This window comes from Bradyrhizobium sp. ERR14 (genome assembly GCF_014198235.1).
GTDB lineage: Bacteria > Pseudomonadota > Alphaproteobacteria > Rhizobiales > Xanthobacteraceae > Bradyrhizobium.
This window is the reverse complement of sequence record NZ_JACIHD010000011.1, coordinates 1-57671: the sequence shown is the minus strand read 5'-3', so window position 1 is coordinate 57671 and position 57671 is coordinate 1. Positions and strand designations below refer to the sequence as shown.

At 65.3% G+C, this 57671-nt stretch carries 51 protein-coding genes and 1 other RNA gene (1 of these 52 running past the window's edge); 23 read left to right on the top strand and 29 right to left on the bottom strand.

The genetic code is table 11. From position 1 onward, the window contains the following. Window positions 1–499 carry the beginning of an ABC transporter ATP-binding protein gene (locus tag GGD62_RS26740; RefSeq protein ID WP_183711109.1) on the bottom strand. 542 nt of this gene lie to the left of the window's left edge, so the window shows 499 of its 1041 coding nt (coding positions 1–499); its start codon is at window positions 497–499; its stop codon lies off the left edge, out of view. A gap of 26 nt (window positions 500–525) precedes the next feature. Then, complete coding sequence (locus tag GGD62_RS26735; protein ID WP_018317726.1) at window positions 526–1560, bottom strand: ABC transporter substrate-binding protein; 1035 nt, start codon at window positions 1558–1560, stop codon at window positions 526–528. Window positions 1561–1831: 271 nt separating this feature from the next. On the opposite strand from GGD62_RS26735, the gene GGD62_RS26730 reads away from it, so the two are divergent. Further along, on the top strand, window positions 1832–2749 hold the full coding sequence (locus GGD62_RS26730) for a LysR substrate-binding domain-containing protein (protein WP_183711108.1): 918 nt from the start codon (window positions 1832–1834) through the stop codon (window positions 2747–2749). Between the two features lie 232 nt (window positions 2750–2981). Here the strand turns inward: GGD62_RS26730 and GGD62_RS26725 are convergent, their stop codons facing one another. The 9 genes from GGD62_RS26725 to GGD62_RS26685 form a co-directional block, all read right to left on the bottom strand. Next, complete coding sequence (locus tag GGD62_RS26725) at window positions 2982–4355, bottom strand: amidohydrolase family protein (RefSeq protein ID WP_183711107.1); 1374 nt, start codon at window positions 4353–4355, stop codon at window positions 2982–2984. Then, complete coding sequence (locus GGD62_RS26720) at window positions 4352–5935, bottom strand: ABC transporter substrate-binding protein (RefSeq protein ID WP_183711106.1); 1584 nt, start codon at window positions 5933–5935, stop codon at window positions 4352–4354. The genes GGD62_RS26725 and GGD62_RS26720 overlap by 4 nt, the downstream gene beginning before the upstream one ends. A 227-nt stretch (window positions 5936–6162) precedes the next feature. Further along, entirely contained in the window at window positions 6163–6813 is a 651-nt protein-coding gene (locus GGD62_RS26715; protein ID WP_179738923.1) for an aspartate/glutamate racemase family protein, read from the bottom strand. 8 nt (window positions 6814–6821) lie between these two features. Beyond that, window positions 6822–7706 (bottom strand): polysaccharide deacetylase, encoded by an 885-nt coding sequence (locus GGD62_RS26710; RefSeq protein ID WP_092254564.1) that lies wholly within the window; start codon window positions 7704–7706, stop codon window positions 6822–6824. Further along, window positions 7693–8508: an ABC transporter substrate-binding protein gene (locus tag GGD62_RS26705; protein ID WP_183236155.1), complete on the bottom strand. Its 816-nt coding sequence runs from the start codon at window positions 8506–8508 to the stop codon at window positions 7693–7695. Before GGD62_RS26705 ends, GGD62_RS26710 begins: the two co-directional genes overlap by 14 nt. Before the next feature lie 14 nt (window positions 8509–8522). Further along, on the bottom strand, window positions 8523–9287 hold the full coding sequence (locus GGD62_RS26700; protein WP_183711105.1) for an amino acid ABC transporter ATP-binding protein: 765 nt from the start codon (window positions 9285–9287) through the stop codon (window positions 8523–8525). Then, a complete protein-coding gene (locus GGD62_RS26695; protein ID WP_183711104.1) occupies window positions 9284–10141 on the bottom strand; it encodes an amino acid ABC transporter permease in 858 nt (285 codons plus the stop codon). The genes GGD62_RS26700 and GGD62_RS26695 overlap by 4 nt, the downstream gene beginning before the upstream one ends. Further along, window positions 10138–10965: an ABC transporter substrate-binding protein gene (locus GGD62_RS26690; RefSeq protein ID WP_183711101.1), complete on the bottom strand. Its 828-nt coding sequence runs from the start codon at window positions 10963–10965 to the stop codon at window positions 10138–10140. The genes GGD62_RS26695 and GGD62_RS26690 overlap by 4 nt, the downstream gene beginning before the upstream one ends. Window positions 10966–11005: 40 nt before the next feature. Next, window positions 11006–11962: an N-carbamoyl-D-amino-acid hydrolase gene (locus GGD62_RS26685; protein WP_080670082.1), complete on the bottom strand. Its 957-nt coding sequence runs from the start codon at window positions 11960–11962 to the stop codon at window positions 11006–11008. Between the two features lie 151 nt (window positions 11963–12113). On the opposite strand from GGD62_RS26685, the gene GGD62_RS26680 reads away from it, so the two are divergent. Beyond that, window positions 12114–13040 carry a LysR family transcriptional regulator gene (locus GGD62_RS26680; protein ID WP_183711098.1) on the top strand — a complete coding sequence of 309 codons (927 nt, stop codon included), beginning with the start codon at window positions 12114–12116 and terminating at the stop codon, window positions 13038–13040. A gap of 23 nt (window positions 13041–13063) precedes the next feature. Continuing rightward, window positions 13064–13771: a type 1 glutamine amidotransferase gene (locus GGD62_RS26675; protein WP_183711096.1), complete on the top strand. Its 708-nt coding sequence runs from the start codon at window positions 13064–13066 to the stop codon at window positions 13769–13771. 283 nt (window positions 13772–14054) lie between these two features. Here the strand turns inward: GGD62_RS26675 and GGD62_RS26670 are convergent, their stop codons facing one another. The 7 genes from GGD62_RS26670 to GGD62_RS26640 all read right to left on the bottom strand — a co-directional run bounded on the left by GGD62_RS26670 (window position 14055) and on the right by GGD62_RS26640 (window position 19488). Beyond that, complete coding sequence (locus GGD62_RS26670; protein WP_183236151.1) at window positions 14055–14522, bottom strand: nuclear transport factor 2 family protein; 468 nt, start codon at window positions 14520–14522, stop codon at window positions 14055–14057. A 93-nt stretch (window positions 14523–14615) separates the two neighbouring features. Next, entirely contained in the window at window positions 14616–15065 is a 450-nt protein-coding gene (ybgC, locus tag GGD62_RS26665) for a tol-pal system-associated acyl-CoA thioesterase (RefSeq protein WP_092254538.1), read from the bottom strand. A gap of 68 nt (window positions 15066–15133) precedes the next feature. Continuing rightward, a complete protein-coding gene (locus GGD62_RS26660) occupies window positions 15134–16054 on the bottom strand; it encodes a metallophosphoesterase (protein ID WP_183711094.1) in 921 nt (306 codons plus the stop codon). Window positions 16055–16183: 129 nt separating this feature from the next. Beyond that, window positions 16184–17218, bottom strand: coding sequence for a Holliday junction branch migration DNA helicase RuvB (gene ruvB / locus GGD62_RS26655; RefSeq protein WP_177237050.1), 1035 nt, complete (start codon window positions 17216–17218; stop codon window positions 16184–16186). Window positions 17219–17369: 151 nt separating this feature from the next. Next, entirely contained in the window at window positions 17370–17987 is a 618-nt protein-coding gene (ruvA, locus tag GGD62_RS26650; protein WP_183711092.1) for a Holliday junction branch migration protein RuvA, read from the bottom strand. Then, on the bottom strand, window positions 17984–18511 hold the full coding sequence (ruvC, locus tag GGD62_RS26645; RefSeq protein ID WP_092254529.1) for a crossover junction endodeoxyribonuclease RuvC: 528 nt from the start codon (window positions 18509–18511) through the stop codon (window positions 17984–17986). The genes ruvA and ruvC overlap by 4 nt, the downstream gene beginning before the upstream one ends. 230 nt (window positions 18512–18741) lie before the next feature. Continuing rightward, complete coding sequence (locus tag GGD62_RS26640; protein ID WP_018318694.1) at window positions 18742–19488, bottom strand: YebC/PmpR family DNA-binding transcriptional regulator; 747 nt, start codon at window positions 19486–19488, stop codon at window positions 18742–18744. 210 nt (window positions 19489–19698) lie between these two features. On the opposite strand from GGD62_RS26640, the gene GGD62_RS26635 reads away from it, so the two are divergent. The 5 genes from GGD62_RS26635 (at window position 19699) to GGD62_RS26615 (ending at window position 27788) form a co-directional block, all read left to right on the top strand. Beyond that, on the top strand, window positions 19699–21444 hold the full coding sequence (locus GGD62_RS26635) for a methyl-accepting chemotaxis protein (RefSeq protein WP_183711090.1): 1746 nt from the start codon (window positions 19699–19701) through the stop codon (window positions 21442–21444). Between the two features lie 178 nt (window positions 21445–21622). Then, entirely contained in the window at window positions 21623–23047 is a 1425-nt protein-coding gene (locus GGD62_RS26630) for a methyl-accepting chemotaxis protein (RefSeq protein WP_183711088.1), read from the top strand. 759 nt (window positions 23048–23806) lie between these two features. Continuing rightward, entirely contained in the window at window positions 23807–24271 is a 465-nt protein-coding gene (locus tag GGD62_RS26625; protein WP_028142020.1) for a (2Fe-2S)-binding protein, read from the top strand. A gap of 8 nt (window positions 24272–24279) precedes the next feature. Beyond that, the gene (locus GGD62_RS26620) at window positions 24280–26448 is read left to right on the top strand and encodes a xanthine dehydrogenase family protein molybdopterin-binding subunit (protein WP_183711086.1); all 2169 of its coding nucleotides are present in this window, start codon (window positions 24280–24282) and stop codon (window positions 26446–26448) included. Next, window positions 26445–27788 carry a cytochrome c gene (locus GGD62_RS26615; protein WP_183711084.1) on the top strand — a complete coding sequence of 448 codons (1344 nt, stop codon included), beginning with the start codon at window positions 26445–26447 and terminating at the stop codon, window positions 27786–27788. Before GGD62_RS26620 ends, GGD62_RS26615 begins: the two co-directional genes overlap by 4 nt. A 208-nt stretch (window positions 27789–27996) precedes the next feature. On the opposite strand, the gene GGD62_RS26610 is transcribed toward GGD62_RS26615, so the two are convergent. The 5 genes from GGD62_RS26610 to GGD62_RS26590 form a co-directional block, all read right to left on the bottom strand. Next, a complete protein-coding gene (locus tag GGD62_RS26610; RefSeq protein ID WP_018318700.1) occupies window positions 27997–28821 on the bottom strand; it encodes a TIGR00282 family metallophosphoesterase in 825 nt (274 codons plus the stop codon). Beyond that, window positions 28799–29395 (bottom strand): 5-formyltetrahydrofolate cyclo-ligase, encoded by a 597-nt coding sequence (locus GGD62_RS26605; protein WP_018318701.1) that lies wholly within the window; start codon window positions 29393–29395, stop codon window positions 28799–28801. Before GGD62_RS26605 ends, GGD62_RS26610 begins: the two co-directional genes overlap by 23 nt. A gap of 190 nt (window positions 29396–29585) precedes the next feature. Further along, a non-coding RNA gene (gene ssrS / locus GGD62_RS26600) (6S RNA) lies at window positions 29586–29746 on the bottom strand. 209 nt (window positions 29747–29955) lie between these two features. Continuing rightward, complete coding sequence (locus GGD62_RS26595; protein WP_018318702.1) at window positions 29956–30339, bottom strand: cell division protein ZapA; 384 nt, start codon at window positions 30337–30339, stop codon at window positions 29956–29958. Beyond that, window positions 30336–30656, bottom strand: coding sequence for a DUF4164 domain-containing protein (locus GGD62_RS26590; RefSeq protein WP_018318703.1), 321 nt, complete (start codon window positions 30654–30656; stop codon window positions 30336–30338). Before GGD62_RS26590 ends, GGD62_RS26595 begins: the two co-directional genes overlap by 4 nt. Window positions 30657–31041: 385 nt before the next feature. Here GGD62_RS26590 and tkt point away from each other — a divergent pair, with 385 nt between their 5' ends. The 8 genes from tkt to GGD62_RS26550 all read left to right on the top strand — a co-directional run bounded on the left by tkt (window position 31042) and on the right by GGD62_RS26550 (window position 40615). Further along, a complete protein-coding gene (tkt, locus tag GGD62_RS26585; protein WP_183711082.1) occupies window positions 31042–33027 on the top strand; it encodes a transketolase in 1986 nt (661 codons plus the stop codon). Between the two features lie 148 nt (window positions 33028–33175). Then, complete coding sequence (gap, locus tag GGD62_RS26580) at window positions 33176–34183, top strand: type I glyceraldehyde-3-phosphate dehydrogenase (RefSeq protein WP_018318705.1); 1008 nt, start codon at window positions 33176–33178, stop codon at window positions 34181–34183. Between the two features lie 151 nt (window positions 34184–34334). Then, window positions 34335–35531: a phosphoglycerate kinase gene (locus GGD62_RS26575; RefSeq protein WP_183711080.1), complete on the top strand. Its 1197-nt coding sequence runs from the start codon at window positions 34335–34337 to the stop codon at window positions 35529–35531. Between the two features lie 56 nt (window positions 35532–35587). Next, window positions 35588–36655: a class II fructose-bisphosphate aldolase gene (gene fba / locus GGD62_RS26570; protein ID WP_018318707.1), complete on the top strand. Its 1068-nt coding sequence runs from the start codon at window positions 35588–35590 to the stop codon at window positions 36653–36655. A gap of 270 nt (window positions 36656–36925) precedes the next feature. Next, window positions 36926–37951, top strand: a complete 1026-nt coding sequence (locus GGD62_RS26565) for a class I fructose-bisphosphate aldolase (protein WP_018318708.1) — start codon at window positions 36926–36928, stop codon at window positions 37949–37951. Window positions 37952–37954: 3 nt separating this feature from the next. Beyond that, window positions 37955–38644, top strand: coding sequence for a thiamine phosphate synthase (locus tag GGD62_RS26560; protein ID WP_183711078.1), 690 nt, complete (start codon window positions 37955–37957; stop codon window positions 38642–38644). Between the two features lie 8 nt (window positions 38645–38652). Continuing rightward, complete coding sequence (locus GGD62_RS26555) at window positions 38653–39726, top strand: tetratricopeptide repeat protein (RefSeq protein WP_018318710.1); 1074 nt, start codon at window positions 38653–38655, stop codon at window positions 39724–39726. A 97-nt stretch (window positions 39727–39823) separates the two neighbouring features. Then, window positions 39824–40615: an inositol monophosphatase family protein gene (locus GGD62_RS26550; protein WP_183238254.1), complete on the top strand. Its 792-nt coding sequence runs from the start codon at window positions 39824–39826 to the stop codon at window positions 40613–40615. A gap of 155 nt (window positions 40616–40770) precedes the next feature. Here the strand turns inward: GGD62_RS26550 and GGD62_RS26545 are convergent, their stop codons facing one another. The 3 genes from GGD62_RS26545 to GGD62_RS26535 all read right to left on the bottom strand — a co-directional run bounded on the left by GGD62_RS26545 (window position 40771) and on the right by GGD62_RS26535 (window position 46377). Continuing rightward, window positions 40771–43926, bottom strand: a complete 3156-nt coding sequence (locus tag GGD62_RS26545) for a multidrug efflux RND transporter permease subunit (protein ID WP_183238253.1) — start codon at window positions 43924–43926, stop codon at window positions 40771–40773. Window positions 43927–43932: 6 nt separating this feature from the next. Beyond that, entirely contained in the window at window positions 43933–45126 is a 1194-nt protein-coding gene (locus GGD62_RS26540; protein WP_018318713.1) for an efflux RND transporter periplasmic adaptor subunit, read from the bottom strand. Window positions 45127–45357: 231 nt separating this feature from the next. Further along, complete coding sequence (locus GGD62_RS26535) at window positions 45358–46377, bottom strand: cyclopropane-fatty-acyl-phospholipid synthase family protein (protein ID WP_183711076.1); 1020 nt, start codon at window positions 46375–46377, stop codon at window positions 45358–45360. 168 nt (window positions 46378–46545) lie between these two features. Here GGD62_RS26535 and GGD62_RS26530 point away from each other — a divergent pair, with 168 nt between their 5' ends. The 4 genes from GGD62_RS26530 (at window position 46546) to GGD62_RS26515 (ending at window position 49493) form a co-directional block, all read left to right on the top strand. Then, entirely contained in the window at window positions 46546–47568 is a 1023-nt protein-coding gene (locus GGD62_RS26530; protein WP_183238251.1) for a flagellar motor protein MotA, read from the top strand. Between the two features lie 146 nt (window positions 47569–47714). Further along, window positions 47715–48743 (top strand): peptidoglycan -binding protein, encoded by a 1029-nt coding sequence (locus tag GGD62_RS26525; RefSeq protein WP_026202059.1) that lies wholly within the window; start codon window positions 47715–47717, stop codon window positions 48741–48743. Further along, complete coding sequence (locus tag GGD62_RS26520; RefSeq protein ID WP_018318717.1) at window positions 48743–49189, top strand: GNAT family N-acetyltransferase; 447 nt, start codon at window positions 48743–48745, stop codon at window positions 49187–49189. Before GGD62_RS26525 ends, GGD62_RS26520 begins: the two co-directional genes overlap by 1 nt. A gap of 88 nt (window positions 49190–49277) precedes the next feature. Further along, complete coding sequence (locus GGD62_RS26515) at window positions 49278–49493, top strand: hypothetical protein (protein ID WP_183711074.1); 216 nt, start codon at window positions 49278–49280, stop codon at window positions 49491–49493. Between the two features lie 93 nt (window positions 49494–49586). On the opposite strand, the gene GGD62_RS26510 is transcribed toward GGD62_RS26515, so the two are convergent. Then, window positions 49587–51437, bottom strand: a complete 1851-nt coding sequence (locus tag GGD62_RS26510) for an ABC transporter ATP-binding protein/permease (RefSeq protein ID WP_183261364.1) — start codon at window positions 51435–51437, stop codon at window positions 49587–49589. A gap of 197 nt (window positions 51438–51634) precedes the next feature. Between GGD62_RS26510 and rpmE the strand changes: the two genes are divergently transcribed. Next, complete coding sequence (gene rpmE, locus GGD62_RS26505) at window positions 51635–51862, top strand: 50S ribosomal protein L31 (protein WP_007599895.1); 228 nt, start codon at window positions 51635–51637, stop codon at window positions 51860–51862. Window positions 51863–52069: 207 nt separating this feature from the next. Here rpmE and GGD62_RS26500 read toward each other — a convergent pair whose 3' ends face one another. Both GGD62_RS26500 and GGD62_RS26495 read right to left on the bottom strand, forming a co-directional pair. Further along, the gene (locus tag GGD62_RS26500) at window positions 52070–52579 is read right to left on the bottom strand and encodes a DUF1465 family protein (protein ID WP_018318720.1); all 510 of its coding nucleotides are present in this window, start codon (window positions 52577–52579) and stop codon (window positions 52070–52072) included. Window positions 52580–53153: 574 nt separating this feature from the next. Beyond that, on the bottom strand, window positions 53154–53345 hold the full coding sequence (locus GGD62_RS26495; protein WP_183711072.1) for a DUF1192 domain-containing protein: 192 nt from the start codon (window positions 53343–53345) through the stop codon (window positions 53154–53156). Between the two features lie 109 nt (window positions 53346–53454). Between GGD62_RS26495 and GGD62_RS26490 the strand changes: the two genes are divergently transcribed. Continuing rightward, window positions 53455–54453: an NAD(P)H-quinone oxidoreductase gene (locus GGD62_RS26490; protein WP_183711070.1), complete on the top strand. Its 999-nt coding sequence runs from the start codon at window positions 53455–53457 to the stop codon at window positions 54451–54453. A gap of 139 nt (window positions 54454–54592) precedes the next feature. After that, entirely contained in the window at window positions 54593–57469 is a 2877-nt protein-coding gene (locus GGD62_RS26485; RefSeq protein WP_018318723.1) for an EAL domain-containing protein, read from the top strand. Window positions 57470–57671: the final 202 nt, after the last annotated feature.

Genomic DNA, 57671 nt, shown 5'->3' with positions numbered 1-57671 from the left:
TTGCGTCGAGATTGGACAGCGGCTCGTCGAGCAAGAGCACGCTCGGCTTGATCACCAGCGCGCGGGCGAGTGCCACGCGCTGCTGCTGGCCGCCGGACATGCGGCGGGGATGACGGTCCTCAAAGCCGGCGAGGCCGACCATCCCGAGCGCGGCACGGACGCGCTCGGCTCGTTCAGTGCGCGGCACATTGCGCATCTCGAGACCGAAGGCGACGTTCTCTGCCGCCGTCATGTGCGGAAACAGCGCGTAGCTCTGGAACACGATACCGAGCCCGCGCTTGGCCGGATGGATCGCGGTCAGGTCCTTGCCCTCGAGGCGGATGGCGCCGCGCGTGGGATCGAGGAAGCCCGCGATCATCTGCAACGTCGTGGTCTTGCCGCAGCCGGAAGGGCCGAGGAAGGAGATGAACTCCCCCTTCCCCACCGACAGACTGAAGTCGTCGACCACAGTCTGCGCCCCGAATTGCTTGGCGACCCGATCGAGCTCGAGATAGGCCATACGCTGTCTCCGCTGCGACGATCAGATCAACGCTCAACCTCGCGATTCCAGCGCTTGGTCCACTCCTCGCGCTTCTCGTTGATGACGGTCCAGTCCGGATTATAGAGCTTGGCCGCACGCTCGCCGATCGGCGCCATCTTTCCGAGCTCGGGCGGGATCACCAGCGACTTCAGCACCGGGCCGTAGCCGTAATCCTTCAGCATCACGAGCTGGATTTTTGGGTCGAGCAGCATCTTGACGAAGCTTGCTGCCAGCGGCGAGGCGTTGGGCTTGGTGATCGGACAGGCCGTCGTCAGCAGCGTCGCGGCACCTTCCTTCGGGTAGACGAAGTCGACAGGGAAACCGGTATTGGCAAAGCTCTGCACGCGGCCGGTGCCCCACACCGCGATCACGGCCTGGCCGGACTGGAACAGCTCGGTCATCTTGCCCGGCGACGGCTCGTAGGCGAGCACGTTCGGATTGATCTGTTCCTTGAAGATCTTGAAGCCGGAATCGACATTGGTCTCGCCGCCGCCGTTCATCTTCGACAGCATCACCAGCGCTTCGAGGCCGTAGGTGTTGTTGATCGGCGGGATCACGAGCTGCTTGGCGTATTTCGTGTCCTTCAGGTCATTCCAGGAGGTCGGCGGCGCCCAGCCTTTCTCCTTGAACACCTTGGTGTTGTACATCAGCCCGGTCGCGACGATGCCGATCGCGACGGCACGATCGTCCTTGAAGCGCGCGGTGTCGTAGAGATCGGCCGGCAGCCCCTCGAGCTTGCCGCAGAAGCCGAGCTGAATCGCCTGGTACATCGGGCCGTCATCGACGATGGCGACGTCGATCTGCTGGTTGCCCTTCTGCGCCTGGAGCTTGGCCAGCGTGTCGGTGGAGTTGCCGGCGACGTACTCGACCTTGACGCCGTTCTCCTTCTCGAAGGCGGGGATCACCTCGTCGCGGATCGTCTTCTCGAACGAGCCGCCATAGCCGGCGACGTAGAGAGTCTTTTGCTGGGCCGAAGCGACTGAGGGGGCGGCAATGAGCGCTGCGATGCTGACCGCGGTCAGAAGGCGAAGAGTCTTCATGTGGACCGATCTCCATACCGGAATGAGGTGACGTACCGACGAGTCTCGCTGGCTGAAGCCTCTTCCGCATTTCCTTCCGCGCAATCCCGTCTCCAAACAGGGCTCCGGCGCCCATTCGGCGGGTTTTGGCGCGATCTGGAGGCTTGAACCCCTCCAATCTGCCGAAAAAGCGGGCTGTCTCCAGTCCTGATGAAAAAGATCGCAACCTATACTTCCATCGTCCAATGAATAATGGCAACCTCTGTATGCCTAAATGTTATGGATGTTTGGAATGGCGCGGATCAATTCGCGGCAGGTGGAGGCCTTCCGCGCGACCATGCTGACCGGCAGCGTCACCGAGGCCGCGAAGCTGATGGTGGTGACGCAGCCGGCTGTCAGCCGGTTGCTGCGCGACTTCCAGGCGCTGTTGAAGATGGAGCTGTTCGAGCGGCGCGGCACCGGCCTCGTGCCGACCGCCGCGGCAATGGCGCTCTACACCGAGGTCGAACGGTCCTTCGTCGGTCTCGAACGCATCACGGCTGCGGCCGAAGAAATCCGGGGACGCCGCACCGGCTCGCTGCGCATCGCCGCGCTGCCGGCGCTGGCGAACGGCTATCTGCCGCGGCTTGCCGGGCACTTCCTGATGGAACGGCCCAACCTCAACCTGGCCTTCTTCGGAGTGATCTCGCCGATTGTGGTCGACTGGGTTTTGAACAATCAATGCGACATCGGCTTCGCCGAGGTGCCGATTGCCCATTCCGGCCTGCCGAGCCTGCGGCTGCCGGCGCTGGCGCGCGTCGCGGTGCTGCCGACCGGACATCGCCTCGCGGAGAAAGAAGTGCTGGAGCCACGCGATTTCGAGGGTGAGACGTTCATCTCGCTGTCGGCGGGATCGTCGAGCCGCCACCTCGTCGACCAGGTCTTTCACCGCAGCGACGTCCGCCGCGTGTTGCGGGTGGAGACCACGCTGTCGGAGATCATGTGCGGGATGGTGTCATCCGGGCTCGGGGTCTCGATCTGCGATCCCTTCACCGCGCAGGAATTTGCCACGCGCGGCGTCGTCGTGCGGCGCTTCCTGCCGCGCATCGACTTCGAATTCTCGGCGGTATTTCCGGCACAGCGCAGTCCGTCGCCGGTGGCGCTGGATCTGGTGGAGACCATGCGCAAGGCGCTGATGGAGTTTGACGATCTGCCGGAAGCCGCGAGTTAGGACAATCTGGCGACGGGCTGGCTGCAACCTCTCCCACTTGCGGGGGAGGCGTAGGCCGCCTATGGCGGCCGTCTCTTAGGAGACGCCGAGGCGAAGCCTCGGCTTTGGCGAAGGCCGGGTGGGGACTCCCTCCTCATCGGGAGTGTCCCCGGTAGGAGAGAACCCTCTCCCCTGCCCTCTCCCGCAAGCGGGAGAGGGAGTGCACCTTCTTCGTCGCTGCCGGAGGCCGCGATCACCCGTTGAACGCCGCCTGCGCTTCCGGCAGATCCCAGATCTTGCCGATCGCGGCGCTGCCGGCGGCTGTGATCGCTACTTCGTCGGCGCCGAGATAGCGCCCCTCGTCGACCAGCACGCGGCCGTCGACCATGACCTGATCGATATTGGCACGGTTGGCGAGCGCGATCAGCGCGCGGCGCGGATCGAACAGCGGCTGGAGATGCGGGTGGGTGAGATCGACCACGGTCAGATCGGCGGTTGCACCCGGCTCGATCCGACCGAGATCAGGCCGCCTGATAACGTCGGCGGCGACCGCCGTGTTCGCCTCGATCAGCTGCGGCGAATTGGCGACGTCGGGACGCGCCGAGGTGATCTTGGAGATCATCGACGCGGCATTCAGCTCGCCGAGCAGGTCCATGTTGTAGCCGTCGGTGCCGACCACGGTGCGCACGCCATGCTCGGCGAACCGGCTGAAGGCCGCGGTGACGCCGGCGCGCGCGAACACGCGCGGGCAGTTCAGCACGGTCATGCCGCGCGCGGCCATCAGCTTGAGATTGTCGTCGGTGCTGAACATGCAATGCGCGGCCATCAGGTCGGGCGCGAGCAGGCCGAGCCAGTCCAGATACTCCGCCGGCGTGCGGCCGCCATAACGCTTGCCGATGGTCTCGACCTCGGCGCGGCTCTGCGCCATATGCGTCGTGATGGGAACGCCGAGCTCGCGCGCTCGCGCGGCGCAGGCTTTCAGCAGATCGGGGCCGCAGGTGTCGGTGGCGTGCGGGCTCATGGCGAGGCCGATGCGGCCGTCGCCGCGCTTGTTCCAGCGCTGGTAGAGCGCATCCCAGGTCGCCATGTCGGCGGCACCGTCATCGCCGGAATAACGCACCACGCCGTCCGGGCCCGCCTTGGCATCCGACGTCGAGAACAGATAGGGCGCGCCGTAGAAGCGGATGCCCATCTCCTCGGCGGCGTCGAACATCTCCGGAATCGAATTCCGGAACGGCTCCATCACCGTGGTGGCGCCACCCTTGAGCAGCTGGAGGATGCCGAGCCGCGCCACCGCCATACGTTCTTCCGCCGACAAGATATCGGCGCCACGCTTGGTCAGCGGCAACAGCACCGTGTAGACGATGCTCTGGTTGCTCTTGCGGCCGTTGCCGTCCTCGGTGTGGCTGCGCGCTACCGCCTCGCTAAAACAGTGATTGTGCAGATTGAGCAGGCCCGGCAGCACGAAGCGGCCCGGGCGGTCGTAGACCTCATCCGCACGCGGCTTGTCGCGCGTGACCGCGGCGATCTTCTTGCCTTCGACCAGGACCCAATGGTCGCGCAGCACATCCTGCGCGCCGTCTTTCCGTGACAGCACATAGCTGCCGAAGATTGCTGTGGTGCTCATGCTGGGCGTACGTTCCAGAAGACGGCGGTGCCGTCGAGAATGCCGGTGATGGCTTTGCGATAGGCGGTCGGCTGCTTGTACAGGCCGATCGGGATGTAGGGAATCTCCTCGAACGCCACCGCCTGGACCTGACGGCAGATGCGCTGCTGCTCGGCGAGCTCGGACGCCGCCAGCCACTGGCTGCGCAAGGGCCCCATCCTCTCGCTCGCATACCAGCCGGCGACCTTGCCTTCGCCGCGGATGTTGGTGTTGCCGGCCGGGTTGAGCCAGTCGATGCCCTGCCAATTGCCGACCGCCGCACTCCAGCCGCCCTGCCCGATCGGATCCTTCTTGAGCTGGCGCTGCAACACGACGGCGAAGTCGAGCCCGGCATATTCGACGTTCATGCCGGCCTTGCGCAAGCTATCGACCGCGATCTCGCCGAGCGGCTTCTGCGCCAGCGAATTGGTGGGCACGAGCACCACGATCTTCTCGCCACTATAGCCGGCCGCCTTCAGATCGGCCTTGACCTTGGCGTAGTCGCGGGGCCCGCGGAACACGTCGAGCCCGACCTCGCTCGCCATCGGGGTACCAGGCGCGAAGTAGCCGATCGGCGAGACCTGGAAGGCGGGATCGACGCCGGCCACGGCCGTCATGAACGCGGACTGGTCGATCGCACCCAGCAGTGCGCGGCGGATGGCTGGATTGTCGAACGGAGGCTGCAGGTGATTGAGGCGCAGCATGCAGGCGTAACCCCTGGGATCGAGAACGCGCGTCTCGATGTCACCGGCGGCCTTGATCACCGGCAACAGATCGTGCGGCGTGGTCTCCTGCCAGTCCTGCTCGCCGGTCTGCAGCGCGGCAACGCCGGTGCCGGCATCGGGCGTGGTGGTCCAGACCACGCGATCATAGTGCACGATCTTCGGACCCGCCGTCCAATCCGGCTTGCCGTCCGTGCGCGGCTGATAGCGCTCGAATTTGGCGTAGGCGTTGCGCGCCCCCTGCACGCGCTCGTCAGCGAGGTAGCGGAACGGGCCGCTGCCGATCACCTCGGTCAGCGGCTTGAACGGATCCTGGCTCGCCAGCCGCTCCGGCATCATGAAGCAGGCATTGATTGCGGCCTTGCCGAGTGCCTGCGGCAACAGCGGGAACGGACGCTTGAGACGGAAGCGGATGATGCGGTCGTCGGCGGCGGACAGCTCGTCGATCGCCTCCATCAGCTCACCGCCAAAGCCGTCGCGCGCAGCCCAGCGGCGGATGCTCGCCACGCAGTCGCGCGCGAGCACGCGTTCGCCATCGTGCCAGAACAGGCCGTCGCGCAAGCTGAGGTCCCATTGCAGCCCATCACCGGAGATGATGTGGCCCGACAGCATCTGCGGCGAGACCTGGAGCGAGGCGCTCATGCCATAGAGCGTGTCGTAGACCATGAAGCCATGGTTCCGCGACACCTGCGCAGTCGAGTAGATGGGATCGACGAAAGCGAGATCGATCACGGGGATGAAGCGCAGCGTCGACTGGGATTCGGCGCGCACGATGCCCGGCAGCGACAGCGCCGGCATGGCTGCGGCAGCCCTAAGGAGCGAACGGCGGGAGATAGACATTACGAGAGGCTCCTGAGTGCGGTGACATGCAGCCGCGGCCGCGGTGTGCTCCCTCTCCCGCTTGCGGGGGAGGGCTGGGGTGGGGGTGTCTCCGCAGGCGATGACCCCGAGAGGAAAGAGCCCCCACCCGCCGCGCTTCGCGCGTCGACCTCCCCCGCAAGCGGGAGAGGTTGCAGCGAGCGCGCGGCCAGAGCGATGTCACAAAAGCGGGGTCCCATAATTGCGCTCTACGTGTTGAGCAAGACCGCGCCGATCGCAGCGGCGACCGCTTGCTGCGCCGGCTCGACCACGGGCACGCCAATCGCCTCCGCAATTGCCGCGCGGTGCGAGGCCATGCCGGCGCAGCCCATCACCACGACATCGGCGCGGCATTGCGTGACCAGCGCGCGGCCGGCGTCGATCAACCGTCCCCGGATATCTGCAGCTGCGGTCTCGGCTGCGCTCGCGCCGACCGACCAGCTTCCGGCATAGCGGCCGTCGACGCCCATCAGCCGCACCATCCGTTGCTGGCGCCGGATGCTCGAGGGCGACAGCGCGATGATGCCAAAACGTTCACCCAGCATCAGCGCGCGAAAGATGCCGCATTCGGCGATGCCCATCACGGGACGACCGCCGGCCGCCTCGCGCACCGCATGCAGGCCGGGATCGCTGAAGCAGGCGAGCACGAAGGCATCGGCATCCTCGCGCGCGACGCGATTCACCAGCGGCATGACGACGCTGTCGGCATCGCGCTGCGAGCTGATGCCCGGCGGCCCCTCGGCGAGGCCGACCACTTCGATCTCAGGCCCGCCGGCGATCCGCAGCGGCGCGACCGCCTCGTCGATCGCCGCCGTTACCGACGCCGAGGAGTTCGGGTTGATGACGAGGATACGGGTCATGGCGCTCCCTAGCGGTTACCGGCCTCGTGGCGCAAAAAGTTCTCCGCGATCTTCTCGCCGGTCGTGATCCAGACATCCGGGCACGACTTTGCGTAAGTCAGAAATTCGCGCAGCAGGCGCAGCCGCATCGGGCGGCCGCTGCATTGCGGATGCAGCACCGTCGTCACCATCGCGCCCCAGTCGCGGACCTCGTCGAGCTCGTCCTTCCAGATCGAGAGCACATGTTCCTTGGGGAAGATCGAGCGCGGGCTGAAGCGCGCGGAGAGACCGTGCATCCAATCGTCATAGCTCGCGGTGACCGGCAGCTCGATCGTGCCGGGCTTGCCGTCGGCGAGACGATGGCGATAGGGCCTGACGTCGTCGCGGAACGAGGAGGTGTAGACGATGCCGTGGCGCACCAGCGCGACGCGCAGCTCCTCGGTGAACTCGCCGTACGGCGCGCGATAGCCGGTCGGCTTGACGCCAAGCCTGCGCTTCAGCGCCTCGAAACCGCGCTCCAGCTCCTCCTCGATCCAGGGATCGCCGGGATCGGGCAGGAGATGATGATAGCCGTGATGTCCGATCTCGTGACCGGCCTTGAGGATGGACTCGGCCATCGCGGGATGCGCATCGACCGACCATCCCGTGACAAAGAAGGTCGCTTTCAGATCGAGCTGGTCGAGCAGCTCCAGCAGTTTTGGCGTGCCGACGCGGGCCTCATAGCCGCCATAGCTCATGGTGATGAGCCGCTGGGCGTGCACTGCGTCCTTGCTGGTCCACGCGCTCTCGGCGTCTACGTCGAACGACAGGAACATCGCCGAGGTGTACGGCTTTGGCCAGGGATAGTCCGGCGCGGGATCTGCGGTGTTGGCCGGGACAAGGGGGATGCTCTGGAGTGCCTTACTGTCCAGCATTGATGGTCGCCTTCTCTAATCCGTTGTCGGTGAGTTTCCACTTGGCAAGCAGGGTCTTGTAGGTGCCGTCGGCGATCAGCGCGTCGACCGCCTCCAGCATGGCCTGCTGCAATGCCTTTTCCTTGACCGGCAGGGCGATGCCGGTGAATTGCTGTGCGATGGGCTCGCCCACCGTTGCATAGGTGCCGGGCTCGAGATCCATGATGTAGGGCAGCGTCTCGTTGCCCTGGGCGGCGGCATCGATGCGGCCTTGCCTCAGCTGGGTGCGGGCGTCGGCCGAGCCGTCGGTGCCGACGAACTGAATCGGACTGCTGCCGCAATTCTTTTCGCTCCACACCGCAATCTGCGCCGGGAACATGGTGCGGCGACTGGCGCCAACCTTCTTGCCGCAGAGTGATGCGGCGTCCTTGAACTCCGCCTTGCGCGACTGCTGCACGAAGAACTGCGGACCGCTGCGCAGATAATCGACGAAGGACGCGATCTCGTGCCGGCTGGCATAATCGGTGAAGCCGGACAGGATGGCGTCCACGCGCCCGGTCGAGATCGACGGCATGAACTCGGCAAAGCTCGTCTCCTGCCATTCGATCTTGACGCCGAGCTTGCGGCCGATGGCTTCGCCGAGATCGATGTCGAAGCCGGACAGCGCGTTGGTCGCGGGATCGCGGAACTCCATCGGCGGATAGTTCGGCACCAACGCCACCTTGATGCTGCCCCGCTTGGCGATCTCCGCGGGCAGATCGATCGCCATCGCGGGCACACTGATGGCGCCGAGGAACACCGCCGCAACCAAAAATCTTTTCATCAACACGCTCCCGTTCAGATCACAGCCGAAAGAAATGCCCTGGTACGCTCCTCGCGCGGGGCGCCCAACACGTCCGATGCGCGGCCCTGTTCGACGATCGCGCCCTGGTCCATGTAGACGACGCGGTCGGCGACCTCGCGCGCGAAGCCGAGCTCGTGCGTCACCACCATCATGGTCATGCCGCTCCGCGCCAGCTCCTTCATGACGGCAAGCACCTCGCCGACGAGCTCGGGATCGAGCGCGCTGGTCGGTTCATCAAAGAGCATCAGCATCGGCTTCATCGCCAGCGCCCGCGCGATCGCGACACGCTGCTGCTGGCCGCCGGAGAGCTGGGCGGGATACCAGTCCGCCTTCGCGGACAATCCGACGCGGCGCAGCAGCTCGAGCGCTTCAGTGCGTACCTCATCGGGCTTGCGGCCCTGCACCTGGAGCGGACCTTCGGTGATGTTCTCCAGCGCGGTCTTGTGCGGAAACAAATTGAAGCGCTGGAACACCATGCCGGTCTTCAGCCGCTGCCGCCCGATCTCACCTTCGCTGAGCCGATGCAGCCGTCCGCTTTGCTCGCGCACCCCGAGCAGTTCGCCGTCGAGCCAGATGCCGCCGGCATCGATCGTGGCCAGCTGGTTGATGCAGCGGAGCAGCGTGGTCTTGCCCGAGCCGGAGGCGCCGATCAGGCACATCACCTCGCCGGGCCAGACGTCGAGCGAGACGCTTTTGAGAGCCTGGAATTCGCCAAAATTCTTGGCGACGGAGCGGATCGCGACGAGAGGCTTTGTCATCGCGCGAGCCGCAATGTGCCGCGCGCAAAACGGCGTTCGAGCAGCATCTGGAGCGGGGTCAGGATCGAGACCACGAGCAGGTACCAGAGCCCGGCGACAATCAAGAGCTCGATCACGCGGGAATTGGCGTAGTAGATGTTTTCGGCGTTATGCAGCAGTTCCGGATACTGGATCACGCTCGCAAGCGAGGTTGCCTTCACCATGCCGATGAACTCGTTGCCGAGCGGCGGGATCACCACGCGCATCGCCTGCGGCAGCACGATCCGGCGCAACGCGCGCAGCCGTCCCATGCCGATCGCCTGCGCCGCCTCATACTGCCCGATGTCGACCGACAACATTCCCGCGCGCATCACCTCGGAGGTGTAGGCGCCCTGGTTGATGCCGAGCCCGAGCAGCGCGGCAAGGAAGGGCGTCATGACGTCGACGGCGCGCGCGCTCCACAGGCCGGGAATGCCGATGGTTGGAAACACCAGCGCGAGGTTGAACCACAGCAAGAGTTGCAGGATCAGCGGCGTGCCGCGGAACAGCCAGGTGTAGCCGGCGGCGACCGTCTTCAGCACCGGATTGGGCGACAGCCGCATGATCGCCACGACGATTCCGAGCACGATGCCGAGCGCCATCGCCAGCACCGCCATCACCATGGTGTTGACGATGCCTTCGAGGATGACTTTTGCGGTCAGGAAGCGGCTGACATAGGACCATTCGATCTGCCCGTTCGCAAACGCGCGCGCAATGGCCGCGAGCACCAGAATGATCAGCGCGGCGCTGAGCCAGCGAAACCAGTGCGGCTCGCGCGCGATGCTCATCCCCGACAGATCAGGGAAACCTTCCGCGAGTGCCGGCGCCGGCTTCATTGCGGCGCCGCGTTCAGCATGGGCTGGGCCACAGCGTTCGCACCTAAGCCCCATTTGTCGAGAACAGCCTTGTAGGCACCGTCGGCGATCATGGCGGCGAGCTTCTCCGTCACGACTTCGCGCAGGGCGGCATCGTCCTTGCGGAACATGATGCCTTGGTAACCTTTGGCGAAGGGCTCGCCGACGACGCGGTATTTTCCGGGCTCCTGCGTTTGCGCGTAAGGCAGCGTCTCGCTGCCCTGCACGGCGGCGTCGATGCGGCCTTGCTTGAGCTGGTTGCGGACGTCGATCGAGTTCTCGCCGGGGACATACTGGATGGCAGGTTTGCCGGCCGGCTCGCAATTCTGCTTGCTCCACTTCTCGATCTCGACCGGGAAGCTGGTGCTCCGGGTGGTGCCGACCTTCTTGCCGCAGAGATCGGTCGCGTCCTTGGCCGCATTGTCCGCCATCACGAAGAACTGCGGGCCGGTAGCGAGGTAATCGACGAAATCGGCGGTCTCGCGCCGCGAGGCGCGGTCCGAGATGCCGGAGATGATGAAATCTGCGCGCTTGGTCTGAAGCGAGGGGATGAGCTCGGCGAACGGCGTCTCGCTCCAGACGATCTTGAGGCCGCCGAGCCGCTTGGCGAGCTCGTTCGCCAGATCGATGTCGAGCCCGACGAGCTCATTGGTCGCGGGATCGCGATATTCCATCGGCGCGTAGGTGGAGTTGACCGTGAGCTTCAGCGTGCCCGCCTGCTTGATCTCCGCGGGAAGCTCGGCCGCCTGTGCCGACGTCGCGGCAGCCAGGGCTGCTAGGGCGAGGAAATGCGAAAGGCGTGTCATGTCAGCTCCTTTGGCTGGCGCCGCGACCGGCCGTTTGAAATCAATCCGCGTCGAGAACGGCCGGCTCGATGACCCCGGCACGTTCAGTGATCACCCTGTATTGCTCCGGCCGCCGGTGGGCGGCGAAGTTGAACATCTTGTCCTTGCCCTGGCGGCACAGATCGAGATCGATGTCGGCGACGATCACTTCATCGGCGAGCGTCTGGGCCTGCGCGACGATACGCCCATTGGGATCGACGATGCAGGAGCCGCCGATCAGTCCGGAGCCGTCCTCCTCGCCCGCCTTCGCCACCGAGATCGCCCAGGTCGCGTTCATGTAGGCGTTGGCCTGCGTCACCAGTGTCGAGTGGAAGGTGCGCAAGGCGCCGTCTTCGGTGGTGCCGCCATTGGGATCGTAGGCCGCCGAATTGTAGCCGATGCAGACGAGCTCGACGCCCTGCAGACCGAGCACGCGCCAGGATTCCGGCCAGCGCCGATCGTTGCAGATCATCATGCCCATGATGGCGTGGGCCCAGGCCGAGCCGGCGCGGAAGGCGGGAAAGCCGAGATCGCCATATTCGAAATAGCGTTTCTCGAGCTGCTGGTAGCGTGCGCCCGGCCGCGGCTCCACCGAACCCGGCAGGTGAACCTTGCGATAGCGGCCCAAGATCTCGCCGTCGCGATCGACCAGGATCGCGCAATTGTAGCGGCGGCCGTCCGCGGTCTGCTCGGCATAACCGACATAGAAGCCGACGCGCAGCGCCCGCGCACGATCGAACAATTTTGCCACCGCAGGGTTCGGCATTCCGCGCTCGAAATAACGGTCGAGCGCCTCGCCTTCGAGCAGCCAGCGCGGGAAGAAGGTGGTGAAGGCAAGCTCGGGGAACACCACGAGGCTCGCGCCGCGGCCGGCCGCCTCCTCCAGCAATGCAAGCATCCGCGACAGCGTATGCTCGCGCGTATCGGCTTTTTGCGTCGGCCCCATTTGAGCGGCGGCGGCGCGAAGGACACGAACCAAGTTTGCCTCCAATCTGTGCGCAGTGCTGCCTCAATGGGCGAATGAACCCTTTGATGCGACGTGCAAATCCGCTGCCATTACGGGCGAGCGGGGCTGCAAAATCAATTCGTTCTGCTATGATGTTTTGGCCCTTAGTATAATCGGCAGTGATATGAACCTGCGTCAGCTCGAAATCCTGCGCGCCGTCATCCGCCATCGCACCACGGTCGCCGCCGCGGACGAGCTGGCGCTGTCGCAACCCGCAGTCAGTAATGCGCTGAAGACGATGGAGGCGCAGGCGGGCTTCGCCTTGTTCGAGCGCGTCAACAACCGGCTGTTTCCGACCGCGGAAGCGATGGCGCTGTACAAGGAGAGCGAGGCGATCTTCGCGCTGCACGCGAAACTCGAGAACCGCGTGCGCGATCTGCGCGAGAACCGCTCCGGGCATCTTGCCATCGTGGCGACGCCGCCGCTCGCCTACAGCATCATTCCCTCAGCGCTGTCGGGATTCCTGCGACGACGCCCGGAAACGCGCGTGTTCTTCGACGTGCGCCGCTACGAGGGGATCATCGAGGGCGTGCTCAGTCGCGTCGCCGAGCTCGGCTTCGCGCTCGGGCTGACGCATCATCCCGGCATCGCGCATGAGGTGGTGCATACCGGCGAGATGGTGTGCGTGCTGCCGCCGCAGCACCCGCTCGCTGACAGGCCCATGATCTCGGCTTCGGATCTGTCCGGCCTGCCTTTCATCGGGCTCGAACGCGGCACGCGGCTGGGTGAAGCCGTGCGCGACAGTTTTGTCCGAGCCGGCGCGCCGTTTCGGCCGACCGTCGAGGTGCGCTACTGCAACACGGCCTGCGTGCTGGCTGCCGCCGGCGTCGGCGCCGCGGTGGTCGATCCCTACTCGCCGCGACAGAACGGCGGCAGCGGCCTCGTCGTCCGCCCGTTCACGCCGACGACGCACGCCGTCGCCTATATGCTATGGTCGGAGGCCGAGCCGCTGTCGCGCCTCGCCAAGGCCTTTCTCAACGAGGTCCGCAAGGAAAGCGCACTGCTGGAGCGTACAGCGTCACACCAGCAATATCGGGCAGAAAGCGACTGAGCTTCGCAACCTTCCGGGGGCACATGGCACGCATCACGATCATCGAGACCGGACAGGTCCCGCAAAAATATCGGGAGCAGCACGGCTCGTTCCCGGACATGTTCGAACGCATGGTCCGCACCGAGGACCCGACGGCTACGGTGGACGTCGTCAGCATCCCGAATGGCGACGCGCTTCCTGATCCGGGCAAGCTCGAGGCCGTGCTGATCACCGGCGCGGCGGCCGGCGTCTATGACGGGCTCGACTGGATCGCGCCGCTGGAGGATTTCGTCCGTACCGCTTACGCCAACAAGACGCCGATGGTCGGAGTCTGCTTCGGCCATCAGCTGATCGCGCAGGCGCTCGGCGGCACCGTGCGCAAATCCAAGAAGGGCTGGGGCATCGGCCGGCACGTCTATCAGGTGCTGCCGGAGAACGGCGTCATTGCCGGCGAAGCGATTGCGATCGCCGCCTCGCACCAGGACCAGGTGATCGAGCCGCCGAACGATGCGCTGACGATCCTGTCGTCCGATTTCACCCCGCATGCCGGCCTGCTCTACGCCAACGGCACCACGCTGACCGTGCAGCCGCATCCGGAGTTCGACGTGGCGTTCGCGCAAGTGTGCTGCGATCTGCGCGACGGCAAGGCGCCGGACGATGTCGTCGCAACGGCGCGCGCATCGCTGGCCGAGCCGATGGACAATGCGAAGCTCGGTGGGGCGATCACGCGGTTTTTGGCAAGGCGCACGTAGTTCGCAATCGTCGCCACGTAGATTCTTCCCTTCTCCCCTTGTGGGAGAGGGTGAAGCAGCACCTGCTTCGATAAACTCAGTGCGGTAGGGTGGGCAAAGCGAAGCGTGCCCACGTCCTGCGTGTTTGGCGAGACGACGTGGGCACGGTGCAAGTGCGCCTTTGCCCACCCTACGATTCCGGACTCGCTGAGAGAGACCCCTCACCGTATCGCCGCCATGCGGCGAGCCACCCTCTCCCACAGGGGAGAGGGTGCAGCGCGCCCGCCGCGCTATCTCGCTAACATCAAAACGGATCCGTTCCCAATCCCGGCACATCCGCGGGCCGCGGCCCGGGCGCGGTCCAGTGAAACCGGCGATCCTTCTCCGCAATCGCGATATCGTTGATCGACGCCTCGCGCCGCTTCATCAAGCCGTGCTCGTCGAACTCCCACTGCTCGTTGCCGTAGGAGCGATACCACTGTCCGCCCGCGTCGTGCCATTCGTACTGGAAGCGCACGGCAATGCGGTTCTCGTCGAAGGCCCAGAGGTCCTTGATCAGGCGGTAGTCCTGCTCCTTCTCCCATTTGCGGGTGAGGAAGGCGACGATGGCCTCGCGGCCCTGAAAGACCTCAGAGCGATTGCGCCAGCGGCTATCCACGGTATAGGCGAGCGAGACGCGCACCGGGTCGCGTGAATTCCAGGCGTCCTCGGCCATGCGGGCCTTCTGCGCGGCGGTCTCACGGGTGAAGGGCGGAAGCGGCGGGCGCGACATGATGGCCTCATCGGTTGGTCGGGGCCGCAATCTATCGCCCCAACTGCTGGAGTCGATAGACCATCACTTATCGGGCGATCACTTATCGGGCGATCACGAAATCAGATCGGCCTTCATCAACGCGCGGATCGATTTCGGGATCGGCTGCGCGCGGCCGCCGCTGATGAAGGCGACGCGGACCTCGGCCTTCACCAGAACTTCCCCGCCGCGCCGCACTTCCTGCGCCAGCATGATCGAGGCGCCCTTCACCGCGACCGGCCAGGTCACGACATCGAGCACGTCGTCCATCCGCGCGGGTTTCAGGAAATCCAGATGCATCGAGCGCACGACGAAGGCGAAGCCCGCGCCTTCCGTCTCCACCTGATCGAACAGCGCCTGCTGCTCGGCGCCCATCAGCCGGAGGTGATTGGTGCGGCCACGCTCCATGTAGCGCAGATAATTGGCGTGATAGACGATACCGGAGAAATCCGTGTCCTCGTAATAGACGCGGACCTGCATGTGGTGGCGGCCGTCGCGGATCTCGCCGTCGAGATGAGCTGTCACGTCGCGAGCCTCTTTGCTTGTCGCTATAGGTCCGTTTTGCGCAAAAACGGCCGGACGCGCAAGCGTAGCTAGGACACAGCGAGCCCTGTCCTTCCCAGCGTCACCTCGACGATCTCGGGCGGCACACCGACACGGACCGGCATGATGCTGCAACCGAGGCCGCCGGAGACAATGAGATCGCATTTCAGCCGGAAGTGGCCATAAGCGAGGCGCAGGCCGTTCTTGGGCGAAACCGCCGGCGACCAGCCGAGCAGACGAACCTGGCCGCCATGGGTATGGCCGGACAGTTGCAGCGCGACGCGCCCGGGTACGAGCGGAGCGATGTTGGGCTCGTGCGCGAGCAGGATGACCGGCGCATCGTCGGTGACCTTCGCCAGCGTGCCCGCAAGATCATCGACGCCAAGCCGGTGCGCGCGGCCGAAGCGCTTCGAAGGATAATAGGCCAGCTGATCGCCGAGCCCGGCAAGCCAGAACGGGCGGCCGTCTTTGGAAAGACGCACGACGTCGTTCTCGTAGACGGGAATGCCGGCCGCCTCCAGCGCCCGATGCGCGATGGTCGGCCCATGCCCCGCCCGCTGCACGGTCAAGTCGTCCCAATAATCGTGATTGCCCATGACGGCATGGACGCCGAGCGGTGCCTTGAGTCCGGCCAGCACCCTCGCCCATTCGCGCGACGGGATGAGACGCGTGACGTGGTGAAGGCCGGCGACATAGTCGCCGAGCAGCACGATGATATCAGGCTTCAGCGCATTGGTACGGTCGACGATGCCCTCGATCCGCTCCAGCGACATCCAGGGATCGCAGGCGTGGATGTCGGCGATGGCCGCGATCTTCAACGGAAAATCCGCCGGCCATTGCCGCGGCTTCGGATGATAGCGGGTGACGCGGAGCCGCAGCACCGGCTCGACGCCGACGCCGTAGGCGGCGGTCGAGATGCCGAGGGCGGACAGACCGCCGATGGAACGGATGAAATGACGGCGCGTGATCATGGAAGCCCGATCGTAATGCGCCTTGTTGATGCGGTCTGATTGGAGCGGAATTGGGGTGCGTTCGTGCAGACCGTCTGCACGAGATTACCAGAAATTCATGATAGAAGGAGCGCACTGCATTGGCGCAGCTCAGTCGTCGCTCTCGTCCGTGCCGAACAGGCCGAATTGTGCCGCCGCATCGCGCGAGGGCTCGGCGATGCCGAGATGACGGAAGGCGTGCGAGGTGAGCAGACGGCCGCGCGGGGTGCGCTGGAGATAGCCGCACTGGATCAGATAGGGCTCGATGATGTCCTCGATCGCATCGCGCGGCTCGGACAACGCGGCGGCCATGGTCTCGACGCCAACCGGGCCGCCGCCATAGTTCATCGCGATGGTCGTGAGGTAGCGACGGTCCATCGCGTCGAGGCCCGCGGCATCGACCTCGAGCGCGCTCAGGGCGTGGTCGGCGATCTTGCGGTCGATCTTGTCGGCATCGGCCGCCGAGGCGAAATCGCGCACGCGGCGGAGCAGGCGGCCGGCGATACGCGGCGTGCCGCGGGCGCGGCGGGCGATTTCGTTGGCGCCATCCGCGCTCATGCCGACATTGAGCACGCGCGCGCCGCGGCTGACGATGCTTTCGAGCTCCTCGATCGTGTAGAAATTGAGCCGCACCGGAATGCCGAAACGATCGCGCAAGGGATTGGTGAGCAGGCCGGCGCGCGTGGTGGCGCCGACGAGGGTGAATTTCGACAGCTCGATCTTCACCGAGCGCGCCGCCGGGCCCTCGCCGATGATGAGGTCGAGCTGAAAGTCCTCCATCGCGGGATAGAGCACCTCTTCCACCGCCGGGCTCAGACGATGGATCTCGTCGATGAAGAGCACGTCGCGCTCTTCGAGATTGGTGAGGAGGGCTGCAAGATCACCGGCCTTGGCGATCACCGGCCCTGACGTCGCGCGAAAGCCGACGCCCAGCTCCTTGGCCACGATCTGCGCCAGCGTGGTCTTGCCGAGGCCGGGCGGGCCGACGAACAGCACGTGATCCAGCGCCTCGCCGCGCTTGCGCGCCGCCTCGATGAAGATCGAGAGATTCTTGCGCGCCTGCTGCTGGCCGACGAAATCGGACAGCGATTGCGGACGCAGCGCGGTGTCGCCGACATCGTCGCTGCGGCGCTCGGGCGAGACCATGCGGGAGGCTTTGGGATCGCTCACCTGGCGAACTCCCCGTAGGGTGGGCAAAGGCACTCTTCGTGCCGTGCCCACGATATCTCTCCGATCGCCCTAAGAGTGGTGGGCACGCTGCGCTTTGCCCACCCTACGAGACTGACCATTGCCGCGCTCACTTCGCCAATTCCTTCAGGCCGAGGCGAATGAGCTGCGCCGTCTCGGCGCTCTCACCCGCGCTGCGCGATGCGGATGCAATGGCGGCGGCCGCTTGCGGCTGACCATAGCCGAGATTGACCAGCGCGGAGATCGCGTCTGCGACGGGCCGCGGCGCCCGCTGGTCGTCGACAGCGCCGGCAAGATGCACCACTGCCGGATCGACATTGGCGAAGGCCGGCGCCTTGTCCTTCAACTCGGTGACGATGCGTTCGGCGACCTTGGGACCAACGCCGGGCGTGCGCGCCACCGCGGCCTTGTCGCGCAGCGCAATAGCATTGGCGAGATCGGCCGGCGCCAGCGTGCCGAGCACGGCGAGCGCGACCTTGGCGCCGACGCCCTGCACGGTCTGGAGCAGGCGAAACCATTCACGCTCCTGGTCGGTGCGGAAGCCGAACAGTTTGATCTGGTCCTCGCGGACATAGGTCTCGATCGACAGCACGGCAGCTTCGCCCGGCTTGGGCAGATGCTGCAACGTGCGCGTCGAGCAATGCACCTGATAGCCGACGCCGCCGACGTCAAGAATCACGAAATCCTCGCCGTAGGAATCGATCAGGCCCTTGAGCTTGCCGATCATAACCCCGCCACCTTCAGCCGCAGCGCGGTGCTCTGGCGGTGATGGGCGTGGGTGATGGCGATGGCGAGCGCGTCGGCGGCGTCGGCGGACGGCGGCTCGGCCTTGGGCAGCAATATCTTCAGCATCATCGCGATCTGTTGCTTGTCGGCATGGCCGGCGCCGACCACGGTTTTCTTGACCTGGTTCGGCGCGTATTCGGCGACCGAGATGCCGAACATTGCGGGCGCCAGCATGGCGACGCCGCGGGCCTGGCCGAGCTTCAGTGTCGCAACGCCGTCCTTATTGACGAAGGTCTGCTCGACCGCGGCTTCCATCGGCTGATGGTTCGAGAGCACGGCCGCGAGCCCTTCATGGATCGCGAGCAGCCGGCGCGCCAGCGGCAAATCGTCCGGCGGTTCCACCGAACCGCAGGCGACGTAGATCAGGCGATTGCCCTCAGCCTCGATCACGCCCCAGCCGGTGCGGCGGAGGCCAGGGTCGATGCCGATGATGCGAACGGGGCCACGAATCGGGAGCGCAGTCATGGGGCCAGTGATAGCGGCTGGCTGCCGTGGGGGAAACAGAAACAGAACGGAAGTAACAGGGGAAGTGGGGGCGTTAGTGAGCCGCACCGTCCACCACAGACTCCGGCGTCATACCCCGCGAAGGCGGGCTATCCAGTACGCCGCGGCTTCTCCGTATTCCCATTGCTGTCTCTGGGATACTGGGTTGCCCGGTCAAGCCGGGCGATGACAGCGGAATGCGGAGCTGGTGATCACCCGCCCATCTTCGCCACCAGCGCGTCCGACACCTCGAAATTGGCGTAGACGTGCTGGACGTCGTCGTGCTCGTTGAGCAGGTCCATCAACTTGAGCAGCTTCTCGCCGGTCTCGTCGTCGACCGCGACCGTGTTTTGCGGCTTCCAGATCAGCGCGGCCTTGCGCGGCTCGCCGAACTTGGCTTCCAGCGCCTTGGCGACGTCGCGATAGCCTTCGGTCGAGGCGTAGATCTCGTGACCGGCTTCGCCGGAGACGACATCGTCGGCGCCGGCCTCGATCGCGGCATCGAGCACGGCGTCGTCGGAAGCGACGCTGCGGTCGTATTCGATGATTCCGGTGCGATCGAACATGAAGGACACCGAACCGGTTTCGCCGAGATTGCCGCCCGATTTGGTGAAAAAGGAGCGGATGTCGGAGGCGGCGCGGTTGCGGTTGTCGGTCAGCGCCTCGACGATGACGGCAACGCCGCCGGGGCCATAACCCTCGTAGCGGATCTCGTCATAGTTCTCGCCGTCGCTGCCGAGTGCCTTCTTGATGGCGCGCTCGATATTGTCCTTCGGCATGTTCTCCTGCCGCGCGGCGATCACGGCGGCGCGCAGGCGGGGGTTCATGTTGGGGTCGGGCGTGCCCAGCTTGGCCGCGACGGTGATTTCCCGCGCCAGCTTGCCGAACAGCTTCGACTTCTGGGCATCCTGCCGCCCCTTGCGGTGCATGATGTTCTTGAATTGGGAATGTCCGGCCATGCGTGGTCTCTCGGGGATCTCTTGGAATCGTACGCCAATGAGGGTGGGAAACGCGGCCTTATAGGCCGCCAACCCACCGGAATGAAAGGGTCTCGGATACTTTAAGGTAACACCGTACAGGCCCCTGCCCAGAGATGAGGCATCGTTAACCCTGACTTCATTCCAGCCTGCGAAAATAACCTCCGAGCGTCCCCCGACAAGAGAGACCTGATGGCATTCGGACTATTTCGGAAGCGTCTGCCGGATATGGCCGCGCCCGTGGCAGCCGCAGAGGCCGCACCGCCGGTGGCCCAGTCCGAGCCCGCCCCGGCCGAAGGTGATTCGGCGCGGGAAATCCTGGAATTGCTGGAACTCGAGCTCGGCGCGATGATCCGCCAGCTCGAGCGCGCCGCCAATTCGGTGGCGGGCGGCGCCGAAGCGACCGCATCGACGCTTGCCGCCATCCGCGACCGCACCGACGCCCTGACCGGCCGGACCAATGCCGCGCAATCGACCGCCTCCACCTTCGCCCATGCCGCGGACAAGTTCACCCAGTCCGCGCTAGGGATCGGGGCGCAGGTTCGCGAGGCCGGCAAGCTCGCCGACGAGGCCAGCGCCGCGGCGCAGGAAGCCCGTGCCAATGTCGATCGCCTGCGCGAATCCTCCGCCGCCATCGGCAATGTCGTCAATCTGATCGCACAGATCGCGCGGCAGACGACGCTGCTCGCGCTCAACTCGACGATCGAGGCCGCACGCGCGGGCGCTGCGGGAAAAGGCTTTGCGGTCGTCGCAACCGAGGTCAAGGCCCTCGCGGTGCAGACGCAAGGGGCGACGGAAGAGATTACGAAGAAGATCGACGCGCTGCAGCGCGACGCCGCCGGCTCCGCCGATGCCGTGCACCGTATTTCGCAGGCGATCGAGGCGATCCGCCCGGTCTTCGAAACCGTCAATGGCGCGGTCGCCGAACAGAACGCCACGACCAGCGAAGTCTCCGGCAACGCCGCGAGCGCCTCGGAGTTCATCGTCTCGGTCGGCGAGAGCGCAGCCGAGATCGATGCCGCGACCAAGGCGGCCGAGAGCCATGGCGAGAACGTCGCCAGTGCCGGCAAAGCCGTCACCACCTTCGCACAGAAGCTGAAATCGCGCTGCGCCGTGCTGCTCCGCCAGAGCGAGCATGACGACCGCCGCAAGACCGAACGGCTGCCCTGCCATCTGAAGCTCGAAACCGCGCGCGGCGTGATGCCGGTCTATGAAATCTCGATGGACGGCGTGCTGATCGGCGGCGCGGATGCGGGCCGGCTTGCACCGCAAGCGATGATCGAAGGCACCCTCGAAGCCGTCGGCGCCTGCCGCCTGCGCGTGATCGAGCAATCCAAGGCCGGGGCCCGCGCGCAATTCGTCGGTCCCAATGCCGAGCTCAGCGAAAAGATCGAGGACAGGCTCTGGGCGATCCACGAAGAGAACACGGAGTTCGTCACCCGCGCCATGGAAGCGGGCAACGCGCTGACCAAGATCTTCGAGCAGGCCCTTGCCCGCGGCGAAGTTGGGATCGACGACCTGTTCGACACTGACTACGCCGAAATTGCCGGAACCAATCCGCAGCAATACCGCACGAAATATCTCGACTGGGCCGACCGCGCGCTGCCGCCGTTCCAGGAGGTCTTTCTGGCCAAGGACCAGCGCATGGCGTTCTGCGCCATGGTCGACCGCAACGGCTTCCTGCCGGTGCACAACAAGATCTACTCGCACTCGCAGCGACCGGGCGACGTCGCCTGGAACACAGCCAATAGTCGCAACCGCAGGATATTCAACGATCCGGCGGGGTTGGCGGCCGCACGCAACCTGCGCTCGTACCTGGTGCAGAGCTATGCGCGCGACATGGGCAACGGGAATACGGTGATGATGCGCGAGATCGACGTTCCGATCCGCGTGCAGGGCCGGCACTGGGGTGGATTCCGCACGGCCTACAAGCTCTAGGGCCTGGTCCGAAAAAATGTCCCGCAGTTTTTCGAGCGGAATCGAGAAACAGGGCGCGAATTGCGCCTGAGTGCACGCTCAGGCAAGACGCCGGCCGCGAATCATCCTTTTAAGCTGAACTGGATTGGGAATGCCGCCGTGAGCCGGGTTGCGGCTCTGACTGGAGGACTCATCGAATATGTCCGTCGTACAACTTGCAGTCATGGACACCGGCTCCAATCGCACGCTGGCCGAGCGGCTGATCGATCAGCTTGCCGATCGCATTGGCGGCCTCGGCGTGGAACTCGCCGATATCGCCGGCAACGTCCAGGAAGTCGCAAACCGCGTCGCCAACCAGTCGGAACGGTTCCACCATCTTCAGAAGACCGCCGAGACGATGGTCTCGGCCAACCACGATATCGCCAACGCCTCGCAGGCCGTGCAAACCACCACGTCCGCGGCGGTCGGTGAGATCGCGCAATCACGCAGCGCCGTCGACACCGCGGTCAGCCACATCTCCGAGCTCGTCGCAGCGGTGGAGCGCATCGAGGCGCGCCTCAGTGCCGTCGGCTCGGCGCTGGCGCAGGTCGCGAAAGTCTCCGGCTCGATCGAGGCGATCGCGAAGCAGACCAATCTGCTGGCGCTGAACGCAACCATCGAAGCCGCCCGCGCCGGCAACGCCGGCCGCGGCTTTGCGGTGGTCGCAAGCGAAGTGAAGAACCTCGCGGAAGCCACCCGCCAGGCCACGCACCAGATCTCCGACACCGTGCGCGATCTCGACGGCCAGATCGAAGGCCTGATCGGCGAGAGCAGCGACGCTTCGCAGCGTGCGAAGACCGCAGGCGAAGGCGCCCAGCAGATCTCCGGCATCATCTCGCGGGTCCAGCAGGGCTTCGCCTCCGTGGAGGCGGAGATCGGCAGCGTCACGCGCGCGGCGACCTCCAATCTCGGACATTGCGACACCGTCATCAGCGAGCTGAACGAACTCGCCAAGGGCGTCGACCTCTCCTCGCGCGATCTCAAGAGCGCCGACCAGCGCGTGACCAAGCTGCTCGACACCTCCGAAGGCCTGATCGCGCTGATCGCCGACAGCGGCGTGGAGACATCCGACGCACCGCTGATCCGGGTCGTCGTCGAGACCGCGAAGCGGATCTCGACCGAATTCGAGGCCGCGATCGATCGCGGCGACATCACGCTCGACCAGCTCATGGACGAGACGTATCGCGAAATTCCCGGCACCGATCCAAAGCAGTACCTCACCAACTACGTCGACTTCACCGACCGCGTGCTGCCGGCGATCCAGGATCCGATCCAGAAATCCGATCCCTGCATCGTGTTCTGCGTCGCCTGGGCCAAGGGCGGCTATCTGCCGTCCCACAACCCCAACTACCGCCTGCCGCAGGGCAAGGACCCGGTCTGGAACAACGCCAATTGCCGCAACCGCCGCCTCTTCACCGATCGCGCAGTGAAGAAGGTCGCGGCGAACACCAAGCCGTTCCTGCTCCAGACCTATCGCCGTGACATGGGCGGCGGACAGTTCGTGCTGATGAAGGACCTGTCCTCGCCGATCGTGATCCGCGGCAAGCACTGGGGCGCCTTCCGGATGGGTTTCCGGCAGAGCTGACGGCCGGCGCGACGGCGCGCGCCGTCGTCCCCGAAATATAAAAACTCGAAAACAACCCCATGCACAGTAGCCGGGGCGTGCGAAATCAATGGCTTATAGTCGGCTGAAATTGAGCTGGCTGGTTGCCATGGAAAAAGTGCGCTCCCTCTCCCGCTTGCGGGGGAGGGCTGGGGTGGGGGTGTCTTCGCAACGAACACTCCCAATGTGGAGAAAGCCCCAATGTGGAGAAAGCCCTCACCCGGCGCTTCGCGCCGACCTCTCCCGCAAGCGGGAGAGGTTAAGCGAGCCCGCGGCTCGACCGATTCAACAAACAGTCATTCTGCTCCACACGCCTGATGACGCCGACGCTCCGTCGGGCAAAACAGGAGAATAATGTCGTCATCGCGCAACTCTCCGGCCGCCAGCCGTTGCGATTGATCCCGTGCGCGCCGCCGCACGGCTCTCCCAATCACCCGACTTTCCCAATCGCACGACTTTCGTCATCGCATGATTTTGCACATCCGCACGACAATCTGCGGCGATCGACGACGCGCGCGCCGAAAATGCGTCAAAACATGACGATTATCATATCAATTAGCCCAAAATGCTCGCAGCGAGCGCCGCACAAATTCGTGAACGTCATGGGCTGACGCGTCTGCAGCGCAAATATGCATTGCCGGAGATTGCGACGCTTCATCGTTTCGTATCGGTATGATTATTGTCGCGCGCGAATTCGCTGACTAGATCGCCGCAAGCGATCGAGCGAGCAAGGGGATGCATATGGCAACTGTTCTCACCATCAACGGCGAAACGAAATCGTTCGATGCGCCGCCTGAAATGCCGCTGCTGTGGGTGCTGCGCGACATCCTCGGAATGACCGGCACCAAGTTCGGCTGCGGCATCGCGCAATGCGGCGCCTGCACGGTGCATGTCGACGGCAAGGCGGTGCGCTCCTGCGTCCTGCCGGTCAGCGCGGTCGAGAACCGCGCCATCACCACGATCGAACATGTCGGCAGCACGCCTGCGGGCGCGAAGGTGCAGAAGGCCTGGCTCGACCTCGAAGTGATCCAGTGCGGCTATTGCCAGTCCGGCCAGATCATGTCGGCCGCCGCATTGCTGGCCGCTACGCCCAACCCTGACGATTCCGACATCGACGCCGCGATGGCCGGCAACATCTGCCGCTGCGGCACCTATGTCCGCATCCGCGAGGCCGTCAAGCAGGCCGCCAACGGCCGACAGTCCTGAGGTTCGCCATGAATGCACATAACAGCGTCTCCCGCCGCGCGCTGCTGACCGGCGGTCTCGCCACCGGTTTCCTGCTCGCCTTCCATCTGCCGCTGCGCGCCGCCGTCAACGAACCGGTGCAGCCGCGCGATGCGACCGAGGGCAAGTTCGCGCCCAATGCCTTCATCCGCATCGACGAGACCGGCCGCACCGTGCTGATGATGCCGCAGGTCGAGATGGGCCAGGGCACCTACACCTCGATCTCCGCCGTGCTCGCCGAGGAGCTTGATGCCGACTGGAGCAGGGTCGAGGTGCAACATGCTCCGCCGAACGACAAGCTCTACGGCAATCCGACCTTCGGCCTGCAGGTCACCGGCAACTCCAACTCGATCCGGGCCTGGTGGCTGCCGCTGCGCAAGGCTGGTGCCACCGCCCGCGCGATGCTGGTGCAGGCCGCGGCCGCCCAATGGGGCGTCGAGCCCGCGAGCTGCACGGCATCGAAGGGCGAGGTCGCGCATGAAGCGAGCGGCCGCAAGCTCGCTTACGGCGCGCTGGCGCTCGCTGCGCAAGGCCAGACCCCGCCGAAGGATGTTGCGCTGAAGGACCCCAAGGACTTCGTCATCATCGGCCAGCCGCTGAAGCGGCTCGACACGCCCGACAAGGTCAACGGCAAGGCCGTCTACGGCATCGACGCGATCCTGCCCGGCATGAAGTTCGCGACCGTCGCCGCCTGCCCCGTGTTCGGCGGCAAGGTCGGCAAGGTCGACGACAGCGCCGCGGTGAAGCTCCCCGGCGTGCGCAAGGTCGTGGTGCTCGACGACATGGTCGCCGTGATCGGCGATCACATGTGGGCGGCCAAGAAGGGCCTCGAAGCGCTCAAGATCGAGTGGAACGAGGGACCCAACGCTGCGATCACCACGAAGGATGTCTGGGACGATCTGCGCAAGGCCAGCCAGAAGGACGGCGTGGTCGCCAAATCCGACGGCGACATCGCCAAGGCGCTGGCGAGCGGCGACAAGTTCGAGGCGGCTTACGAGCTGCCGTTCCTGGCGCATGCCTCGATGGAGCCGATCAACGCCACCGTGCACGTCAAGCCCGACTCCTGCGAGGTCTGGACCGGCACGCAGATCATGACACGCGTGCAGTCGGAGGCGGCGAAGGCCGCCGGGCTTCCGGTCGACAAGGTGATCGTCAACAACCATCTGCTCGGCGGCGGTTTCGGCCGCAAGCTCGAGCCCGACATGGTGATCGCGGCGGTGAAGATCGCAAAGCAGGTCGACTACCCCGTGAAGGTGGTGTGGACCCGCGAGGAGGACATCCAGCACGATGTCTATCGTCCGGTCTATCGCGACCAGATCACGGCGTCGCTGGTCGACGGCAAGGTCGCGGGGTGGAAGTACAAGGTCGCCGGCTCCGCGGTACTGGCGCGCTGGTTGCCGCCGGCGTTCCAGAAGGGCATCGACATCGACGCGATCGATGCCGCGGTCGACGCGCCCTACGACTTCGCCAACTTCCACGTCGAATATGTCCGCGCCGAACCGCTGTCGGTGCCGACAGGCTTCTGGCGCGGCGTCGGCCCCAACAACAACGTGTTCGCGGTCGAATGCGCGATGGACGAGCTCGCGCGCAAGGCGGGCAAGGACCCGATCGAGTTCCGAAAGTCCATGCTGACCAAGAACCCGCGCATGCTCGCGGTGCTCAACCAGGTCGCGGAGAAATCTGATTGGGGCCAGCCGTTGCCCGCCCGTGTCGGCCGCGGCGTCTGCGTGCAGCCGTCATTCGCGAGCTTCATCGCAACCGTGGTGGAGGCCGAGATCGACGATATCGGCGAGATCGTGCTCCGCCGCATCACCTCGGTGGTCGACACCGGCATTGCAGTCAACCCCGACACGGTGAAGGCGCAGATCGAGGGCGGGCTGATCTTCGGCCTCACCGCCGCGCTCTATGGCGAGATCACCATCGACAAGGGCCGCGTGCAGCAATCGAACTTCCATGACTACCGCATGATGCGCATCAACGAGACGCCGAAGATCGACGTGATCGTCGTCAAGAGCGGCGAGGCGCCCGGCGGCATCGGCGAGGCCGGCGTCAACGCCGGACCGCCGGCGCTGCGCAACGCGATTCTTGCCGCAACCGGCGTGGCGCTGCGGCGCCTGCCCATTGACCGAAAACTGCTGGCTGCGGGGAAGAAGGCATGAGCGGCAAGATGCGTATCCTCACAAGCGTCGCTGCGATCGCCATCGTCGCAGCAGGGCTCGGCGTCTGGATCATCCGCGGGCCCGGCCCGCTCGACTTCGCCGGCGGCACGAAGGTGGCGCTGGCGGATTACCGCGCAGGCAAGCCGACCGGCGTGCCCGCCAAGCTGGAGAAGGCAAGCCTGGTCGAGCGCGGCGAATATCTCGCCAAGGCGGCCGACTGCATGGTCTGCCACACCAAGCCGGGCGAGAAGGACTATTCCGGCGGGCTCGCGTTCAAGCTGCCGTTCGGCACGCTCTATTCCACCAACATCACGCCGGACAAGGACACCGGCATCGGCAATTACAGCGACCAGGATTTTCTGAACGCGGTCCAGCACGGCAAGCGTCGCGACGGCGCGCGGCTCTATCCGGCGATGCCGTACACGTCCTATACGTTCATGACGGATGAGGACGTGCTGGCGGTGAAGGCCTATCTGTTCAGCCTGCCGCCGGTGCGTGCGAAGGCGCCGGACAATACGCTGTCGTTCCCGTTCAACCAGCGCTGGGCGATGATTGCCTGGTCGGCCGTGTTCAATCCGGACACGCGCTTTGCCCCCGATATTTCGAAGAGCCCGGAATGGAACAGGGGCGCGTATCTTGTCGAAGCGCTGGCGCATTGCGGCGAATGCCACACCCCGCGCAATCTCGGTTTTGCGCTGGATAACCGCAGGAAGTTCGCCGGCGCGATCACGGCGGGCTGGCGCGCCTTCAACATCTCCTCCGACAAGGCGACAGGTCTTGGCAATTGGAGCGACCAGGATCTGATCTCCTATCTGTCGCTCGGCCATGCGCCGGGCCACGGCTCGGCCTCGGGGCCGATGGGTGAAGCGGTCGACCACAGCTTTAGCCGGTTCGCGCCCGAAGACATCCGCTCCATCGTTGCTTACCTGCGCAGCGTGCCGCCGCAGCCCTCGCCTGACCTGCCCGCGACCACGGCGCCGGTCGCGCCCGCCTCGCACAAGGACGGCGTCACGGCGGACGCACGCGGCAAGAAGGTGTTCGCCAGCGCCTGCGCCAGCTGTCACGGCTGGAGCGGCGAGAGCCCGGTGTCCCCGATGGCAACGCTCACCGGCACCTGGGCCGTCAACGACCCCGCCGCCACCAACGTCGCGCAGATCGTGCTGTCAGGTACGAAGCGGCATACACCGGATGGCGCACTTTCGATGCCGGCGTTCGGCAATGCGTATACCGACGACGAGATCGCGGCGGTGGCGAACTACGTCACGGCGCGGTTCGGGACGAAGGGCTCGAAGCTGACGGCGAAGGATGTCGCGGAGCTGCGGGGGCAGACGGCGGAGTAGGCAGCCGGGGTTACTTGCGGCGAGATTGATACGCTATCGCGCGCGTCAATCTCCGCCGTCGTCCCGGACAAGCGAAGCGCAGATCCGGGACCCATACCCACAGGGAGTAGTTTGACGATGACTCGGAGTGGGAGCTTTGCCCCATATTACTCCTGGGGTTATGGGTCCCTGCGTTCGCGGGGACGACACCGAGGTTGACGCGGCTCTGCTAACTCAGCCAGAACTTCGGCGTCGTCGGCTCCAGCCTTCCGCCGACGCGCACCGGTGCGATCTTGAGCGCGAGGCCCGTTGCATCATCCGTCTCCACCGCGACGCCGCTCAGCGTCGCTGCGCCCGCGGCCGGCTCGAATCTCCCCGACGGAATCCCCGACGTGAACCGCCGCAGCGGCTCTTCCTTCTGCATGCCGATGATGGAATCGTAGTCGCCGGTCATGCCGGCATCGGTCATGTAGGCGGTACCGCCCGAGAGGATCTGGTGGTCGGCGGTCGGCACATGGGTGTGCGTGCCGACGACGAGGCTGGCGCGGCCGTCGCAGAAGAAGCCGATGCCCTGCTTCTCGCTGCTCGCCTCGCAATGGAAGTCGACGACGACGGCATCGGCGGCAACGCCGAGCGGACAGGCCCCTAACTCGCGCTCCAGCGCTGCGAAGGGATCATCGAACGGGGTCATGAAGACGCGGCCCAAAGCGTTGACGACGAGCGCATGCTTGCCGTTCTTGGTCTCGACCAGGGCGGCGCCGCGGCCCGGCGTGCCGCGCGGATAGTTCGCCGGACGCACCAGGCGCTCGGCACGCTCGATGAACACAAGCGCTTCACGCTGGTCCCAGGAATGGTTGCCGAGCGTGACCGCGTCGGCACCGGCATCGAGAAACTCCTGATAGATCGCTTCCGTGATGCCGAAGCCGCCGGCGGAATTCTCGCCGTTGACGACGACGAAATCGAGCGACCAGTCCTTGACCATGCCGGGCAGATAGTCGGCGATGGCCGTGCGTCCTGCACGGCCGACGACGTCACCCACGAAGAGAATGCGCAACTTCAGAACTCCGGAAATCGAACACGTCCGATTCCGTTAGCACATAATCCAGCGCGACGTCGTGGGATAGTGCCGGAACCGCCTTGATCTCCTGCGCTGCAAAAGCGAGCCCGATGCCGACGATATTCTTGGCCTTGCGCAAATGCGCGAAGGTGAAGTCGTAATGCCCCGCGCCATAGCCGATGCGATGGCCGAGACGGTCGAACGCCGCCAGCGGCGTCAGCATGATATCCGGAATGACTTCGCTTGCGGCTGGCGACGGCTCGGGAATGCCGAGCGGACCGAGCATCAGGCGATCGTTCGGGTGGAAGATGCGGAAGATCAGCGACTGGCCGCGCGCGGTGACGCAAGGCAGCGCTAGCTTTGCGCCCTCTTCGGCGAGCTTCTTCAGCAGCGGCATCGGATCGATCTCGCTGCGGATCGGCGAATAGCCGGAGACGATGCTGCCGGGCAGAAGCTGGAATGGCAGTCCGCGTTTGGCGAGCTTTGCGGCGGCGGCGCTGCGCTTCTTCTCGCTGAGCGCGTCGCGTGCCGCCAGGGCCTTGGCACGGAGTTCGGCTTTCGAATTGGGCATGCGCTTTGGTCCCCCACGTCATCACCGCGAATGCGGGTGATCCAGTATTCAGAGGCGGTGGTGATTCACACAAAGGCCGCGGCGTACCGGATGTCCCGGTCCCCATGCACAATTGCGCACTGGGAAGGGCATGACACCTGTTGAACTGGGCCGCAGTCGTTTCAACAAGCACAAACCAAGCAAACAAAAGTGCGAAGCCGCGTACGCCGTTGAAGCACTCGATCCCGGAGTTCCCTACGAAAGTAGGTGGGCACCATATGTCCGGGCCCACGGGCCCGGCCAGGGACAGTTCCCTAAAGGATCGATAAGGCCCCGGGGATATATGGCTCCTGACGCGCGTCGCAGCCTCGCCCGGGCAATGTAACAACGATACTGACAAATCGCCAGCCCGGCGAAGGGGGTGCCCGCTTGCTTGCCAAGCTCACCGGTGAACTCCCTCTCCCGCCTGCGGGAGAGGGTTGGGGTGAGGGCTTTCTCCTCTGGGGGATTGTCCCGTTGCGGAGATACCCTCTCCCCAACCCTCCCCCGCTCGCGGGGGAGGGAGCGCACCGGTCGTGTGACTACCCGATCGCAATCCCGTTGCCGACGGTCCGGTTCAGGACCTGGGTCGACTTCTCGATGCGTTCGGCCGCAGCGTTCAGGGCATTCACCACGGCGGTCTGCGTCATCCGGGCGCGCTCGACGGCGGCGTTGCGGAAGTCCCTGAGCTCGGTCAGCTCCTGCTCCATGGTGCGGACACGGTTGCCGGCATCGACCAGCTCGTCGCAGACGGTCAGCGCCGCCATCACGGTGAGGCGCGCATCGCCGATCTCGCCGAATTTTCCGCGCAGCGACTGGATCCGCGTCTCCAGGCTTTCCGCGAGCTTGAGCAGCCGCACCTCCTGGCCCTCCTCGCAGGCCATGCGGTATTGCCGGCCATTGATGGTGACGTTGATGTGGCTCATCCGTCCTCTCCGGTATCGAGCACCGAGCGTATCGTGACGATCGCGGAATCCAGCCGGTCGGAAATCTCGCGATTGGTGCGCTCGAGCTTGCGCGCCTTCACCAGCGCGCCGTCGAGCTCGTCGGCGAGCCGCGAGCGATCCGCGCCCAATGCCTGGATTCGTGCCGCGAGCTCATTCTCGTCGCGATCAGCATCGCGCCGCCGCTCGACCGCGCTTTCGAGCGCGTCGAGCGCCGCCATCAGCCTGCGGGTCGCGATCTCGATCTCGACCGCGGAGGACTCCGTCATGGCGGCACTGTTGGACACGCGATCGTTCATGTAGTCAGCGGCGGAACCTGTGGCCTTTGCCCAGTGGCCTTTTCCTGGGGCGTGCCGTCCGGCAAAAGACTCGGTTCGGCAAGCGGTTAGAAGCAGAAATTTACGTGGCAAGCTAGCCAAGCGCAACGCCGCCGCGAAACTATGCACTGCTAGATCGGGAGCGATCATCCCGATCCGTGGGTTCCTGCCGGTGCGATCACCTCCGAAACGGAGCCTCCCCTTTCGAAGCGTGCCGCAGGCAACTTTTACGGCCGAATCGGCGTTTGACTGCCTTGGACTCCCGGAACCGAGGTGCTATCCCAGCCCCGACCTTCAGTGGCCGCCAGGCTCCTCCCGCGCGGGCGTACACCGCCTCCAAGCGCCTCATTTCAGACGGATTTCAGACATGACGCAGGTCGATCACACCCGTATGGCCAACGCGATCCGCGGCCTTTCGATGGACGCCGTCGAGAAGGCGAAATCGGGTCATCCCGGCCTGCCGATGGGTGCCGCCGACATCGCCACGGTGCTGTTCACGCAATTCCTGAAATTCGACGCCACCGCGCCCGCCTGGCCCGACCGCGACCGCTTCGTGCTCTCGGCCGGCCACGGTTCGATGCTGCTCTATTCGCTGCTGTATCTGACCGGCAATTCCGAGATGACGCTGGACCAGATCAAGCAATTCCGTCAGGTCGACTCGCTCACCCCGGGACACCCCGAGAACTTCCGTACCAACGGCATCGAGACCACGACCGGCCCGCTCGGCCAGGGCATCTCGACCGCGGTCGGCATGGCGCTCGCCGAGAAGATGCTCGCCGCCGAATTCGGCAAGAAGATCGTCGATCACCATACCTATGTGCTCGCTTCCGACGGCGACCTGATGGAAGGCGTGTCGCAGGAAGCGATCGCGATGGCCGGGCACTGGAAGCTCAACAAGATGATCGTGCTCTACGACGACAACGGCATCTCGATCGACGGCCCGACCTCGATCTCCGATTCCGTCGACCAGGTGAAGCGCTTCAAGTCGGCGGGCTGGGCCGCCGAGAAGATCGACGGCCACGATCAGGCGGCGATTGCCGACGCCATCACGCGCGCGAAGAAATCCAACAAGCCGACGCTGATCGCCTGCCGCACCACCATCGGTTTCGGCGCCCCGCACAAGGCCGGGACGTCGAAGGTGCATGGCGAGGCGTTGGGGGCCGAGGAGCTCAAGGCCGCCAAGGAAAATCTCGGCATCTCGCTCGAGCCGTTCGCGGTCGCCGACGACGCGCTGAAGGCGTGGCGTGCAGCCGGCAGCCGCGGCGCTGCGGCGCGCCAGGAATGGGAGGGCCGGCTCGGTGAGCTCGGCAGCCGCAAGCGTGCAGAATTCGAGCGCCGCCTGCGCCATGAGCGTCCGGCTTCGCTCGCCAAGGCGGTGCGCGCGTACAAGAAGGAATTGCTGGAAAAGCCGATGACCGCGGCGACCCGCAAATCCTCGGAAGCCGTGATCGAAGTCATCGCCGGCGCGATGCCGATGGAATTTCTCGCCGGCTCGGCCGACCTCACCGGCTCCAACAACAACAAGGCGAAGTCGGCGACCGCCTTCTCGGCGAAGACGCCGAAGGGTCGCTTCATCCATTACGGCATCCGCGAGCACGGCATGGCCGCGGCGATGAACGGCATTTTCCTGCATGGCGGCTTCGCGCCGAACGGTGCGACCTTCCTGGTGTTCACCGACTATGCACGTCCTGCAATGCGCCTTGCCGCACTGATGGGCTCCGGCGTCGTCTATGTGATGACGCACGATTCCATCGGCCTCGGCGAAGACGGCCCGACCCATCAGCCGGTCGAGCATCTTGCCGCGCTGCGCGCCATTCCGAACATGCGTGTGTTCCGCCCGTGCGACGCCATGGAGGTCGCCGAGTGCTGGGAGCTCGCGCTCAATCGCGTGGACGGACCGACCGTGCTGGCGCTGACGCGCCAGAACCTGCCGCAGCTGCGCACCACCGCGCCGAACGACAATCCCTGCGCACAGGGCGCCTATGAGCTGGTCGCCGCCCAGGGCGAAGCCAAGGTGACGCTGTTCGCCTCCGGCTCCGAGGTCGAGATCGCGGTCGCCGCCCAGAAGCAGCTCGCGGAACGCGGCATCGCGTCGCGCGTTGTCTCCGTTCCCTCGCTCGAGCTGTTGTTAGCGCAACCAGAGGCCAAGCGCGCCGCGATCATCGGCAACGCACCGGTCAAGGTCGCGATCGAGGCTGCCGTGCGCTGGGGCTGGGATGCCGTGATCGGGCAGGATGGCGAATTTATCGGCATGCATTCGTTCGGCGAAAGCGGCCCTGCAAAGGAGCTTTACAAGCATTTCGGCATTACCGCCGAGGCTGCAGTTAACGCTGTGCTGAAGCGCGTTACCTGAGAGTTGAGCTTGCCGCAAAAAAGGACTACCTAGTCTTCCATATGATCAAGCACCGCCCGGCCGAACCGGGCGCCCGCCCCTAAAAAACCCTCGCAGGCGCGCAAAGCGCGTTGTGCGGGATGACAACGGTCATTGAAGGAGACGAAACATGGCAGTCCGCGTTGGAATTAACGGTTTTGGCCGCATCGGCCGCAACATCCTGCGGGCTATCGCCGAGTCCGGCCGCAAGGACATCGAGGTCGTCGGCATCAATGATCTCGGTCCGGTCGAGACCAACGCCCATCTGCTCCGCTTCGACAGCGTCCATGGCCGTTTCCCCGGCACCGTCACCGTCGACGGCGATACGATCAATCTCGGTGGCGGCAAGATCAAGGTGACCGCCGAGCGCGATCCCTCGAAGCTGCCGTGGAAGGATCTCGGCGTCGACATCGCAATGGAATGCACCGGCATCTTCACCTCGAAGGACAAGGCGTCCGCGCATCTGACCGCCGGCGCCAAGCGCGTGCTGGTCTCCGCGCCCGCCGACGGCGCCGACGCCACCATCGTCTATGGCGTCAACCATGAGACGCTGACCAAGGAGCACCTGGTCATCTCCAACGGCTCCTGCACCACCAATTGCCTGGCGCCGGTCGCCAAGGTGCTGAACGATCTCGTCGGCATCGAGACCGGCTTCATGACCACGATCCACGCCTATACCGGCGACCAGCCGACGCTCGATACGATGCACAAGGATCTCTACCGCGGCCGCGCGGCGGCGATGTCGATGATCCCGACCTCGACCGGTGCTGCGAAGGCGATCGGCCTCGTGTTGCCGGAGCTGAAGGGCAAGCTCGACGGCGTCGCGATCCGCGTGCCGACCCCGAACGTCTCGGTCGTCGACCTCAAGATCGTCGCCAAGCGCGCCACCGATGCCAAGGAGATCAACGCGGCGATGAAGCGCGCCAGCGAGCAGCAGCTCAAGGGCATCCTCGGCTACACCAATGCGCCGAACGTCTCGATCGACTTCAACCACGACCCGCACTCCTCGACCTTCCACGAGGACCAGACCAAGGTGCAGAACGGCACGCTGGTGCGCGTGATGTCCTGGTACGACAATGAGTGGGGCTTCTCGAACCGCATGGCGGACACCGCCGCTGCGATCGCGAAGGTGATCTAACTCCGCTCTCGTGTCCCGGACGCGATGCAGCGTGAAACGCTGCATCGCAGATCCGGTACCCATTTAACTGCGGGACTCGCTGCAACGTGGGTCCCGGTTCTGCACAGCGGCACTGCGCGCCGCTAGTAGCGCCGGGACAAGGAAGCGTCCGATGACCAACAAATTCCGCACCCTCGATGACGTCGACGTGAAGGGCAAGCGCGTGCTGCTGCGCGTCGATCTCAACGTGCCCATGGACAATGGCCGCGTCAGCGACACGACCCGGCTCGAGCGCGTCGCGCCGACCATCACCGAAATCTCGGACAAGGGCGGCAAGGTCATCCTGCTCGCGCATTTCGGCCGGCCGAAGGGGCGCGATCCCAAGGACTCGCTCAAGCCCGTCGCTGAAGCGCTGTCGAAGGTGGTGAAGAAGCCGGTCGCCTTCGCCGACGACTGCATCGGCGAGCCCGCGGCCAAGGCCGTCGCTGGCCTGAACGACGGCGACATCCTGTGTCTGGAAAATACCCGCTTCCACAAGGAAGAGGAAAAGAACGATCCGGCCTTCGTCGCGGAGCTGGCAAAGCTCGGCGACATCTGGGTCAATGACGCGTTCTCGGCGGCGCACCGCGCCCACGCCACGACCGAAGGCCTCGGCCACAAGCTCCCCGCCTATGCCGGCCGCACCATGCAGGCCGAGTTGGATGCGCTGGAGAAGGCGCTGGGCTCGCCGACCAAGCCTGTCATCGCGATCATCGGCGGCGCAAAAGTCTCGACCAAGATCGACCTGCTCGAAAACCTCGTCAGCAAGGTCGATGCGCTCGTGATCGGCGGCGGCATGGCCAACACCTTCCTGCACGCCCAGGGCGTCGGCGTCGGCAAGTCACTGGCCGAGAAGGATCTCGCACCGACCGCGGTGCGCATCATGGAGAAGGCGGAAGCCGCCAACTGCGCCATCATCCTGCCGGTCGACGCCACCGTTGCCTATCATTTCGCTGCCAACGCGCCGTCGCACGCCTATGGGCTCGATGCGATCCCCGCCGACGGCATGATCCTCGACGTCGGCCCGCAATCGATCGCCCGCGTCCACGCCGCGATCGACGATGCGGCGACCTTGGTCTGGAACGGACCGCTCGGCGCCTTCGAGATGCAGCCGTTCGATCGCGGCACGGTCGCGGCCGCCAGGCACGCCGCCGAGCGCACCAAGGCCAAGAAGCTGATCTCGATCGCAGGCGGCGGCGACACCGTCGCGGCGCTCAACCAGGCCCATGTGGCCGGTGACTTCACCTATGTCTCGACCGCCGGTGGCGCGTTCCTCGAATGGATGGAAGGCAAGCCCCTGCCCGGCGTCGAGGTTTTGCGCGTCAAGTAAGCCAGATCGGCGAGTAATCAGCGGCCCCGCAAGGCCCCAACGGGAGAAAAAGACAGATGGCTCGGATCACGTTACGTCAATTGCTCGACCACGCGGCGGAGAACGATTACGGCGTACCGGCCTTCAACATCAACAATATGGAGCAGGCGCTGGCGATCATGGACGCGGCCAACCAGGTCGACGCGCCCGTCATCATCCAGGCCTCGCGCGGTGCGCGCTCCTACGCCAACGACGTCATGCTCAAGCATATGATGGACGCGGTGACCGAGATCTATCCGCACATCCCGGTCTGCGTGCATCTCGACCACGGCAACGAGCCGGCGACCTGCATGACCGCGATCCAGGCCGGCTTTACCTCAGTGATGATGGACGGCTCACTCAAGGCCGACGGCAAGACCCCCGGCGATTGGGGCTACAATGTCGGCGTCACCAAGACCGTGACCGACATGGCCCATCTCGGCGGCATCTCGGTGGAAGGCGAACTCGGCGTGCTCGGCTCGCTCGAAACCGGCATGGGCGACAAGGAAGACGGCCACGGCGCCGAGGGCAAGCTCAGCCACGACCAGCTCCTGACCAATCCGGACGAGGCCGTGAAGTTCGTCCAGGAGACCAGGGTCGACGCGCTCGCGATCGCGATGGGGACCTCGCACGGCGCCTACAAGTTCACCCGCAAGCCGGACGGCGACATTCTCGCCATGAACGTGATCGAGGAGATCCACCGCAAGCTGCCGAACACGCATCTGGTGATGCACGGCTCCTCCTCGGTGCCGCAGGACCTGCAGGAGATCATCAACGCCAATGGCGGCAAGATGAAGCCGACCTGGGGCGTGCCGGTGTCCGAGATCCAGCGCGGCATCAAGAACGGCGTGCGCAAGATCAACATCGACACCGACAACCGCATGGCCATGACCGGCCAGATCCGGAAAGTGCTCAAGGACAATCCGGAAGAGTTCGATCCGCGCAAATATTTGAAGCCGGCGATGGAGGCGATGACCAAGCTGTGCAAGCAGCGCCTCCAGGAGTTCAACACCGCCGGCCAGGCCTCCAAGATCAAGAAGGTCCTGACCACCGCCGAGATGGCCAAGCGCTACGCCAAGGGCGAGCTGGACCCGAAGGTAGCGTAAGGGCCGCAAACGCTCTCTCGTCCCCCCTCGCCCCGCTCTTGCGGGGAGAGGGCGGGGTGAGGGGCTGTTTCCGTATAATTGGTGACAATGGACTCGCGGAGAGTCCCCCTCGCCCGCCGCGCCGGTGCGCGTCGGCCTCTCCCCGCAAGCGGGGAGAGACGAAGAACCCAGCCTCCCCCCTTTACCCTGCGACGAACGTTAACTCGGCAATTGCCCGAGAACGGTCTATTTTCACGGGCAAGGGCAGAATCGTTTTGGGAGGACCTCTCGATGAATCTGACTGAGCTCAACAGGATCGCGACCGCCATGGTCGTATCAGGCAAGGGTATCCTCGCCGCCGACGAATCCTCCGGCACCATCAAGAAGCGTTTTGACGCGATCGGCGTGGACTCGACCGAAGGCAACCGCCGCGACTATCGCGAGATGCTGTTCCGGTCCACGGAGGCCATGAGCCAGTATATTTCCGGCGTGATCCTGTATGACGAGACGATCTGGCAGGATGCCAAGGACGGCACGCCGCTGGTCAGGCTGATCGAACAGAGCGGCGCCATTCCCGGCATCAAGGTTGACGAGGGCACGCAGGCCCTGCCGATGTGCCCGGGCGAGCTCGTGACCGTCGGGCTCGACAAGCTCGCCGAACGGCTGAAAAAATACTATGAGCGCGGCGCGCGCTTTGCCAAATGGCGCGCGGTGATCGACATCGGCAGCGGCATCCCCTCGATGACCGCGATCAGCGTCAACGCCCATGCGCTGGCGCGCTATGCCGCGCTGTGCCAGGCCGCGCAGATCGTGCCGATCGTCGAGCCCGAGGTGCTGATGGACGGTGATCACGACATCGACCGCTGCTATGAGGTGACGACCCGCGTGCTCAACAAGACGTTCCAGGAATTGCGCGTGCAGCGCGTCGCGCTCGAAGGCATGGTGCTGAAACCGAACATGGCGATATCGGGCAAGAAATGCGCAAAGCAGGCCTCCGTCGAGGAGGTCGCCGAGAAGACGATCCGGCTGCTCAGGGCCTGCGTGCCCGCGGCCGTGCCCGGCATCGCCTTCCTCTCCGGCGGCCAGTCCGACGAGGAGGCGACCGCGCATCTCAACGCCATGCACAAGCTCGGCCCGCTGCCCTGGGGCCTGACCTTCTCCTACGGCCGCGCGCTGCAGGCCGCGCCGCAGAAAGCCTGGTCCGGCAAGGCCGAGAACGTCGCGGCCGGCCAAACCGCCTTCAGCCATCGCGCGCGAATGAACGGCCTCGCCTCCAAGGGCGAATGGCAAAGTAGCCTGGAAAAGAAGGCAGCCTAGATCTTGTCGAACAAACCGCCTCCGCCGCGCCCGGCGCCGCGCCTCTATCTCGCGACGCCTGTCGTCGATGATCCCGCTTCGCTTGTGGCCGAGCTGCCGGGCCTGCTGGCCGCCGCCGACGTCGCGGCCGTGCTGCTCCGGCTGAAGGAGACCGACCAGCGCACCATGATCTCGCGCATCAAGGCGCTTGCGCCGCCGGCGCAGAAAGCAGGCGCCGCGCTGCTCGTCGAAGGCCATGCCGAGCTGGTCGCGCGCGGCGGCGCCGACGGCGCGCACCTCCCCGGCATCGCCGCGCTGAAAGAGGCGCTGCCATCGCTCAAGCCCGATCGCATCGCCGGTGTTGGCGGGCTGACGACGCGGCACCATTCCATGGATGCGGGCGAGATGGGCGCGGATTACGTGCTGTTCGGTGAGCCCGATGCGAAAGGCCAGCGCCCCCAGGCGCAAGCCATCGCGGAGCGGCTGGACTGGTGGGCGGAGCTGTTCGAGCCACCTTGCGTCGGCTTTGCCATGTCGCTGCAGGAAGCCCACGATTTCGCTGCCAGCGGCGCCGATTTCGTGCTGGTCGGCGACTTCATCTGGGCCGATCCGCGCGGGCCCAAGGCCGCGCTGATCGAGGTCGATGCTGCGATCAAGAAGGCCCATGCGATGGCGCTTGCGGGCCAAGATCCTGCGGGCCAGGAGCACGGCTAGCGCCCTACATGAAGCTCCCCTGCATCACCATGCTGGCCACATTGCTGCTCACAGTGCCCGCGGCCGCGCAGCTCCAGATTACCCCGCCGGCGACAACGCCGAGCGCGGCGCCTGAGAAGCAAAAGTCCAAGCCGCACGCGCTCACCAAGAAGAAAGAGGCCGCGCCGGCGCCCAAGCCTTCCGCCTCACCCAAGCCGACCGCCTCGCCCAAGCCGGCGACCGTGATCCCCGCGCCTTCCACCGACAATTCCAATGTCGATCTGGTGTTCGGCGCCTATCAGCGCGGCCAGTACAAGACAGCCTTCGACCTCGCCACCGCCCGCGCGCAAGCCGGCGATCCCAAGGCGATGACCATGCTCGGCGAGCTCTATTCCAATGCCATGGGCATGCGGCGCGACTACGCCAAGGCAGCCGAATGGTACAAGCGCGCGGCCGATGCCGGCGACCGCGAGGCGATGTTCGCGCTCTCCATGCTGCGCATTTCGGGCCGCGGCGGCCCGATCGACAAGAGCGAGGCGGTCAAGCTGATGGCGTCCGCCGCCAAGCTCGGCGAGCCCAGGGCGGCCTATAACCTCGCTCTGCTCTATCTCGACGGCCAGACCCTGCCGCAGGACGTGAAGCGCTCCGCCGAGCTGCTGCGCCAGGCCGCCGATGCAGGCCTGCCCGAGGCGCAATACGCGCTGGCGACCTTCTACAAGGAAGGCACCGGCGTGCCGAAGGACCCGGAACGCTCGGTGCGGCTGCTGCAGGCCGCCTCCCTCGCCGACAATGTCGACGCCGAGGTCGAATATGCCATCGCCATGTTCAACGGCACCGGCACGCCGAAGAACCAGCCGGCTGCCGTCGCCCTGCTCCGCAAGGCCTCCCGCCAGGGCAGCGCGATCGCGCAGAACCGGCTGGCGTGGGTGCTGATCAACGGCGTGGGCACGTCCGTAGACAAGGTCGAGGGCTTCAAATGGCACCTGGTGGCCAAAACCGCCGGCAAAGGCGACCCGGAGCTCGACAAGCAATTATCCGACCTGCCGGCCGAGGACCGGGCCAAGGCGGAGGCCGCCGCCAGAAAATGGCTCGGGACCAAATGACTTGACGCAATGACTTGACCTGAGGGCCCTTGCAGGGCACCCAGTCCCCCAAACAGGCGTGATTTCCCGCCATTTCCCCCGATCAAGACCAGAGCTCATGCTGTATTCCGCCACTATCAACGTCATGGTCAAAGCCGCGCGCCGCGCCGGCCGCAGCCTCAAGCGCGATCTCGGCGAGATCGAGCATCTCCAGGTCTCGCTGAAGGGGCCAGCCAATTTCGTTTCGCTCGCCGACAAGCGCGCCGAGGAGATCCTCTACCAGGACCTCGCCAAGGCGCGGCCTGGCTATGGCTTCATCGGCGAGGAGGGCGGCACGCGCGAGGGCTCCGACAAGAGCCACACCTGGATCGTCGACCCGCTCGACGGCACCACCAACTTCCTGCACGGCATCCCGCAATTCGCGATCTCGATCGGCCTCGTGCGCGAGGGCACGATCATCGCGGGCGTGATCTACAATCCCGCCAATGACGAGCTCTACATCGCCGAGCGCGGCAAGGGCGTCTTCCTCAACGACCAGCGCCTGCGCGTCGCCGGCCGCCGCCAGCTCAACGAATGCGTGGTGGCCTGCGGCCTGCCCCACATCGGCCGCGGCGATCACGAGGAATTCCGCCGCGAGATGACCGCGATCCAGGACCGCGTCGCAGGCCTGCGCCGTTTCGGCGCCGCCTCCCTCGACCTCGCCTTCGTCGCCGCCGGCCGCCTCGACGGCTATTGGGAACGCAATCTGCAATCCTGGGACATCGCCGCCGGTATGCTGATGGTGCGCGAAGCGGGCGGCACGGTGAGTGACATCAACACGCCCGGCGATCCGCTGGTCACGGGGCACGTCGTGTGCGGCAATGAGTACGTGCACGGGGAATTGGTGAAGATCTTGCGGAAACCGGCGTAGCAGTCGACGCGCGAGCCAATCACTCCGCTGTCATCATCCGCGAAGGCGGATGATCCAGAATTCCAGAGGCGCTAGTGGGATCTGGAGAAGCCGCAGCGTACTGGATGCCCCGCCCCCGTGCGCAACTGCGCACCAGGCGCGCATGACAGTTTGCCTTACGGCTTGACCGGCGCCGGCGGACCGTAGGCCTCACCTTCCCTCACCGCCTCCGCCTCCCTGTCCCCCGCGAGCACGCGCTGCACGGAGACGAAGAACACCGGCACCATCAACAGCGCCAGGATCACCACCGCGATCATGCCGCCCATCACGATGCTGCCGAGCGCTTGCTGGCTGGCGCCGCCGGCGCCGTGGGCGATCGCCATCGGCAGCACGCCGCAAATGAAGGCGAGGCCGGTCATCAGGATCGGGCGGAAGCGCAGGCGGCAGGCCTCGATGGTGGCTTCCACCAGCGGCTTGCCTTCTTTCCGCAGATCCTTCGCGAATTCGATGATCAGGATCGCGTCCTTTGCCGCAAGGCCGATGATGGTGATCAGGCCGACGGTGAAATAGACGTCGTTGGGCAGGCCGCGCAGCATGGCCGCGATCACCGCGCCGACGATGCCGAGGGGCACCGTGAGCAGCACCGCGAGCGGAATGGTCCAGCTCTCGTAGAGCGCCGCGAGGCACAGGAACACGACGAACACCGACAGACCGAGCAGGAACGGCGCCTGCGAGCCCGATAGCTTCTCCTGGAGCGACTGCCCGGTCCATTCGTAACCGAAGCCGCGCGGCAGCCGGCCGGCAAGACGCTCCATCTCGGCGATCGCATCACCCGAGGTGAAGCCGGGCTTGGCCTCGCCGGAGATGCGCACCGCCGGATAATAGTTGAAGCCTGCGATCTGGGTCGGGCCTCGCGCCCATTCCACCGTGGCAAAGGACGAGAACGGCACCAGCTGGCCGCGGCTATTCTTGACGTTGTAGTTGAGGATGTCCTCGGTCCGCATGCGGTCGCGGGCGTCGGCCTGCACCACGACGCGCTGCATGCGGCCGCGGTTCGGGAAGTCGTTGATGTAGTTCGAGCCGAGATTGGTCGAAATCGTGTTGTTGATGTCTTCGAAGGTGACGCCGAAGGCGCCGGCCTTCTCGCGGTCGATCATGAGATTGACCACCCCGGCCTCGGGCAGGCCTTCGACATAGACCTTCTGAAGCACGGGACTGGCGTTGGCTTCCGCGATCAACTGATCGGCGGCGCGCATCAAGGCCGGATAGCCCTTCTGTCCGCGGTCCTGGAGGCGGAACGAGAAGCCCGACGAGTTGCCGAGATTGTCGATCGGCGGCGGCTGCAGCGCGGAGATCTTGGCGTCGCGGATCGACGCCCCCAGATCGCGGTTGATGTCGTTGACGATCGCCGCGGCCGAATCCTTCGGTCCACGCTCCGACCAGTCCTTCAGCGTGATGAAGGCCTGCGCGGTGTTCATGCCCTGACCGGAGAAGCTGAAGCCGGTGAGGAAGGTGACATCTTTCACGCCCGGCCGTTCAGCGAGATATTTCTCGACCTTCTCGATCACGGCCTCGGTGCGAGGATAAGAAGAATCTGACGGCGTTTGCACGTCGGTGGTGACGAAGCCCTGGTCGTCGATCGGCAGGAAGCCGCCCGGCAGGCTGACGAAGGCCCAGGACAGGCCGACGAGCAGCGCGACATAGACCAGCATCAGGCGGCCGGTCCGCTTCAGCGAGAAGCCGACGGTGCGGGAATAGCCTTCCTTGCCGCCTTCGAGCACGCGGTTGAACCAGCCGAACACGCCCCGCTTCGCATGACCGTGGCCGGCCGCGACCGGCTTGAGCAAGGTCGCGCACAGCGCCGGCGTCAGCGACAGCGCGAGGAATGCGGAGAAGCCGATCGCAGCGACCATCGTCACGGAGAACTGGCGGTAGATGATGCCGACCGATCCCGGGAAGAACGCCATCGGCACGAACACCGCCATCAGCACCAGCGTGATGCCGATGATGGCGCCCGATATCTGCGACATCGCCTTGCGCGTCGCCTCCTTCGGCGGCAGCCCCTCCTCGCTCATGATGCGCTCGACGTTCTCGACCACGACGATGGCGTCGTCGACGAGGATGCCGACCGCGAGCACCATGCCGAACATCGAGAGCATGTTGATGGAATAGCCGGCGAGCAGCAGCGTGGTGCAGGCGCCCAGAAGCGCCACCGGCACAACGATGGTCGGGATGATGGTGTAGCGGATGTTCTGCAGGAACAGGAACATCACCACGAACACCAGCACCACGGCTTCGACCAGCGTCGTCAGCACCTTCTTGATCGAAGCCTCGACCACCGGCGTGATGTTGTAGGGAATCTCGTAAGTGATGTTGGCCGGAAAGAACCGCGACAGCTCCTTCATCTTCTCTTCGACCGCGCTCGCGGTCGCCAACGCATTGCCGGTCGGCGACATCAACACGGAGAGACCGGCGGTCGGCTTGCCATTCAGGCGCGTGTTGAACTGGTAGCTGAGGCCGCCGACCTCGATGCGTGCAACGTCGCGCAGGCGCACGGTCGAGCCGTCGGCATTGGCGCGCAGGATGATGGCGCCGAATTCATCCGGGGAAGACAGCTGGCCCTTGACCAGCACCAGCGAGGAGGTGCGCTGGCTCGAGGTCGACGGCTCGGCGCCGATGCTGCCCGAGGCAACCTGCGCGTTCTGCGCGGCAATGGCCTTGTTGACGTCGTCGGCGGTGAGCCCGTAGCCGACGAGCTTGGCCGGATCGACCCAGACGCGAAGCGAGCGCTCGGTCGAATAGAGCGTGGCGCGGCCGACGCCGGGGATGCGGCGGACTTCACCGAGCACGTTGCGGATCATGAAGTCGCCGAGCCCGACCTCGTCGAGGCTGCCGTCGGTCGAATTCAGCGTGATGATCTGGAGCACCGCGCTCGATGCTTCCTCGATCAGGATACCCTGCTGAATCACCGCGCGCGGCAGGCGCGCCTCGACCCGCTTGATGCGGTTCTGCACCTCGACCGAGGCCGCGCTGGTATCGGTGCCGGGCACGAAATTGGCGATGATCTCGACCTGGCCGAGCGAGTCGCTGGTCGATTCGAAATTGAGGATGCCGGAGGCGCCGTTGAGCTCCTCCTCGATCAGGCGCGTGACGCTGTTGTAGAGGTTTTCGGGCGAGGCGCCAGGATAGCTGGTCGAGATCGAGATCGAGGGCGGCGCGATGATCGGATATTGCGCGATCGGCAGCAGCGGCACGGCAATTGCGCCGATCAAGCAGATGAACAGCGCGACCACCCAGGCAAAGATTGGCCTGTCGATAAAGAAACTCGCCATGGCGCGTTATCGCGTGAGCTTCAGGGCGTGCCGGTTGTCCGCGGTCGCGTCCGCCTCCGACCAGGATTGCGGCTTGACCTTGTCGCCGGCGGCGAACTTCTGGAAGCCTTCAACCACGACCTTGTCGCCGGCCTTCAGGCCTTCGGTGACAAACCAGATTCCGTCCTGCACCGACCCCGTGCGCACCGGCTGCACCGCGATGTGGTTGTCGTCCTTGACGACGAACACTTCGCTGCCGCCGCCGCCATTGCGCTGGATCGCCTGCTGCGGCACCGCGATCGCGTCGCTGTCGAGACCCTGGTCGATGCGGACGCGGACATACATGCCCGGCAGCAGTTCGCGCTTGGGATTGGGGAACTCGCCGCGCAACGTCACCTGCCCGGTGTGGGCGTCGACCTTGGCGTCGGAGAACAGCAGCTTGCCGTCGAGCGAATAAAGCGTGTTGTCGTCGAGCACGAGGCGCACCTTGGCGGCGTCGGACGCGATACGCTCGAGATCGCCGGTCTCGAAGGCGCGGCGGAGCTGGTTGAGCTCGGTCACCGACTGGGTGAAGTCGGCGTAGATCGGATCGAGCTGCTGGATGGTGGCGAGATTGGTCTCGTTCTGCACGGCGAGCGCGCCTTCGCTGACGAGGGCCGCACCGACGACGCCGTCGATCGGCGCGCGCACGGTGGCATAATCGAGATTGAGCTTTGCCCGCGCGAGCTCGGCCTTGCGTCCCTCGACCTCGGCGTGGGCCTGACGCTCGGCCGCGATCGCCTTTTCGTTCTCGGCTTCCGGCGCGGCGCGGTCCTTGGTGAGCGCAGCGACGCGGCGTGCCTGCTGGTGCGCCTGCATCGCAGCAGCCTCGGCCTTGGCGAGCGCCGCCTCGTTGGCCAGCACCTCGACCTCGAACGGACGTGGATCGATGCGGTAGAGCGGATCGCCTGCCTTCACCTCGCTGCCCTGGCGGAACAGGCGCTCGACCACGATGCCGGAGACGCGCGGCCGCACGTCCGAGACACGCGTCGGCGCGATGCGTCCCGGCAATTCCCGGACCACTGCGCGCGGCTGCGGCTTAACAATGACGATGCTGACGTCCGGATAGGTGGGCGGGGCGGCAGACACGGCGGAGCTGGATTCGTCGCAAGCACCAAGCAGCGGCGCCAGGGCCGCGAGCAGTATTGCAACGCATGCCGATCGCGCGCGAAGTCCTGACATGAAATGGGGTGCCCCGATATTGTTGAAACTAATCATGCTCGCGCGAGGCCCGTTCTGGGCCCTTTACACGCGGCTGATACCGCCAAAATAGAATGCATCTGCTGCGATGCAACGCATGACGCGGGCGGCTCATTGTCACACAGCTTACACGATTGAAATAAGAAGGCTTTTGCCGTGTCACTTGATTGTGAGTCGGGGTTCCACCGGCGCGTGTGCGGCGGAACATCGCAATTACTCGGCGGCCTTCATCCGGTAGTGACTGACCCCCCATTCGGTTCCATCGGCATAGCCGAACAGGCCCGATGTTGCGAGCAAGAACCAGCGCCAGCGCCGCATCCACAGGCAGGTTTGTTCGCCATAGACCTGGCGCAGGGACGCCTCGATCGCATCCCGATGCGTGTCGAAATTGGCGAGCCAGTCATTAGTGGTGCGCTGATAATGCGTGCCGCTCCAGCACCATTCCTTCTCGACCGTGAAGATGTCGTGGAATTGCCTGACGAGGTGATGGCTCGGCATCAGCCCGCCGGTGAAGACGTGCTGCGCGATCCAGTCCTCGCGATCGAGCCGGTCGAACAGCTGCGAGCCGGAGCGATGGGTGACGATCTGCATGAAGAAGCGCCCATCCGGCGCGAGCCATGACCGCAGCCGCGACATCAGCTTGCGCCAGTTCATCATCTGCTCGAACATCTCGACCGAGACGATGCGGTCGAACTGGCCGTCGGGCGCGAACACGTTCATGTCCGCAGTGACCACCCGCAGGTTCAGCAAGCCGCGCCGCCGCGCCTCCTCCTCGACATGAGCGCGCTGCGCCTGCGAGGTCGACACCGCCGTCACCTTGGCGTGTGGAAACTGCCGTGCCATCCACAGCGACAGCGAGCCCCAGCCGCAGCCGAGCTCGAGGATGGTCTGGCCGTCGGCGAGGCCGGCATGCTCGACCGTCTGGCGCAGCGCCTCCTCCTCCGCCTCCTGCAAGGTGGTCGCATCGGTCTTGTAGAAGCAGCAGGAATATTTGCGGCTGGGGCCGAGCATTTCGGCGAAGAACGCCGCGGGCACCTCCTCACGCCCGGCCTCAGCGTTTTCGGCGATCGGCCGCAGCATCATCCGGCCGGCGAATGCGGCGTCGGCGGCCGCGTCATGCGCGGCGAGGCGGGTTGCGCTGCGGGAGCACAGGCGCTGGATCGCGGCGCGGATCACGACGTCCGGCAGCGGCACGCGTTCGGCAGTCCCGATGATCGCGGAAACGACACTCATGCGCCCCCCGAATGGCGAATCTCTGCAGATAGCTGCTTATCAAAGCCCCGCTTCCGGTCCGGGTTCCCCGAGCTGTCCCCGAAATCGGCGCATCCGGCGCTTTTTTTGGGCCGGCGCTGTGCCATAGTGCGCGCCGCAAGCAAGCTTTTGGAATGGATGATACCGGCCATGCCGTCAGGCGCCTCGCCCCGCTCCACCATGGATATCGAGTACACAAAGCTGTCCTCACCCAGCGTCTTCCTGGTGAGGATGCTGGTCTTCCTGGTGCTGTGCACGCTGGTCAGCGTGGTGCTCTACAAGCAGATCATCCAGGCCTTCTTCGCCAATCCCGGCCTCAATGCCCTGATCGGCGGCGTGCTGTTCATCGGCATCATCCTGGCCTTCCGCCAGGTCATCCGACTCTACCCTGAGGTCTCCTGGGTCAACAATTTCCGCATCGCCGATCCTGGCCTGGCGCCGGCCCGGCACCCGAAACTGCTGGCGCCGATGGCGGCGATCCTCGGCGGCGAGCGCTCCGGGCGAATGTCGATCACCCAGACCACGATGCGGCATTTGCTCGATTCGATCGCGACCCGCCTGGATGAAGCCCGCGACATCTCGCGCTACATGACCGGCCTCCTGGTTTTCCTCGGCCTGCTCGGCACCTTCTGGGGCCTGATCGAGACGGTCGGCTCGGTCGGCAAGGTGATCGACGGGCTCAAGGTCGGCGGCGATTCCGGCGCGCTGTTCGACACGCTGAAGGAGGGCCTCGCAGCCCCGCTGGGCGGCATGGGCATCTCGTTCTCCAGCTCGCTGTTCGGCCTCGCGGGATCGCTGATCCTCGGCTTCCTCGATTTGCAATCGAGCCAGGCGCAGAACCGTTTTTACACCGACCTGGAAGACTGGCTCGCCACCACGGTGCGCGAATATGGCAGCGGCGAGGTCGCGGTCGCTTCCGGCGGCGGCGGCGGAGTCGCCGGTGGCGAGCTCCAGGCCGCGGTCGAACGCTTACGCTCCGTGCTCGAGGAAGGCAGCGCCAGCCGCGGCACCACGGCGGCGATGGCGAGCCTTGCCGAAGCCATCCAGGCGCTGGTCTCGCACATGCGCACCGAGCAGCAGATGATCCGCGAATGGGCCGACGGCCAGGGCGAGCAGAACCGCGAGATCCGGCGTCTGCTGGAGCGCATCGCCCGCCAGCCGGAAAAGAGCTGAGACGATCTCGTGCCCCGGACGCGACGCAGCATGAAATGATGCGTCGCTGAGCCGGGGCCCAGCGTCAGGGACAATATGGTCCCGGCTCTGCGAAGCAGCGTTGCACGCTGCATCGCGTCCGGGACACGAAAGTGGAGACGGACAACATGGCTCTAGCGCGCGGCCGCCGCAGCGAAGGCGCCTTCAACTACTGGCCCGGCTTCGTCGACGCGCTGTCGACGCTGGTGCTGTCGATCGTGTTCCTGCTGTCGGTGTTCCTGGTGGTGCAGTTCTTCCTGTCGCAGGAGGTCACCGGCAAGGACAAGGCGCTGGAGCTGCTCAACGCCAAGATCGCCCAGCTCAACGAGCTGTTGTCGCTGGAGAAGCTCGGCAAGCTCACGCTCGACGACCAGGTCTCGCAACTGAAGGCCGGTCTCGCCTCGGCCGAGACCGAGCGCGACCGCATCAAGGGCCTCTATGATGGCCTCGCTGCCGCCGGCAGCGATGCGCAAGGCAAGACCTCCGAGCTCGGCAAGGCGCTGGATTCGGAGAAGGCGGTCTCGGCGCGGGCACTGGCCCAGATCGAGGTGCTGAACCAGCAGATCAGCGCGCTCAGGCGGCAATTGGCGGCGCTGGAAGAGGCGCTCGACGCGAGCGAGAAGCGCGACAAGGAATCGCAGAACCGGATTGCCGATCTGGGCTCGCGCCTCAACGTGGCGCTGGCGCAGCGCGTGCAGGAATTGTCGCGCTACCGCTCGGAATTCTTCGGCCGCCTGCGCGCCATCCTCGGCAACCGGCCCGACATCCGCATCGTCGGCGACCGCTTCGTGTTCCAGTCCGAGGTGTTCTTCGACACTGGCCAGGCGGTGCTTCTGCCCGAGGGCCGCGCCGAGCTCGACACCTTGGCAGCCGCGCTGATCGAGCTCGACAAGAAGATCCCGAGCGACATTCCCTGGGTGCTGCGCGTCGACGGCCACACCGATGTGCGTCCGGTCAACGGTCCGAACTTCAAGTCGAACTGGGATCTGTCCGCGGCACGTTCGATCTCGGTGGTGCAATATCTGGTCTCGCTCGGCGTACCCGCCCAGCGCCTCGTCGCGGCCGGCTTCGGCGAATTCCAGCCGCTCGATCCCGGCAACACGGAAGAGGCCTACAAGCGCAACCGCCGCATCGAGCTGAAGCTGACGGAGCGGTAGTGAGCGCGATCCACCTCCGCCCCTACGCGGCCTCCGACGAAGCCGCCGCGATCGATCTCTGGCATCGCACCTGGCAGCAGGCCTATCCGCAGATCGACTTCGCGGCCCGGCTCGAATGGTGGCGCGAGCGCTGGCTGAGGGATCTGGTGCCGAAGGCGTCCATTGTCGTCGCCGAGCAGAATGGTGCCCTCACCGGCTTCGTCACCATCGACGGCGACGGCTATCTCGACCAGCTCGTGGTTGACCCTGATCACTGGGGCTCGGACGCAGCCCGGCTGCTGGTCGAAGAGGCCAAGCGCCTGTCGCCATCAGGCATCACGCTGCTCGTCAACAAGGACAATTCCCGCGCCATCCGCTTCTACGAGCGCAACGGCTTTGCTCATGCCGGCGACGATGTGAACCCGACCTCGGGCCGGCCGGTGCTGAAGATGGCTTGGCGGGCGTAATTCTGGCGGGCGTGAGGCCTGTCACGCAGGGATCCTGCGAGGTCGGTTATTCGTTGTGTCAGCGATGACAAGCGAATGGAGGCGATCGATGCGGCTGCGCGATCTTGCCAAGGGTTCCTCGGTGTTTCTGGGCGTCATCGTCGCCGGATATTTATCGACCACCTATGTCGACCAGCGTTTTGCCGCGCCCAAGGTCTCCGAACGGACAGAGTCGGCATCAGCCTCGGCCTGCGTCGGGGAGGACGGCAGCTGGAAGAATTGGCCGTGGCCAAACGTGCCTGCGCTGTCGCCGAAGTGCCGGTAAACCGGCCTGCCCAAGACAAGACGTCGAAAACAACCCCATGCACAGTAAACGGCGCAAGCAAAGTCAATAGCTTACGAACCGGCCCTGAGGGCCTCACGCCCCCTCGAACTGCAACCTCGCCAGCCGCGCATAGAGCCCGTTCGCGGCCACGAGCTCGGCATGCGTGCCCTGCTCGACGATCTTGCCCTGGTCCATCACCAGGATGCGGTCGCAGGACAGCACGGTGGCGAGGCGGTGGGCGATCACCAGCGTGGTGCGGTGGCGCATCAGCTCTTCCAGTGCGGTCTGCACCAGCGTTTCGCTTTCGGCATCGAGCGCGGAGGTGGCTTCATCGAGAAGCAGCAGCGGCGCATCGCGCAGGATGGCGCGTGCGATCGCGATGCGCTGGCGCTGGCCGCCGGACAGCGTCACACCGCGCTCGCCGAGCGGGGTGTCGAAACCTTCGGGCAGGCGGCGGATGAATTCGGCGGCATGCGCGAGCTCGGCGGCGCGCTCGACCTCGGCGTCGGTTGCATCGGGCCGGCCGAAGCGGATGTTCTCGCGGGCGCTGGCGGCGAACACGTTCGATTCCTGCGGCACCAGTGCGATGCGCGCGCGGAAATCGCGGGGATCTGCGGACTTGACCGGCACGCCGTCGAGCGAGATCACGCCGCTGCGTGGATCGTAGAAGCGCAGCAGCAGATGGAAGATCGTGCTTTTGCCGGCGCCGGACGGACCAACGATCGCGACCTTCTCGCCGGGTCGCACCGTGAATGACACGGCATCGAGCACATTGACGTCGCGCCGCACCGGATAGGCGAAGCTGACCCGGTCGAAGCCGACCTCGCCGCGTGCCGGCACCGGCAGCGCGCGGGGAGACGCGGGCGCCTTGATGTCGGGCTGCACATGCAGGATCTCGAACAGCCGTTCGGCCGCGCCTGATGCCGCCGAGACCTCGCCCCAGACCTCGCTGAGCTGGCCGAGGCCGGCTGCGGCGAACACCGCATAAAGCACGAACTGACCGAGCCGGCCCGGCGAAATCGCGCCGGTGAGCACGTCATGCGAGCCGATCCAGAGGATCGCGACCACGCTTGCGAACACGATGAAGATGATGATGGCGGTGAGCACGGCGCGCGCCTGGGTCGAGGTGCGCGCGGCCTCATAGGCCTGCTCGACCTCGCCGCCGAAGCGCTTCTCGGCGAATTGCTCGCTGGTGTAAGCCTGCACGGTGCGGATCGCGCCGACCAGCTCGCCCGCATAAGCCGAGGCGTCGGCAAGCGTGTCCTGCGCATTGCGCGACAGACGCCGCACCCAGCGCCCGAAGGCGACCAGCGGCAGCACGATCAAGGGAATGGCCAGCAGCACGAAGCCCGACAGCTTCGGGCTCGTGATCACCATCATCGCCGCGGCGCCCAGAAACATCATCAAATTGCGCAGCGCGATCGACACTGAGGCGCCGACGGCCGATTTGAGCTGGGTGGTGTCGGCGGTGAGCCGCGAGATCAGCTCGCCGCTGCGTGCGGAATCGAAGAAGGCGGGAGACAGCGAGAGCAGATGGGCGAAGACGTCGCGCCTGAGATCGGCGACGATGCGCTCGCCGATCGTCATCACGAGGTAGTAGCGCGCGGCGCTGGCGAGCGCGAGCACGCCGACCACCGCGAGCATCACCGAGAAGTAGCTGTTGATCAGCTCGATGCCCTCGGGCGTCAGGCCGAAATCGATCATCCGGCGCACCGCGACCGGCACCAGCAGCGTGGTCAGCGCCGCGACCGTGAGGGCGACGAAGGCCAGCGCCGCGCGGCCGCGATAGCGGCTGACATAGGGCGCCAGCGCGAGCAGCGGCCGCAGCTTGGCGCGACCCTTGGCCGGCTCTTCGATCAGCTCGGCCTCGATCGACGGGGTGTCCGCGGCATTCATTCCGGGCCGATCGACATACTGGTCATCAAGCCGTTCCACTGCGCTCATGAGATCCAACCCATTGCATTCGTTTGCTCCCAATAGGCCGGTGCAAGGGTAGTGGCAAATCCGGGAAGTCCCTTAGGGGCAAACCCGGTTCACCGCCCCGGAGTGGCTTGTTTTAGCGGGTTTCGTGAGGTATAGAGCCGCCCAAATCCGTCATTCGATAGCCACCCAAGAAGGCGCCGGGGCGCCGAGGAATTGCCATGAAAGCCGAAATTCACCCGAACTATCATACGATTAAGGTCGTGATGACCGATGGAACCGAGTACCTGACCCGCTCGACCTGGGGCAAGGAAGGCGACACGCTGAACCTCGACATCGACCCGAAGTCGCACCCGGCCTGGACCGGCGGCAATGCCCAGCTGATGGATCGCGGCGGCCGCGTCTCGCGCTTCCAGAAGAAGTTTTCGGGCTTTCTCAAAAAGGACTGATCCGGCCCGCACAGGCTGGAGACGAAAAACGCCCCCGGAGAGCCGGGGGCGTTTTTGTTTTAGGGGGGCCTGACCAAAGCCGAGATTTCGTAGGGTGGGCAAAGCGAAGCGTGCCCACCAAACCCCTGTTGTAGTCCCAAATGAGAGATGGTGGGCACGGCGCTGCGCGCCCTTGCCTACCCTACGGCACCTGTGAACTACGGCACCCTACCGCTCGAACGCGGCCTTCAGCGCGTTGAGGTGCGGCACCAGCGGGTTGCCGATCGCGATGTGTTCGGCCGGCGGGGTGTGGATGGTGGTGTCGAGGCGGCGGACGCGGGTCTGCAGGCTCATCGAGCGATGGATCAGGTCCTGGAGCTGCGAGGGCAGCTTCTCGATGGTGTCGGTGGGGCCGGGATCGGCAGCGCTGAGCTTGACCTTGGTCTTCTCCCGATTGGCCTGGCTCAACGTCATCTCGCCTTCCTTCACCGCGCGGTGCAGCAGCAGCCACGAGGCGAGCTGCATCAGGCGGGTGGTGAGACGCATGCTCTCGGTCGCGTAGGTGAGGCTGACGGCACGGTCGAGCGCCTTGGCCTCGGTGCGGCCGGCGCCGTCGAGATAGGCGGCGGTCTCTTCGACGAGGTCCATGCCCTCGCGGAACAGGACGCCGAACGCCGCAGAATTGGTGAACCGCTCGCTGAGTTGAACGAGAGCGCCGTCGGCCTGCAAACGTTCCATGGTTAACGCCTCTTACGCAACTGTTTGACTGCCCGGCTTTGGCGCCGGCTTATGATGAACAAATCATTGCGCGGGCGGGACGCGGAGTCCAGTGACAAGCACGGTTATGGTTTCCGCGGGTCATTCCTCGGAATGCAACTGGGCGGAGATTCTTGTTTTGACGCGTCTTCTTGACGCGAAGCGGTAGCCACGCCGCTCGAAACGCTGTGCGCAAAAAAAGAGCCGCCGGAGACCGGCGGCTTTGAAAGTTGATAACAGGGAGGCGTCAAACAGAGTGGACAGGAGCCACTCGGTGTCCAAACGAGGACAGTTCCAGTCATAAACCCGAAAGCTTAATCGACTGTAAACGAGCGAATTTTTTGAGGGTTCGTTAGCCATGTCGGCCAGTGACCGAGCGGAGGTGGAACAAACTCTGCCCGCCGTTTTGACGTCCTGGGGTTATGGATTCCGGGCTCGGCGCTGCGCGCCGTCCCGGAATGGACGCGAAGGTGCGGCTGCGCGAGACGTGGGTCCCGGCTCTGCGGAGCGTCACTGCGTGCCGCACCGCGTCCGGGACACGAGAGGCGTGAAAATCCTACGACTTGAAAAAGCTGTTCGCCGCATCGCGTGAGGCGCGCTTCTTCGTAGCGGCTTCTTCCAGCCTTGCGATCTCGGTCTTGAGCAGCGTGACGCGCTCGGTCAGTTCCTCGACCGACAAGAGCGAGAGGTCCTGCCCGATTTCATGGCTGATCTTCTTGCGCGGGCGGTCGTCGTCTTCCGTCACCATCCTCGTTCCTCCAAAGTTCGCGCACACAATGCTGAGGCGGTTGCCAGCTTGGATCACGCTGGCTAAGCAAGGGCCTCGTTCATCCCGCACCTTCACCCAAGGACACATCATGGACAAGCTGCCCGCGCAAATGACCGTGGTCGCCATATCCAAGCCCGGCGGACCGGAAGTGCTGGTGCCGGAACAACGCAGCATTCCGCAGCCCGGTCCCGACGAGATCCTGGTCAAGGTGATGGCCGCCGGCGTCAACCGGCCCGACGTTGCGCAGCGCTCGGGAGCCTATCCGCCGCCGCCCGGCGCCAGCGACCTGCCCGGTCTCGAGATCGCGGGCGAAGTGGTTGCCGTCGGCAGCAATGCCAAGCGGCACAAAATCGGCGACAAGGTGATGTCGCTGGTCGCCGGCGGTGGCTATGCGCAGTACTGCATCGCCCAGGACGCCCAGGCGATGAGCGTGCCGCCCGCGCTGTCCATGAAGGAAGCCGGCGCGCTGCCGGAAACCCTGATGACGGTCTGGCACAACGTGTTCGAGCGCGGTGGCCTGAAGGCAGGAGAGACGCTGCTGATCCATGGCGGCTCCTCCGGCATCGGCACCATGGCGATCCAGCTGGCGAAGGCGTTCGGTGCGAAAGTGTTCGTCACCGTCGGATCGCAGGACAAGATCGACGCCTGCCTCAAGTTAGGCGCCGACCGCGCCATCAATTACAAGACCGAGGACTTCGTCGCCGTCGTCAAGGAAGCGACCAACAAGGAAGGCGTCAACCTGATCCTCGACATGGTCGCCGGCGAATATGTCGACCGCAATTATGATGCCGCCGCGGTCGACGGCCGCATCGTGCAGATTGCGACGCTGAATGGCCCCAAGGTCAGCGTCAACATCGCCAAGGTGATGGTCAAGCGCCTCACCCATACCGGCTCGACCCTGCGCCCCCGTAGTAATGCGGACAAGGCGGCGATGGTGGCCGCAATCGAAGCGAAAGTGATGCCACTTTTGCGCGAAGGCCGCGTCAAACCGCTGATGGACAGCACTTTCCCGCTGGAAAAGGCAGCCGATGCGCACCGGCGCATGGAAACGAGCGCACATATTGGCAAAATTGTGTTGGAGGTCTAGGCCAACGGCCCACGGGAGACGCCGGAAACCCTTTGATTTTCCTCGCTTTCGTGGCATCTATCGCGACGCACCGAACCACTTCCGTTCGGTTTGAAATCGTCTTCACTGAAGAGTTTGCGTCGAACGCGGAGAACTGGCCTTGCGTCTGATCAGGTGCCTCGCGCCCATCGCGCTGGGCCTCATGATTCTTGTCGCCGCGTATCCCGCGCGCGCGCTCGACGCCGTCAGCGTCCGCAGTGACGCGCCCGCGATCGACCTCACCGGCGTGCTCGAGCATCAGCGCAGCGATGCCGACCGCATCCAGGTCTCCACCGCGCCCGGCACCGACGGCATCGTCCGCCGCATCGAAGTGCGCGCCCGCGAGGGCGGACAGAACTGGGTGGTGTTCGCGCTCGCCAACAACACCGACGACCAGCTCGACCGCCTGATCGTCGCGCCGCATTACCGTATCGTTTCCTCGGGGCTGTTGTGGCCCGACCTCGGCCTGTCGCGCATTGCGACCATCACGCCCTCCACCGGCGACCGGCCGGAGCGACAGGAAAGCCCGACCGCCGACGTCTTCCGCGTCACGCTCGACCCCGGCGCCGTCATCACCTTCGTCGCGGAGCTGCGCACCGACAAGCTGCCGCAGCTCTATCTGTGGGAGCCGGAAGCCTACAAGGACAAGGTCAACTCGTTCACGCTGTACCAGGGCATCGTGATCGGCATCTCGGGCCTGCTGGCGCTGGTGCTGACCATTCTGTTCGTGGTGAAGGGCAGCATCATGTTCCCGGCCGCCGCGGCGCTGGCCTGGGCGGTGCTGGTCTATATCGGCGTCGATTTCGGCTTCTGGGGCAAGGTGCTCGACATGTCGAACAACGCCGAGCGCATCTGGCGCGCGGCGGGTGAAGCGATCCTGGCGGCAACGCTCTTGGTGTTTCTGTTCGCCTATCTCAATCTCAGCCGATGGCACGTGCGCTATTCGCACATCACGGTGGGCTGGCTCGCGTTCCTGGGCTCGCTGGTGGCGCTCGCGCTGTTCGACCCCGCGGTGGCCTCCGGCATCGCGCGCATTTCGCTGGTGCTGATCGCCTTCGCGGGCTTCGCGCTGATTGTCTATCTCTCCACCCACGGCTTCGACCGCGCGGTGCTTTTGATCCCGACCTGGTTCCTGCTGGTGGTCTGGGTGGTCGCGGCTGGCATGACGGTCGCGGGTTCCGTGACCAACGACATCGTCGGCCCGGCCCTGCTCGGCGGCCTCGTGCTGATCGTGATGCTGATCGGCTTCACGGTGATGCAGCACGCCTTTGCCGGCGGCGGCGCCACCACCGGCGTCGTCTCCGACATCGAGCGCCGCGCCCTGGCGCTGGCCGGCTCCGGCGATCTGATCTGGGACTGGGACGTTTCCGCCGACAAGGTTTTTACGAGCCCCGAGACCGAAGCCCTGCTCGGCCTCAAGCGCGGCACGCTCGAAGGCCCGGCCGCCTCGTGGCTCGAGGTGCTGCACCCGCTGGACCAGGACCGTTTCCGCGCCGCGCTCGACAGCGTGCTCGACCAGCGCCGCGGCCGCCTGGTGCAGGATTTCCGCCTGCGCACCCCCGACGGCCATTTCATGTGGTTCGCGCTGAAGGCACGCCCGGTGGTCGGCTCGGACGGCGAGGTCTCGCGCGTGGTCGGCACGCTCACCGACGTCACCGAGCTACGCAACGCCGAGGAACGCCTGTTGCACGATTCCGTGCATGACAACCTCACCGGCCTGCCCAATCGAAAACTGTTCATGGACCGGCTGGGCGCGGTCGCGCATTTCGCCAAGACCATGCCGACGCTGCGCCCGACGCTGATGGTGATCGACCTCGACCGCTTCAAGCAGGTCAACGATTCCGTCGGCATCGCGGTCGGCGATTCCATCCTGCTCACCCTCGCCCGCCGCCTCACCCGCATCCTGAAGCCGCAGGACACGCTGGCGCGGCTTGCCGGCGACCAGTTCGGCCTGATCCTGCTCTCGGAGCAGGACCCCGCCCGCATCACCGCCTTCGCCGAGACCATCCGCAAGACCATCCGCGCGCCGATCGCCTTCAACGACCGCGAGATTTTTCTCACGGCGTCGATCGGTCTCGCGCTTTCTGATCCGCAGGTTCAGCTCACGGACGAGATCATCAAGGACGCCGAGCTTGCGATGTATCACTCCAAGCGCATCGGCGGCGACCGCATCGACGTCTACAAGCCCGCGATGCGCGCGCGGAAGACCGATCGCCTGACGCTGGAGAGCGAGCTGCGCCGCGCCATCGAGCGGCAGGAGCTCACGATCCTGTACCAGCCGATCGTGCGGCTGGAGGATCGTTCGGTCGCCGGCTTCGAAGCGCTGGTGCGCTGGGATCACCCTAAGCTCGGCCGCATGGCGCCCTCGGAATTCATCACCATCGCCGAAGAGACCGGCCTGATCGTCGACCTCGGCATGTTCGTGCTGGACCAGACCGCCAAGCAGCTCTCGATCTGGCAGCGCGCGATGCGCTCGCGCGAGCCGATCTTCGCCTCGGTCAACGTCTCTTCGCGGCAGTTGCTGCGCCACGATCTGATCCACGACATCCGCACCGTGCTGTCGCGCTCCTCGGTGGCGCGCGGCACGCTCAAGCTGGAATTGACGGAATCGCTGGTGATGGAGAATCCGGAGCACGCAGCGCAGATGCTGACGCGGATCCGCGAGCTCGGCACCGGGCTCTCGCTCGACGATTTCGGCACCGGTCATTCGTCACTGGCCTATCTCCAGCGCTTCCCGTTCGACACCATCAAGATCGACCAGTCCTTCGTGCGCACGACCAATCGCGGCACGCGGCCGGTGATCCTGAAGTCGATCATCGCGCTCGCGCACGACCTCGGCATGGACGTTGTGGCCGAAGGCGCCGAGACCGATTCCGACGCGGTCGAGCTCTACCAGATGGGCTGCGAATACGCGCAAGGCTTTGCCTTCGGCGAGCCGATGGACGCGGACGCCGCGATGCGGCTGCTGACCGAAGTGCGGCTCGAAGCGGCGAGCTAGGCTTCTCTTTTCCCTTCTCCCCTTGTGGGCCTGTTGCGTTATCGGTCTTGGAGGCTGAGGACATGAGGAGAGAGGGGCGCGGTCACGGCAATTGCCAGCCAAGTCTGTAGTGTTCGCCCTCGGCGGGCGGTTCAGGCCGCGATCGTGGCCCACCGCCTCATGTTGAAGGCGATCGAGGCGAGCAGGACCTGCCCGCTTGCCT

Coding starts and splice junctions, on each gene's coding strand:
- GGD62_RS26735 (WP_018317726.1), bottom strand. CDS start 1,560: ATGAAGACTCTTCGCCTTCTGACCGCGGTCAGCATCGCAGCGCTCATT.
- GGD62_RS26730 (WP_183711108.1), top strand. CDS start 1,832: ATGGCGCGGATCAATTCGCGGCAGGTGGAGGCCTTCCGCGCGACCATG.
- GGD62_RS26725 (WP_183711107.1), bottom strand. CDS start 4,355: ATGAGCACCACAGCAATCTTCGGCAGCTATGTGCTGTCACGGAAAGAC.
- GGD62_RS26720 (WP_183711106.1), bottom strand. CDS start 5,935: ATGTCTATCTCCCGCCGTTCGCTCCTTAGGGCTGCCGCAGCCATGCCG.
- GGD62_RS26715 (WP_179738923.1), bottom strand. CDS start 6,813: ATGACCCGTATCCTCGTCATCAACCCGAACTCCTCGGCGTCGGTAACG.
- GGD62_RS26710 (WP_092254564.1), bottom strand. CDS start 7,706: ATGCTGGACAGTAAGGCACTCCAGAGCATCCCCCTTGTCCCGGCCAAC.
- GGD62_RS26705 (WP_183236155.1), bottom strand. CDS start 8,508: ATGAAAAGATTTTTGGTTGCGGCGGTGTTCCTCGGCGCCATCAGTGTG.
- GGD62_RS26700 (WP_183711105.1), bottom strand. CDS start 9,287: ATGACAAAGCCTCTCGTCGCGATCCGCTCCGTCGCCAAGAATTTTGGC.
- GGD62_RS26695 (WP_183711104.1), bottom strand. CDS start 10,141: ATGAAGCCGGCGCCGGCACTCGCGGAAGGTTTCCCTGATCTGTCGGGG.
- GGD62_RS26690 (WP_183711101.1), bottom strand. CDS start 10,965: ATGACACGCCTTTCGCATTTCCTCGCCCTAGCAGCCCTGGCTGCCGCG.
- GGD62_RS26680 (WP_183711098.1), top strand. CDS start 12,114: ATGAACCTGCGTCAGCTCGAAATCCTGCGCGCCGTCATCCGCCATCGC.
- GGD62_RS26675 (WP_183711096.1), top strand. CDS start 13,064: ATGGCACGCATCACGATCATCGAGACCGGACAGGTCCCGCAAAAATAT.
- GGD62_RS26670 (WP_183236151.1), bottom strand. CDS start 14,522: ATGTCGCGCCCGCCGCTTCCGCCCTTCACCCGTGAGACCGCCGCGCAG.
- GGD62_RS26660 (WP_183711094.1), bottom strand. CDS start 16,054: ATGATCACGCGCCGTCATTTCATCCGTTCCATCGGCGGTCTGTCCGCC.
- ruvB (WP_177237050.1), bottom strand. CDS start 17,218: ATGGTCTCGCCCGAGCGCCGCAGCGACGATGTCGGCGACACCGCGCTG.
- ruvA (WP_183711092.1), bottom strand. CDS start 17,987: ATGATCGGCAAGCTCAAGGGCCTGATCGATTCCTACGGCGAGGATTTC.
- ruvC (WP_092254529.1), bottom strand. CDS start 18,511: ATGACTGCGCTCCCGATTCGTGGCCCCGTTCGCATCATCGGCATCGAC.
- GGD62_RS26640 (WP_018318694.1), bottom strand. CDS start 19,488: ATGGCCGGACATTCCCAATTCAAGAACATCATGCACCGCAAGGGGCGG.
- GGD62_RS26635 (WP_183711090.1), top strand. CDS start 19,699: ATGGCATTCGGACTATTTCGGAAGCGTCTGCCGGATATGGCCGCGCCC.
- GGD62_RS26630 (WP_183711088.1), top strand. CDS start 21,623: ATGTCCGTCGTACAACTTGCAGTCATGGACACCGGCTCCAATCGCACG.
- GGD62_RS26625 (WP_028142020.1), top strand. CDS start 23,807: ATGGCAACTGTTCTCACCATCAACGGCGAAACGAAATCGTTCGATGCG.
- GGD62_RS26620 (WP_183711086.1), top strand. CDS start 24,280: ATGAATGCACATAACAGCGTCTCCCGCCGCGCGCTGCTGACCGGCGGT.
- GGD62_RS26615 (WP_183711084.1), top strand. CDS start 26,445: ATGAGCGGCAAGATGCGTATCCTCACAAGCGTCGCTGCGATCGCCATC.
- GGD62_RS26605 (WP_018318701.1), bottom strand. CDS start 29,395: ATGCCCAATTCGAAAGCCGAACTCCGTGCCAAGGCCCTGGCGGCACGC.
- GGD62_RS26595 (WP_018318702.1), bottom strand. CDS start 30,339: ATGAGCCACATCAACGTCACCATCAATGGCCGGCAATACCGCATGGCC.
- GGD62_RS26590 (WP_018318703.1), bottom strand. CDS start 30,656: ATGAACGATCGCGTGTCCAACAGTGCCGCCATGACGGAGTCCTCCGCG.
- tkt (WP_183711082.1), top strand. CDS start 31,042: ATGACGCAGGTCGATCACACCCGTATGGCCAACGCGATCCGCGGCCTT.
- gap (WP_018318705.1), top strand. CDS start 33,176: ATGGCAGTCCGCGTTGGAATTAACGGTTTTGGCCGCATCGGCCGCAAC.
- GGD62_RS26575 (WP_183711080.1), top strand. CDS start 34,335: ATGACCAACAAATTCCGCACCCTCGATGACGTCGACGTGAAGGGCAAG.
- fba (WP_018318707.1), top strand. CDS start 35,588: ATGGCTCGGATCACGTTACGTCAATTGCTCGACCACGCGGCGGAGAAC.
- GGD62_RS26565 (WP_018318708.1), top strand. CDS start 36,926: ATGAATCTGACTGAGCTCAACAGGATCGCGACCGCCATGGTCGTATCA.
- GGD62_RS26555 (WP_018318710.1), top strand. CDS start 38,653: ATGAAGCTCCCCTGCATCACCATGCTGGCCACATTGCTGCTCACAGTG.
- GGD62_RS26550 (WP_183238254.1), top strand. CDS start 39,824: ATGCTGTATTCCGCCACTATCAACGTCATGGTCAAAGCCGCGCGCCGC.
- GGD62_RS26545 (WP_183238253.1), bottom strand. CDS start 43,926: ATGGCGAGTTTCTTTATCGACAGGCCAATCTTTGCCTGGGTGGTCGCG.
- GGD62_RS26540 (WP_018318713.1), bottom strand. CDS start 45,126: ATGTCAGGACTTCGCGCGCGATCGGCATGCGTTGCAATACTGCTCGCG.
- GGD62_RS26535 (WP_183711076.1), bottom strand. CDS start 46,377: ATGAGTGTCGTTTCCGCGATCATCGGGACTGCCGAACGCGTGCCGCTG.
- GGD62_RS26530 (WP_183238251.1), top strand. CDS start 46,546: ATGCCGTCAGGCGCCTCGCCCCGCTCCACCATGGATATCGAGTACACA.
- GGD62_RS26525 (WP_026202059.1), top strand. CDS start 47,715: ATGGCTCTAGCGCGCGGCCGCCGCAGCGAAGGCGCCTTCAACTACTGG.
- GGD62_RS26515 (WP_183711074.1), top strand. CDS start 49,278: ATGCGGCTGCGCGATCTTGCCAAGGGTTCCTCGGTGTTTCTGGGCGTC.
- GGD62_RS26510 (WP_183261364.1), bottom strand. CDS start 51,437: ATGAGCGCAGTGGAACGGCTTGATGACCAGTATGTCGATCGGCCCGGA.
- rpmE (WP_007599895.1), top strand. CDS start 51,635: ATGAAAGCCGAAATTCACCCGAACTATCATACGATTAAGGTCGTGATG.
- GGD62_RS26500 (WP_018318720.1), bottom strand. CDS start 52,579: ATGGAACGTTTGCAGGCCGACGGCGCTCTCGTTCAACTCAGCGAGCGG.
- GGD62_RS26495 (WP_183711072.1), bottom strand. CDS start 53,345: ATGGTGACGGAAGACGACGACCGCCCGCGCAAGAAGATCAGCCATGAA.
- GGD62_RS26490 (WP_183711070.1), top strand. CDS start 53,455: ATGGACAAGCTGCCCGCGCAAATGACCGTGGTCGCCATATCCAAGCCC.